The organism is Duganella aceris (assembly GCF_011090165.1).
Taxonomy (GTDB): domain Bacteria; phylum Pseudomonadota; class Gammaproteobacteria; order Burkholderiales; family Burkholderiaceae_D; genus Rugamonas; species Rugamonas aceris.
In genome coordinates this window covers 1-56,350 of the sequence record NZ_JAADJT010000001.1, presented here as the reverse complement: position 1 = coordinate 56,350, position 56,350 = coordinate 1, and the positions used below count along the sequence as shown (strand labels likewise).

At 65.8% G+C, this 56,350-nt stretch carries 53 protein-coding genes (1 of these 53 cut by a window edge); 40 read left to right on the top strand and 13 right to left on the bottom strand.

All coding sequences use genetic code 11. The features are described 5' to 3' along the window. The 11 genes from GW587_RS00265 to GW587_RS00215 all read left to right on the top strand — a co-directional run. Positions 1-1,154, top strand: partial view of a TonB-dependent receptor gene (locus GW587_RS00265; RefSeq protein ID WP_229259232.1) — the end only. The gene continues 1,609 nt to the left of window position 1, outside the view; 1,154 of the gene's 2,763 nt are visible here — the last part of the coding sequence; its start codon lies beyond the left edge, outside the window; it ends in the stop codon at positions 1,152-1,154. A 131-nt stretch (positions 1,155-1,285) separates the two neighbouring features. Beyond that, on the top strand, positions 1,286-2,575 hold the full coding sequence (locus GW587_RS00260) for a cyanophycinase (RefSeq protein ID WP_229259231.1): 1,290 nt from the start codon (positions 1,286-1,288) through the stop codon (positions 2,573-2,575). 8 nt (positions 2,576-2,583) lie between these two features. Beyond that, positions 2,584-3,810 carry a cyanophycinase gene (locus tag GW587_RS00255; protein ID WP_229259230.1) on the top strand — a complete coding sequence of 409 codons (1,227 nt, stop codon included), beginning with the start codon at positions 2,584-2,586 and terminating at the stop codon, positions 3,808-3,810. A gap of 95 nt (positions 3,811-3,905) precedes the next feature. Continuing rightward, positions 3,906-4,346, top strand: coding sequence for a DoxX family protein (locus GW587_RS00250; RefSeq protein ID WP_229259229.1), 441 nt, complete (start codon positions 3,906-3,908; stop codon positions 4,344-4,346). 64 nt (positions 4,347-4,410) lie between these two features. Continuing rightward, positions 4,411-4,695, top strand: a complete 285-nt coding sequence (locus tag GW587_RS00245; protein WP_166097309.1) for a BufA1 family periplasmic bufferin-type metallophore — start codon at positions 4,411-4,413, stop codon at positions 4,693-4,695. Further along, the gene (locus tag GW587_RS00240) at positions 4,692-5,537 is read left to right on the top strand and encodes an alpha/beta fold hydrolase (RefSeq protein WP_166097307.1); all 846 of its coding nucleotides are present in this window, start codon (positions 4,692-4,694) and stop codon (positions 5,535-5,537) included. The genes GW587_RS00245 and GW587_RS00240 overlap by 4 nt, the downstream gene beginning before the upstream one ends. A 25-nt stretch (positions 5,538-5,562) precedes the next feature. Beyond that, positions 5,563-5,850: a BufA2 family periplasmic bufferin-type metallophore gene (gene bufA2 / locus GW587_RS00235; RefSeq protein WP_166097306.1), complete on the top strand. Its 288-nt coding sequence runs from the start codon at positions 5,563-5,565 to the stop codon at positions 5,848-5,850. Between the two features lie 12 nt (positions 5,851-5,862). Beyond that, on the top strand, positions 5,863-6,714 hold the full coding sequence (gene bufB, locus GW587_RS00230; protein WP_166097304.1) for an MNIO family bufferin maturase: 852 nt from the start codon (positions 5,863-5,865) through the stop codon (positions 6,712-6,714). Next, on the top strand, positions 6,714-7,463 hold the full coding sequence (locus GW587_RS00225; RefSeq protein WP_207393294.1) for an HvfC/BufC N-terminal domain-containing protein: 750 nt from the start codon (positions 6,714-6,716) through the stop codon (positions 7,461-7,463). The genes bufB and GW587_RS00225 overlap by 1 nt, the downstream gene beginning before the upstream one ends. A gap of 28 nt (positions 7,464-7,491) precedes the next feature. Beyond that, the gene (locus GW587_RS00220; protein ID WP_166097301.1) at positions 7,492-8,553 is read left to right on the top strand and encodes an alpha/beta fold hydrolase; all 1,062 of its coding nucleotides are present in this window, start codon (positions 7,492-7,494) and stop codon (positions 8,551-8,553) included. Positions 8,554-8,607: 54 nt separating this feature from the next. Then, a complete protein-coding gene (locus GW587_RS00215; RefSeq protein WP_229259228.1) occupies positions 8,608-10,017 on the top strand; it encodes an IgA Peptidase M64 in 1,410 nt (469 codons plus the stop codon). On the opposite strand, the gene GW587_RS00210 is transcribed toward GW587_RS00215, so the two are convergent. Further along, entirely contained in the window at positions 10,018-10,704 is a 687-nt protein-coding gene (locus tag GW587_RS00210) for a hypothetical protein (RefSeq protein WP_166097299.1), read from the bottom strand. Positions 10,705-10,979: 275 nt separating this feature from the next. On the opposite strand from GW587_RS00210, the gene GW587_RS00205 reads away from it, so the two are divergent. Beyond that, positions 10,980-11,447 (top strand): hypothetical protein, encoded by a 468-nt coding sequence (locus GW587_RS00205; protein ID WP_166097298.1) that lies wholly within the window; start codon positions 10,980-10,982, stop codon positions 11,445-11,447. A gap of 84 nt (positions 11,448-11,531) precedes the next feature. Here GW587_RS00205 and parC read toward each other — a convergent pair whose 3' ends face one another. Both parC and GW587_RS00195 read right to left on the bottom strand, forming a co-directional pair. Further along, positions 11,532-14,075, bottom strand: a complete 2,544-nt coding sequence (gene parC, locus GW587_RS00200; RefSeq protein ID WP_229259227.1) for a DNA topoisomerase IV subunit A — start codon at positions 14,073-14,075, stop codon at positions 11,532-11,534. Between the two features lie 13 nt (positions 14,076-14,088). Next, positions 14,089-16,086, bottom strand: a complete 1,998-nt coding sequence (locus tag GW587_RS00195; protein ID WP_166097297.1) for a DNA topoisomerase IV subunit B — start codon at positions 16,084-16,086, stop codon at positions 14,089-14,091. Positions 16,087-16,300: 214 nt separating this feature from the next. On the opposite strand from GW587_RS00195, the gene GW587_RS00190 reads away from it, so the two are divergent. The 3 genes from GW587_RS00190 to GW587_RS00180 are packed head-to-tail and all read left to right on the top strand — an operon-like array spanning position 16,301 to position 18,001. Then, the gene (locus tag GW587_RS00190; RefSeq protein WP_166097295.1) at positions 16,301-16,633 is read left to right on the top strand and encodes a hypothetical protein; all 333 of its coding nucleotides are present in this window, start codon (positions 16,301-16,303) and stop codon (positions 16,631-16,633) included. Then, positions 16,630-17,223: an AAA family ATPase gene (locus tag GW587_RS00185; protein WP_166097294.1), complete on the top strand. Its 594-nt coding sequence runs from the start codon at positions 16,630-16,632 to the stop codon at positions 17,221-17,223. The genes GW587_RS00190 and GW587_RS00185 overlap by 4 nt, the downstream gene beginning before the upstream one ends. Before the next feature lie 16 nt (positions 17,224-17,239). Further along, a complete protein-coding gene (locus tag GW587_RS00180; RefSeq protein ID WP_166097292.1) occupies positions 17,240-18,001 on the top strand; it encodes a TorF family putative porin in 762 nt (253 codons plus the stop codon). Positions 18,002-18,083: 82 nt separating this feature from the next. Here the strand turns inward: GW587_RS00180 and GW587_RS00175 are convergent, their stop codons facing one another. Further along, positions 18,084-18,638, bottom strand: a complete 555-nt coding sequence (locus GW587_RS00175; protein ID WP_166097290.1) for a hypothetical protein — start codon at positions 18,636-18,638, stop codon at positions 18,084-18,086. After that, the gene (gene dapA, locus GW587_RS00170) at positions 18,635-19,510 is read right to left on the bottom strand and encodes a 4-hydroxy-tetrahydrodipicolinate synthase (protein WP_166097289.1); all 876 of its coding nucleotides are present in this window, start codon (positions 19,508-19,510) and stop codon (positions 18,635-18,637) included. The genes GW587_RS00175 and dapA overlap by 4 nt, the downstream gene beginning before the upstream one ends. A gap of 292 nt (positions 19,511-19,802) precedes the next feature. On the opposite strand from dapA, the gene GW587_RS00165 reads away from it, so the two are divergent. From GW587_RS00165 to GW587_RS00125, 9 genes are all read left to right on the top strand, one after another. After that, positions 19,803-19,892, top strand: coding sequence for a potassium-transporting ATPase subunit F (locus GW587_RS00165; protein ID WP_166097288.1), 90 nt, complete (start codon positions 19,803-19,805; stop codon positions 19,890-19,892). Then, positions 19,892-21,709, top strand: a complete 1,818-nt coding sequence (gene kdpA / locus GW587_RS00160; RefSeq protein WP_166097286.1) for a potassium-transporting ATPase subunit KdpA — start codon at positions 19,892-19,894, stop codon at positions 21,707-21,709. The genes GW587_RS00165 and kdpA overlap by 1 nt, the downstream gene beginning before the upstream one ends. 33 nt (positions 21,710-21,742) lie before the next feature. Next, positions 21,743-23,827 carry a potassium-transporting ATPase subunit KdpB gene (gene kdpB / locus GW587_RS00155; RefSeq protein ID WP_166098993.1) on the top strand — a complete coding sequence of 695 codons (2,085 nt, stop codon included), beginning with the start codon at positions 21,743-21,745 and terminating at the stop codon, positions 23,825-23,827. A gap of 7 nt (positions 23,828-23,834) precedes the next feature. After that, on the top strand, positions 23,835-24,443 hold the full coding sequence (gene kdpC, locus GW587_RS00150) for a potassium-transporting ATPase subunit KdpC (protein WP_166098990.1): 609 nt from the start codon (positions 23,835-23,837) through the stop codon (positions 24,441-24,443). 15 nt (positions 24,444-24,458) lie between these two features. Next, positions 24,459-27,389, top strand: a complete 2,931-nt coding sequence (locus GW587_RS00145; RefSeq protein WP_166097285.1) for a DUF4118 domain-containing protein — start codon at positions 24,459-24,461, stop codon at positions 27,387-27,389. After that, positions 27,382-28,077: a two-component system response regulator KdpE gene (gene kdpE, locus GW587_RS00140; protein ID WP_166097284.1), complete on the top strand. Its 696-nt coding sequence runs from the start codon at positions 27,382-27,384 to the stop codon at positions 28,075-28,077. The genes GW587_RS00145 and kdpE overlap by 8 nt, the downstream gene beginning before the upstream one ends. Positions 28,078-28,224: 147 nt before the next feature. Then, a complete protein-coding gene (locus GW587_RS00135; protein WP_166097283.1) occupies positions 28,225-29,139 on the top strand; it encodes an alpha/beta hydrolase in 915 nt (304 codons plus the stop codon). Further along, positions 29,136-29,477, top strand: coding sequence for an antibiotic biosynthesis monooxygenase family protein (locus GW587_RS00130; RefSeq protein WP_166097281.1), 342 nt, complete (start codon positions 29,136-29,138; stop codon positions 29,475-29,477). Before GW587_RS00135 ends, GW587_RS00130 begins: the two co-directional genes overlap by 4 nt. A 46-nt stretch (positions 29,478-29,523) precedes the next feature. Continuing rightward, positions 29,524-30,168 (top strand): DJ-1/PfpI family protein, encoded by a 645-nt coding sequence (locus GW587_RS00125; RefSeq protein ID WP_166097280.1) that lies wholly within the window; start codon positions 29,524-29,526, stop codon positions 30,166-30,168. An 87-nt stretch (positions 30,169-30,255) separates the two neighbouring features. On the opposite strand, the gene GW587_RS00120 is transcribed toward GW587_RS00125, so the two are convergent. Genes GW587_RS00120 through GW587_RS00110 form a run of 3 tightly spaced genes read right to left on the bottom strand, consistent with a single transcriptional unit; the run spans position 30,256 to position 32,874 of the window. After that, entirely contained in the window at positions 30,256-31,425 is a 1,170-nt protein-coding gene (locus tag GW587_RS00120) for a vWA domain-containing protein (RefSeq protein ID WP_166097279.1), read from the bottom strand. Position 31,426: 1 nt separating this feature from the next. Then, positions 31,427-32,020 (bottom strand): GNAT family N-acetyltransferase, encoded by a 594-nt coding sequence (locus GW587_RS00115; protein ID WP_166097277.1) that lies wholly within the window; start codon positions 32,018-32,020, stop codon positions 31,427-31,429. Continuing rightward, a complete protein-coding gene (locus tag GW587_RS00110) occupies positions 32,020-32,874 on the bottom strand; it encodes an AAA family ATPase (protein ID WP_166097276.1) in 855 nt (284 codons plus the stop codon). Before GW587_RS00110 ends, GW587_RS00115 begins: the two co-directional genes overlap by 1 nt. Before the next feature lie 208 nt (positions 32,875-33,082). Between GW587_RS00110 and GW587_RS00105 the strand changes: the two genes are divergently transcribed. Then, on the top strand, positions 33,083-33,421 hold the full coding sequence (locus GW587_RS00105) for a c-type cytochrome (RefSeq protein ID WP_166097274.1): 339 nt from the start codon (positions 33,083-33,085) through the stop codon (positions 33,419-33,421). Between the two features lie 11 nt (positions 33,422-33,432). Continuing rightward, the gene (locus GW587_RS00100; protein WP_166097272.1) at positions 33,433-33,774 is read left to right on the top strand and encodes a c-type cytochrome; all 342 of its coding nucleotides are present in this window, start codon (positions 33,433-33,435) and stop codon (positions 33,772-33,774) included. Between the two features lie 100 nt (positions 33,775-33,874). On the opposite strand, the gene GW587_RS00095 is transcribed toward GW587_RS00100, so the two are convergent. Beyond that, on the bottom strand, positions 33,875-34,303 hold the full coding sequence (locus GW587_RS00095; protein ID WP_166097271.1) for a DUF1841 family protein: 429 nt from the start codon (positions 34,301-34,303) through the stop codon (positions 33,875-33,877). Positions 34,304-34,366: 63 nt separating this feature from the next. Next, the gene (locus tag GW587_RS00090) at positions 34,367-34,972 is read right to left on the bottom strand and encodes an RNA pyrophosphohydrolase (RefSeq protein WP_166097270.1); all 606 of its coding nucleotides are present in this window, start codon (positions 34,970-34,972) and stop codon (positions 34,367-34,369) included. A 202-nt stretch (positions 34,973-35,174) separates the two neighbouring features. Between GW587_RS00090 and GW587_RS00085 the strand changes: the two genes are divergently transcribed. Continuing rightward, complete coding sequence (locus GW587_RS00085; RefSeq protein WP_166097268.1) at positions 35,175-36,911, top strand: proline--tRNA ligase; 1,737 nt, start codon at positions 35,175-35,177, stop codon at positions 36,909-36,911. Positions 36,912-36,916: 5 nt separating this feature from the next. Then, entirely contained in the window at positions 36,917-37,507 is a 591-nt protein-coding gene (locus GW587_RS00080; protein ID WP_166098987.1) for a lytic transglycosylase domain-containing protein, read from the top strand. A 62-nt stretch (positions 37,508-37,569) separates the two neighbouring features. On the opposite strand, the gene GW587_RS00075 is transcribed toward GW587_RS00080, so the two are convergent. Continuing rightward, positions 37,570-37,962, bottom strand: coding sequence for an SWIB/MDM2 domain-containing protein (locus GW587_RS00075; RefSeq protein ID WP_166097266.1), 393 nt, complete (start codon positions 37,960-37,962; stop codon positions 37,570-37,572). Positions 37,963-38,141: 179 nt separating this feature from the next. Next, positions 38,142-39,509 (bottom strand): signal recognition particle protein, encoded by a 1,368-nt coding sequence (gene ffh / locus GW587_RS00070; RefSeq protein ID WP_166097265.1) that lies wholly within the window; start codon positions 39,507-39,509, stop codon positions 38,142-38,144. 190 nt (positions 39,510-39,699) lie between these two features. Between ffh and GW587_RS00065 the strand changes: the two genes are divergently transcribed. Continuing rightward, complete coding sequence (locus tag GW587_RS00065; protein WP_166097263.1) at positions 39,700-40,746, top strand: YjgN family protein; 1,047 nt, start codon at positions 39,700-39,702, stop codon at positions 40,744-40,746. Then, on the top strand, positions 40,746-41,753 hold the full coding sequence (locus GW587_RS00060; protein ID WP_166097261.1) for a M48 family metallopeptidase: 1,008 nt from the start codon (positions 40,746-40,748) through the stop codon (positions 41,751-41,753). The genes GW587_RS00065 and GW587_RS00060 overlap by 1 nt, the downstream gene beginning before the upstream one ends. Before the next feature lie 24 nt (positions 41,754-41,777). Here the strand turns inward: GW587_RS00060 and GW587_RS00055 are convergent, their stop codons facing one another. Then, positions 41,778-44,006 carry an NHL repeat-containing protein gene (locus tag GW587_RS00055; RefSeq protein WP_166097259.1) on the bottom strand — a complete coding sequence of 743 codons (2,229 nt, stop codon included), beginning with the start codon at positions 44,004-44,006 and terminating at the stop codon, positions 41,778-41,780. A 176-nt stretch (positions 44,007-44,182) separates the two neighbouring features. Here GW587_RS00055 and GW587_RS00050 point away from each other — a divergent pair, with 176 nt between their 5' ends. The 10 genes from GW587_RS00050 to GW587_RS00005 all read left to right on the top strand — a co-directional run bounded on the left by GW587_RS00050 (position 44,183) and on the right by GW587_RS00005 (position 56,160). Further along, a complete protein-coding gene (locus GW587_RS00050) occupies positions 44,183-45,157 on the top strand; it encodes an ABC transporter substrate-binding protein (protein ID WP_166097258.1) in 975 nt (324 codons plus the stop codon). Continuing rightward, complete coding sequence (locus tag GW587_RS00045; RefSeq protein ID WP_166097257.1) at positions 45,157-45,981, top strand: ABC transporter permease; 825 nt, start codon at positions 45,157-45,159, stop codon at positions 45,979-45,981. The genes GW587_RS00050 and GW587_RS00045 overlap by 1 nt, the downstream gene beginning before the upstream one ends. Positions 45,982-45,985: 4 nt before the next feature. Continuing rightward, positions 45,986-46,783, top strand: a complete 798-nt coding sequence (locus GW587_RS00040) for an ABC transporter ATP-binding protein (protein WP_166097256.1) — start codon at positions 45,986-45,988, stop codon at positions 46,781-46,783. 21 nt (positions 46,784-46,804) lie between these two features. After that, entirely contained in the window at positions 46,805-47,608 is an 804-nt protein-coding gene (locus GW587_RS00035; RefSeq protein WP_166097254.1) for a cytochrome C assembly family protein, read from the top strand. Beyond that, entirely contained in the window at positions 47,605-47,922 is a 318-nt protein-coding gene (locus tag GW587_RS00030; protein ID WP_166097251.1) for a PP0621 family protein, read from the top strand. Before GW587_RS00035 ends, GW587_RS00030 begins: the two co-directional genes overlap by 4 nt. Before the next feature lie 11 nt (positions 47,923-47,933). Then, the gene (locus tag GW587_RS00025; protein WP_166097250.1) at positions 47,934-49,631 is read left to right on the top strand and encodes a sensor histidine kinase; all 1,698 of its coding nucleotides are present in this window, start codon (positions 47,934-47,936) and stop codon (positions 49,629-49,631) included. After that, complete coding sequence (locus GW587_RS00020; RefSeq protein ID WP_166097248.1) at positions 49,631-51,115, top strand: sigma-54-dependent transcriptional regulator; 1,485 nt, start codon at positions 49,631-49,633, stop codon at positions 51,113-51,115. Before GW587_RS00025 ends, GW587_RS00020 begins: the two co-directional genes overlap by 1 nt. Continuing rightward, the gene (gene ampD, locus GW587_RS00015) at positions 51,112-51,804 is read left to right on the top strand and encodes a 1,6-anhydro-N-acetylmuramyl-L-alanine amidase AmpD (RefSeq protein WP_166097247.1); all 693 of its coding nucleotides are present in this window, start codon (positions 51,112-51,114) and stop codon (positions 51,802-51,804) included. Before GW587_RS00020 ends, ampD begins: the two co-directional genes overlap by 4 nt. A 212-nt stretch (positions 51,805-52,016) precedes the next feature. Then, a complete protein-coding gene (locus GW587_RS00010) occupies positions 52,017-54,971 on the top strand; it encodes a ribonucleoside-diphosphate reductase subunit alpha (RefSeq protein ID WP_166097245.1) in 2,955 nt (984 codons plus the stop codon). Positions 54,972-55,047: 76 nt separating this feature from the next. Continuing rightward, a complete protein-coding gene (locus GW587_RS00005; RefSeq protein WP_166097244.1) occupies positions 55,048-56,160 on the top strand; it encodes a ribonucleotide-diphosphate reductase subunit beta in 1,113 nt (370 codons plus the stop codon). Positions 56,161-56,350: the final 190 nt, after the last annotated feature.

Sequence of the window (56,350 nt, the reverse complement as noted above, 5' to 3'; positions counted from 1 at the left end):
CCGAGTTCAATCCGTCGGCGCTGCTGATGAGCGATAACATCAACAACGACGGCGCCCCGGCCGGCGGCCAGGCCACCAGCTACGCGCGCAACATCAACGCGGTGTACGGCGAGCTGCTGCTGCCGTTCACCAAGCAGCTGGAGGCGCAGCTCTCGGCGCGCTACGACCACTATCAGGTGGTCGGCGGCGCGGCCAGCCCGAAAGTGGGCCTGAGCTACACCCCGACCAAGACCATGCTGTTCCGCGCCTCGGCCGGCCGCGGCTTCCGCGCGCCGTCGATGACGGAGCTGTACCGCCCGACCCAGATCGGCAGCACCGCCACGCTGCCCGATCCGGTCTACTGCGCCACGGTTGACAACAACTACGCCGACTGCGCCAACGCCTGGGAGGCGCACCGCTATGCGAATCCGAACCTGAAGCCGGAGCGCAGCCGCCAGTTCTCGGCCGGCCTGGTGCTGCAGCCGAGCAAACTGGTGATGCTGACGCTGGACTACTGGAACATCAAGCGCACCGACCTGATCGCGGAAATCGGCGACGACATCATCCTGGCCAATCCGACCAAGTACGCCAGCCTGATCCAGCGCGACGAGGACGGCTACATCGACCACATCGACATGTACAAGGAAAACCGCGGCGCGCAAAAGGCCGCCGGGTTGGACCTGACCATCGACTACAAGGGCGTGCAGACCTGGGCCGGCCGCTTCGGCGGACGCCTGTCGGGCACCTATGTGACCGATTCCAAGATCCAGAACGAGAAGGGCGAGGCCTACGTCAGCAACCTGGGTCGCTTCGTCACCGACGGCGTGGTGCAGCGCTGGCGCCATACCATCACGCTGGACTGGGACAGCGGTCCGCTGGCGGCCAGCCTGTCGAACACCTTCTCCAGCCATTACGAAGACCAGAACTCGGCGATCAACACCGACGACGGCAGCGTGGTGGCGCCGAACCGGGTCACGTCGTACTCGCTGTGGGACCTGACCGGGGCCTGGCAGGTCAGCAAGGAGTTCAAGCTGCGCGCCGGCATCCAGAACCTGTTCGACCGCGCGCCGCCGTATTCGAACCAGGCCTACCACTTCATCTCCGGCTACGATCCGACCTACACCGACGTGCGCGGCCGGCGTTTCTACGCCAGCGCCAACTACGCGTTCAAATGAAATGTAATCCCTTCTTAAGGAATTGATTGGTATCATCTGCATTATCAACGGCGCCCGGCGAGAGCCCTGGCGCCGGTTTTCATCGGAAGGGCAACATGAAATTAACAGGTTTTACGCTCCGGCGCCTCTGCATGGCGGGGCTGCTGGTGGCCGCCGTGGTCGGGCTGCACGCCGGCGCGCGGGCGGCGGTGACGACGCCGGTGGCGAAGACGCCGCAGGTGTCGGTCAAGGCCAGCAAGCCGGCCAAGGCGGTGCCGCCGCCCAAGCCGGTGCTGGCGCCGCCGGCGGGCAACCTGGTCATCATCGGCGGCGGCCTGCGCGCCGAGAACGCGGAAGTGTGGCAGCGCATCGTGCAGCTGGCCGGCGGCAAGGGCGCGCGCATCGGCGTGTTCGGCTCGGCCTCGATCAATCCCGAGAACTCGGCCCAGAACACCATCAACAAGCTGAATCAGTACGGCGCCCAGGCCTTCTTCATCCCGCTCGGGGTGACGCTGCCCAATAGCGACTACCGCAAGGCGGCCGAGGATCCGGAGGTGGTGGCGCTGATCCATTCGGCCACCGGCATCTATTTCACCGGCGGCGACCAGGCGCGCATCACCAAGGCGCTGGTGCGGCCGGACGGCAGGCACACCGCCGCGCTGGACGCGGTGTGGGACGTGTACCGCGACGGCGGCGTGGTGGCCGGCTCCAGCGCCGGCGCGGCGATCATGAGCACCACCATGTTCTACGACGCGCGCGCGACGCTGGACATGCTGAAGAACGGCGTCAACGACGGCCATGAGATCGCCTCCGGCCTGGGCTTCATCGGCGACGACGTGTTCGTCGACCAGCACCTGCTGGTGCGCGGCCGCTTCGCGCGCATGATTCCGGTGATGCTGAAGAAGGGTTACCAGATCGGCCTCGGCATCGACGAGAACAGCGCGATGGTGGTCAACGCCCGGCGCGACGTCGAGATCATCGGCTACAGCGGCGCGCTGCTGCTGGACCTGTCGGCGGCGATCACCGACCGCGGCATCAAGGGCTTCAACATCAGCAACGCCACCATCAGCTACCTGGATCGCGGCGACAAGTTCAACCTGGTGACGCGCGAGTTCACGCCGTCGCCGGACAAGGCCGACAACAAGCTCGATCCGAACCAGCCCGACACCCGCGAGCCGGTGTACACCAACGACATCCTCGGCAACAACGCGGTGCTGGACCTGATGATCAACCTGATCGACAACGCGCAGCAGGAAGCCATCGGCATCGCCTTCGGCAACCCGCGCGACGGCAATCCGGACAGCGGCTACGAATTCCGCTTCAGTAAAACCATCAACAGCGTCGGCTACAGCTCGACCGAGGTCGAGGCGTACTCGGTGCTCAAGCTGCGGCTGGACATCCGTCCCATCGTGCTGCAGCAGCCGCTGTACCGTTACCGCTAGGAGCCGCGATGCGGATGCCGTTCACCTTCTTCACCACGCTGATGCTGGCGATTCCACTGGCCTCGGCCGCGCCGGCGCCGGCCGTGGCGGCGCCGCCCAAGGGCAACCTGGTCATCATCGGCGGCGCGCTGCGTCCCGACAACGCCGACGTCTGGCAGCGCATCGTGCAGCTGGCCGGTGGGCCGGGCGCGCGCATCGCGGTGTTCGCGTCGGCGGCGGCCGATCCCAACATGGTCGGCGGCGCCATCGTCGGTTCGCTGCAGCGCTACGGCGCCGAGGCCTTCCTGGTGCCGCTGGCGGTGAACCTGGCCGGCAGCGATTTCCGCCAGGCGGCCGAGGATGCGAAGATCGTGGCCGATGTGCGCGGCGCCGGCGGGGTGTATTTCTCCGGCGGCGACCAGGCCCGCATCACCGAGGCGCTGGTGCGGCCGGACGGCAGCCGCAGCGCGGTGCTGGAGGCGGTGTGGGAGCTGTATCGCCGGGGCGGCGTGGTGGCCGGCACCAGCGCCGGCGCGGCGGTCATGAGCCGCACCATGTTCTATGATCCGCCGCCGACCGTGTTCGCGACACTGCGCGGCGGCGTCACCGAGGGGCGCGAGGTGGCGCCGGGCCTGGGCTTCATCGGCGACGACGTGTTCGTCGACCAGCATTTCCTGGTGCGCGGCCGCTTCGCGCGCATGATCCCGGCGATGCTGAAGACCGGCTTCAAGGTGGGCCTGGGCATCGACGAGAACACCGCGATGGTGGTCGACAACCGGCGCCGGGTCGAGATCGTCGGCCACAAGGGGGCCTTGCTGGTCGACCTGTCGCGCGCCACCACCGATGCGACGCGGCCCGGCTTCAACGTGGCCAACGCGGTGATCAGCTATCTGGACCGGGGCGACCGCTACGATCTGGTGACGCATGTGGTGACGCCGTCCGAGGCCAAGGCCGGCGGCCGCCTGACGGTGCCGCAGGCGACCCTGCCGCAGCCGGTGTTCTCGGCCGATATCCTCGGCCGCAACGCGGTGGTGGAGTTGATGGAGCAGTTGATCCGCAACCGCCGCTCCGAGGCGATCGGCATCGCCACCAGCGGTCAACAGGGCGGCTTGCCGGAGTTGGGCTTCCAGTTCACCTTCAGCAAGACCCGCGACAGCGTCGGCTACGCGGCGGGCACGCCGCCCGCCTATTCGGTGTTCAACCTGCGGCTCGACGTCCGGCCGCTCGACATCGGGCGTTCGCTGGAAGCCAAGTAGGCCAATTATCACGAAAATGTTAAGACCGTAGGCCGGTCATCGCTGATATTATCTATCTCATCCGATTTAAACGGATCCGATAAATAACGGGAGTGATGATGAATCAAGCAAACGCGCCCACGGGCGCCCCTCAAGCGCTGGCGCGGCGCCTGCTGCCGCCGGCCTTGCAGCTGCTGCTGGCGCGGGTCGGCATCGGCGCCGTGTTCTTCCTGTCCGGCCGCACCAAGGTACAGGGCTGGCTGTCCATCAAGCCGTTCACCTATGAGCTGTTCCGCAGCGAGTACAAGCTGCCGCTGATCTCCGCCGAGCTGGCGGCGCCGCTGGCCACCTATGCCGAGCATCTGCTGCCGCTGCTGCTGGTGCTTGGCCTGTTCACCCGTCACGCCGCGCTGGCGCTGCTGGGGATGACGGCGGTGATCGAGATCTTCGTATATCCCAACGCCTGGCCTACCCACCTGCTGTGGACCGCCGTGCTGCTGCCGTTGATCGCCCAGGGCGGGGGGCGGTGGTCGCTCGACCGCGTTTTTTTAAAATAGATAAGTCGCACCCGCTGTTATCGGATGCGGTTCATGTAGTACCCACCCACTGAAAGGATTCACCATGACGATCTCCCGTTCCGCATTGGCCGCTTCGCTGGCCTTTTCGCTGGCCGCGCTGACCGGCGCCGCCCACGCCGCCGACGCGCCGAAACCGACCGAGAAATGCTTCGGCGTCTCGCTGGCCGGCCAGAACGACTGCGCCGCCGGCGCCGGCACCAGCTGCGCCGGCACGTCGGTCACCGACTACCAGGGCGACGCCTGGACCCTGGTCGACAAGGGGACCTGCACCAGGATCAAGACGCCGAAGGGCTACGGTTCGCTGACCGCGAAGGCGGCCGGCAAATGAGGGCCATGAACAAGCTGGCGTTGACGGCGGCGCTGGCCGGCGCGTTGCTGGCGGCGACCGCAGGCGCGTCGGCGGCGTCGGCCGGCACGGCGATATCCGCCGCCTCGGCCGCCTTGGCCGCTTCGGTCGCGGCGGCCGACATGGCGCAGGCGGCGCAGCCGGCCGGCGCGAAGAACATCGTGCTGGTGCCGGGCTCCTTCGTCGACGGTTCCGGCTGGCGGGTGGTGTTCGACATCCTGTACCACGCCGGCTACCACGTCAGCATCGCGGCCCAGCCGCACACTAGTTTCGACGACGACGTCGCCGCCGCCCGCGAGATCCTCGACCAGCAGGTCGGTCCGGTGGTGCTGGTCGGCCACAGCTCCGGCGGCGCGATCATCTCGGCGGCCGGGGCGCGCGACAAGGTCAAGGCGCTGGTCTACGTGGCGGCGCTGTTGCCCGACGTCGGCGAGAGCCTGGCGCAGGTGCTCGGCTCGATGCCGTCGCCGAGCGACGCGGTGGTGGCGACCCAGGACGGCCATCTGTTCTTCGACCGCGCCAAATTCCACGACGACTTCGCGGCGGACCTGGCCGAGAACCGCACCAACTTCATGGCGGCGGCGCAGGTGCCGGCCACCAGCGCCGCCTTCCATACGCAGATCTGGTCGGCCGCATGGCGCAGCAAGCCGAGTTACGCCATCGTGTCCACCCAGGACCGCGCGCTGAACCCGGAGCTGCAACGCTGGATGTATCAGCGCGCCAAGGCCAAGGTCACCGAGATCAAGGCCAGCCATCTGGTCTACATCTCGCAGCCGGAGCAGGTTGCCAAAGTCATCATCGAAGCCGCGCAAAACGCGCACTAACTTTTACTTGTTTTAGGAGCCACACATGAAACCATCCGTCACCACCCGCGTCGGTCTCGCCGCCGCTTCCGCCTTGATGGCGCTGGCCTCGCTGGCCGCCGGCGCCCAGGCCAACGCCGCCGAGCCGGGCGCCGCCGCAGTCAAGGAACCGCTGGGCCGCTGCTACGGCATCAACACCTGCAAGGGCACCAGCCTGTGCGCCACCGCCAAGAACGATTGCAAGGGCCTCAACGCCTGCAAGGGCGAGGGCGTGCTGGTGCGCACCAAGACCGCCTGCCTGGCAGAAGGCGGCACGCTGACCGAACCCAAATAAGCGGTCGACACGATGAGCACGAACTGTCCTCATTTTTCCGGCTACGGCCTGGGCCTGCGCAAGGAGCACTACCGCGATTTCCTGGAAACGCAGGTGGCGGTGGACTTCGTTGAAGTCATCTCGGAGAACTTCATGATCGCCGGCGGCCAGCCGCGCCATATCCTGCGGCAGATCCGCGAACGGCATCCGGTGGCGCTGCACGGCGTGTCGATGTCGATCGGCTCCGCCGACGGCTTGCGCGCCGATTACCTGCAACGCCTGAAGGCGCTGGCCGACGAAATCGAGCCGCTGTTCGTCTCGGACCATTTGAGCTGGTCGCGCTACGCGGCGTTCAACTCGCACGACCTGCTGCCGGTGCCGTACACGGCGGAGGCGCTGGACATCGTCTGCGCCAACGTCGACCAGGCGCAGCAGGTCTTGGGCCGCGCCATGCTGTTCGAGAATCCATCGAGCTATCTGGCCTTCGACGGCGCAGAGATGAGCGAGTGGGAATTCCTGGCGGCGATGGCGGCGCGCACCGGGTGCGGCCTGCTGCTGGACGTGAATAATATTTACGTCAGCGCCAGCAACCACGGCTTCGATCCGCAGGCCTTCATCGCCGGCATCCCGTTCCAGCATGTGCGGCAGATCCATCTTGCCGGCCATAGCCAGGGCGCCGAGCTGCTGATCGACACGCACGATACGCCGGTCGGCGAGGCGGTGTGGAAGCTGTATTCGCAGGTGATGGGGCTGGCCGGTCCGGTGGCGACCATGATCGAGCGCGATGACGACATCCCGCCGCTGGCGGACCTGATGCTGGAGCTGGCGACGGCGCGTTCGCTCGGCGCGCTGCGCGCCCGTCACCGCGAGCTGGAGGAGGCGTGATGCTGGCCGACCTGCAACGCGACTTCCAGCGCTGGCTGGTGGCGGCCACGCCGGCCGCCTCGCTCGGTGACGGCGCGCGCGCCATGGCCGGGCTGGCGGTGTATCAGAACAATTATCGCGCGCAGCTGGTGGGCTGCCTGGAACAGAGCTATCCGCAGCTGCGCGCGTGGATCGGCGACGAGGCGTTCCGCACCGCCGCCATCACCCATATCGACCGCCATCCGCCGCATGCGTGGACGCTGGACGCCTATGCCGATGGTTTCGACCGCACGCTGGTCGAGCTGTTTCCGCACAACCCGGACGTGCATGAACTGGCGTGGGTAGAGCATGCGCTGGCGGCGGCCTTCATCGCGGCGGACGCGCGTTGTGTGCCGCTGGATGCGCTGGCGGGTATCGATTGGGATACGGCGCTGTTGAGCATCACGCCGTCGTTCCGCAGCATCGCGGTCGGCACCAATGTCGAGCAGATCTGGTCGGCGTTGTGGCAGGGCCAGGCGCCGCCGGATGGCGCCATGCTGGAGCGGCCGGCCGGCTTGCTGGTCTGGCGGCGCGGCTATGTCTCCTGCCTGAAGCAGGTCGACGCCATCGAGCGCGAGGCCTTGCTGCGCCTGCACGACAGCGGCAGTTTCGCCGGCTTGTGCGATTGGCTGGTCGAGCGGCTCGGCGAGTACGACGGCGTGGCCAGGGCGGGCGAACTGCTGGCGGGATGGCTGGCCAGCGAACTGATTGTCGGTATCGACGCGGTCTGACCGCATCACTTTTTTGAGGAGCTTCATCATGACTGATTCCATTCTGAACCGCCGTGGCTTCCTGATGTCGGCGGCCGCCGGCGCCGCCGGCTTGTCGTTCGGCGGCCTCGCCAACGCGGCCGCCGCGCCGCCGCGCAAGGATCCGGCGCCGCCGGTCAAGCCGGATCGCGGGCCGCTGCCGGTGATGGCGGTGCGCCAGGTGCAAACCGATACGCTCGACATCGGCTACCACGAGACCGGGCCGGCCGACGGCCATCCGGTCATCCTGCTGCACGGCTTCCCCTACGATATCCACAGCTACGTGGAGGTGGCGCCGCTGCTGGCGGCGCAGGGCTATCGCGTGATCGTGCCGCACTTGCGCGGCCACGGCAGCACGCGCTTCCTTGACGCGGCCACGCCGCGCTCGGGGCAGCAGGCGGCCATCGGGCAGGATCTGCTGGACCTGATGGACGCGTTGCACATTCCGGAGGCGGTGTTGGCCGGCTACGACTGGGGCGGCCGCGCGGCATGCGTGGTGGCGGCGCTGCGGCCGTCGCGGGTGGTGGGGCTGGTGTCGGTCAACAGCTATCTGATCCAGGACATCGCCAAGGCGGCAAATCCGGCGCCGGCCAAGGTGGAGGCGGGCTTCTGGTATCAGTTCTACTTCCTCACCGAGCGTGGCCGCGCCGGCCTGACCGCCAACCGCGACGACATCGCGCGCATCATGTGGGAGGGGAATTCGCCGACCTGGCGCTTCGATGGTCCGACCTTCAGCCGCGCCGCCAAGGCTTTCGACAATCCGGATTATGTCGAGGTGGTGCTGCATTCCTACCGCCATCGGCTGGGCCATGCGCCGGGCTTCGCGGAATACGGGAAGCAGGAGGCGATCCTTGCCACCGGCCCGGTGATCAAGGTGCCGGCGATCACGCTGGACGGCATCGACGACGGCGTGATCCGCGCCACCGACGGCAGCGCGTCGGCGGCCAGGTTCGGCGGGCCGCGCGTGCATCGGCAGATTCCCGGCGTGGGCCACAACCTGCCGCAGGAGGCGCCGCAAGCCTTCGCCGACGCGGTGGCGGAGCTGGCGCGCAACGGAAAATGGCGCACCTGACGCTGGGGCGGGATTACAATGGCGGTCACGTTTTCAATGACCGCCGGGATATCCATGAACCGCTTTTTCTCCTTTGTGCTGGCGCTGGCAGTGACCGCGCCGGCGCTGGCCGCGCAGCCGGCCACCGTCCGCGTCGACTATCTGCACAGCGGTAACGCGCTCGATGAACACTATGCGATGGAGCGCGTGGTGATCGAGCCGCTGCCGTGGCCGGGCGATCTGCGCGCCACCATCGACAATACCAATCGCGGCAACAATCTGGTGGAGGTGGTGGACGCCAAGTCCGGGGCGCTGCTGTATTCACGCGGTTTCTCGACCGTGTTCGCGGAGTGGCGCAGCACCGAGGAGGCGGGCAAGATCAATCGCGGCTTCCAGGAGTCGGTGCGTTTCCCCAAACCGGACAAGCCGGTGCGGGTGCGCATCCTCAAGCGCGATGAGCGCGGGGCGTTCTCGGTGGTGTGGACGGCGGATGTCGATACCGATGCGATGGATGTGGTGCGCAAGCAGCCGCCGGCGCCGGTCAAGCCGCTGCCGATCCGCGTCAATGGTCCGTCGCCGGACAAGGTCGATCTGCTGATCGTCGGCGATGGCTACACCAAGGGCGAGATGAAGAAGTTCGAGGCCGCCGCGCGGCGCTTGGCGGATCATTTGTTCGCGGTGTCGCCGTTCAAGGAGCGGGCCAAGGATTTCAACGTCTGGGCGTTGGCTTTGCCGACCGAGGAGTCGGGCGTGTCGCGGCCGTCGACCGGGGTGCATCATGCGTCGCCGTTGGGCACGCGGTATGACATCTTCGGCAGCGAGCGTTATGTGCTGACCACCGATAACCGCGCCTTGCGCGAGCTGGCGCAGTTCGCGCCGTATGAGTTCATCGAGATCCTGGTCAATAACGAGACTTATGGCGGCGGCGGGATCTTCGGGCAGTTCAGCACTGCGGCGGCGGACAACGATTGGGCCAATTATTTGTTCGTGCACGAATTTGGTCATCACTTCGCTGGACTGGCCGACGAGTACTACACTTCGCCGGTGGCGTATGCGACCGGCGGGGCGCGGCAGGAGCCGTGGGAGCCGAATGCGACGGCGCTGCGCGATCCGGCCAACGTCAAGTGGAAGAAGTTCGTCAAGGAGGGCACGCCGCTGCCGACGCCTTGGCCCAAGGATGCTTACGAGTCCGCGTCGCGCGCTTATCAGAAGGAGCGGGCGGCGCTGCGCGCCGCCAACCGGCCGGAGTCGGAGATGAGCGCTTTGTTCCGCAAGGATTTGCAGCATACCGATGAACTGTTCTCGCGCGATCCGCATCGCCATACCGTTGGTGCGTTCGAGGGGGCGAACTATGAGGCGACAGGTTATTATCGCCCCGAGATGCAGTGCATCATGTTCGATCGCAGCGAGACGTTTTGCTCCGTCTGCGCCGATGCCATCGGCACCATCATCGATCTGTATTCGCGTCCGCCCGTAAAGCGTTAGTCAGTAGGCGATGTCCTCGGCGCGGTAGCGGAACTTGCGCCGCTCGGGCAGGTCCCAGCCGGGGTCGAAGTCTTGCTTGTGCCTGCGCGGCTCCGGCGGCTCGGGCCTCGGTTGCGGCGCGGTGCTCACCGGCGCGCGCTCGGCCGGCACGGCCAGCGACGTCGTCGATGTTGCCGCCGCCGCCTCCGCGGAAGGTGGCGTCGCGGTCGCTGGCGGCGGACCCGGCTCCGCGCCGGCGAGTCGCGATCGCCTGTGCGCGAGTTCCTCTTGCGCCAGTTCTTGCCGCAGCCTGCAGGCGATCTTGAAGTGCTTGTCGCCCGGCCTGCGCACCGATAAATCGAACCAGGCGTTGCGCGCCGTTCTGGCGAACGATCGTGCGAACTGATTCGGAGAGACCGATCTGCCTTCGTGCATGATCTGGTCGCCTTCGACGCACGCGTAGTTGTGCTCGCCGTAGCTCCATGAGCGCAACACCGTGCCTTCAGGCAGGAACAGCGTCTTCCATTGGTAGCCGCGCACGCCGGCCGGATCGGCGGCGGGCGGGGCCTCGCTTTCCGCAGCGAGCCAGCTTTCCACCGCTGCGGTGATCGATTCCGAGATATCTTGCGTGCCGCCGCGCCGGGCGAGGTGTTGCACCAGCCGGAGCATGGTATCGGTAGGTAGCTGGCAGCTCACTGTGGTAAACATTCTCTTTCCGCCTCTCTTTTCTTCGCTTTTCTATTCTTTAGATCGCAAATCTCGCAAGAAGTTCAGAAGAGAGGAAAAGTGAAGAAAAGTGAGAAAAAGCGAGGGGAAATGCGACCGAAAAGAGAAGGTTTACCACAGGGGCTGGAAAACGCGTCCCCCTACAGGTATCCTCGGATTTATCTTTCATCGTGTTAAGTACGGTACCGTACAGAGTGCGGCGGGCATCGGGACTATTCTGTATCCCATGCACTCCAACAACACCGAAAGGAAATAACATGAATAAGATTATTGCTACCCTGATCGCCGGTCTGTTCGCCACCGCAGCCTTTGCCCAAACTCCAGCAGTGGACAAAGCGCAAGTTGAAGCCAACAAGGATGTCGCTAAAGCTCAACAAAAAGAAATGAAAGTCGACGCCAAGGCCGACAAGAAAGCCAACAAAGCGATCTCGAAAGCCGACAAGGCCCACGACGAAGCCAATGCCAAAGTCGCTGTAGAACAAGCCAAAGCCAACGAAAAAGTCGCCAAGGCCGATCCAGAAGACAAAGCCAAAGCAGCCGCCAAAGGCGACAAGAACGTAGCTAAAGCCGAAGAAAAAGCGGAAAAGAAAACCGTGAAAGCCGACGCCAAAGCCATCAAGGAAACCGTTGACGCCACCGCCGACAAAGCGCTGGCCGCCAACAAGACCGACGCAGTGAAAGCCAAATCGGCTGCCGACGTTAAAGAAGCCGCCGCCAAGCACTAAGCTGGCAGCAGCATAAAAAAAGCCCGCTGGCCTGAAGCCAGCGGGCTTTTTCACGTCGTCAGCGCAGCATCGCCGCGCCGGGGATCAGACGATAGGCGTCAACGCATCCGGCTTGATCCTGGTCGCCAAAGCCTTGCCCTTGCGGGCGCGCTTGCCGAAGTGGACCGCCAGCGCCGATGCCGACAGACGCTCTTCCTGCGCCTTGCCGCCACGGCCGATGCCGGAAACGATCACGCCCTTCTGGCTGATCGGCTTGGCCGCGATCAGCGTTTCCTTCGGATCGAGCTCCATCAGGATCACGCCGCGCCCGCCGTTGGTCAACACCTTCATCTCGTCCATGCCGAACACCAGCACCCGCGCATTGGCGGACAACACCGCCACCGCGCTGGCGCCGTCGCCGATCACCGCCGGCGGCAGCGGCACATCGCCGTCCTCCAGCGTGATGAACGCCTTGCCACCCTTGATGCGGCTGACCATGTCGCCGGCCTTGGCGATGAAGCCGAAGCCCGCGCTGGTGGACAGCATCAATTGCGTCGCGCCGCTGCCGGCGAAGTAATGCTGGATGCGCGCGCCCGACGCCAGATCGATCAGCGTGGTGATCGGCACGCCGTCGCCGCGCGCGTTCGGCAGTGCCGCCACCGGCACCGAATACACCTTGCCGTTGCTGCCGAAGGCCAGCAGATTGTCGACCGTGCGGCACTCGAAGGCGCCGTAGATCGCGTCGCCGGCCTTGAAGGTGAACTGCGCGGCGTCGTGGCCGATGCCGGTGCGGGCGCGGATCCAGCCTTTTTCCGAGATGATCACGGTGACCGGTTCGTCCACCACTTTCTGTTCGACCACCGCCTTCTGCGCTTCCTCGATCAGGGTGCGGCGCGCGTCGCCGTAGGTCTTGGCGTCGCCGTCGATTTCCTTGATGATGGCGCGCTTCATCGACGATGGATTGTCGAGCAGGTCCTGCAGCGCGGCTTTTTCCTTGCGCAGTTCGGCCAGCTCCTGCTGGATCTTGATCGCTTCCAGCCGCGCCAGTTGGCGCAGACGGATTTCCAGGATGTCCTCGGCCTGGATGTCGGACAAACGGAAGCGTTCCATCAGCGCCGCCTTCGGTTCGTCCGAATTGCGGATGATGGCGATCACTTCATCGATGTTGAGCAGGATGGTCTCGCGGCCCTCCAGAATGTGGATGCGCGCGTCGACCTTGCGCAGCTTGAACTGGGTGCGGCGGGTGACGGTGATGAAGCGGAATTCGATCCATTCCTGCAGGATCTCGGTCAGGCCCTTCTGGCGCGGGCGGCCATCGCCGCCGATCATCACCAGATTGATCGAGGCCGACGATTCGAGCGAGGTATGCGCCAGCAGCAGCAGCATGAATTCGGTCTGGTCCTGGTTCTTCGATTTCGGCTCGAACACCAGGCGCACCGGCGCGGCGCGGCCGGATTCGTCGCGGATGGTGTCCAGCGAATTGAGGATCAGCGATTTCAGCGCCAGCTGTTCCGGCGACAGCGCCTTCTTGCCCATCTTGATCTTGGGGTTGGTCAGCTCCTCGATCTCTTCCAGCACCTTCTGCGAGGAGGTGCCCGGCGGCAGTTCGGTGACCACCGCCTGCCACTGGCCGCGCGCAAGCTCTTCGATCTTCCAGCGCGCGCGCACTTTCATGCTGCCGCGCCCGGAGGCGTACATGTCGCTGATCTGCGAGGCAGGCGTGATGATCTGGCCGCCGCCCGGGAAGTCCGGGCCCGGCACCATCGCCATCAATTCGGCGTGCGAGATCTTCGGATTGCGGATCATGGCGACGGCGGCGCCGGCCACCTCGCCCAGGTTGTGCGACGGGATTTCCGTCGCCAGACCGACCGCGATGCCGGAGGCGCCGTTCAGCAGCACCATCGGCAGGCGCGCCGGCAGCAGGCATGGTTCCTCGGTCGAGCCGTCGTAGTTGGCCTGGAATTCGACGGTGCCGAGGTTGATCTCGTCCATCAGCACCTTGGCGATCGGCGTCAAGCGCGCTTCGGTGTAGCGCATCGCCGCCGCGCCGTCGCCGTCGCGCGAGCCGAAGTTGCCCTGGCCGTCGACCAGCGGATAGCGCAGCGAGAAGTCCTGCGCCATGCGCACCATGGCGTCGTACACCGACTGGTCGCCGTGCGGGTGCAGTTTACCCAGCACGTCGCCGACCACGGTGGCCGACTTGCGCGGCTTGGCGGTGCTGTTCAGGCCCATTTCGTTCATCGCGTACAGGATGCGGCGCTGCACCGGCTTCTGACCGTCGCACACGTCCGGCAGCGCGCGGCCCTTGACCACCGAGATGGCGTAGTCGAGGTAGGCGCGTTCGGCGAAGGTGGACAGGGTCAGCGTGTCGCCGCCGTCGCCGTCGCCATCGCCGCCGTCGCCGATCGGACCGCCGGGAACGTCGCCGTCACCGCCGCCGCCGTTGCCGTCCATGCCGCCGCCGGCGCCGACGTCGGCCGCTTCGGCAGGGGTGGCCGGGGCGGCCGCGCTACCCGCGTCGCCCGCGTCGACCAGCGCGCGGCCGGTGTCCGCGCCTTGCGGCGCAGCGGCGCTCGTGGCGGCGGGCGCCTGCTTGCCCGGCGCCTGTTCCGGCGCCGGTTCGTCAAAGAGATTTGCTTGTTGAGTCATAGTCGTTCAAATATTAGATGTCTGCTTCGGCTTCGTTGCCGTGTTCTTCGATCCAGGCGCGGCGGGCGGCGGCTTCGCCTTTACCCATCAGCATGTTGAAGCGCGCGGCCGATTCGCCGTGGCCGTAGCCGCCCAGCGACACCGGCAGCAAACGGCGCGTATCCGGGTTCATCGTGGTTTCCCACAGCTGTTCCGCGTTCATCTCGCCCAAGCCTTTGAAGCGCGAGATCGACCAGGCGCCTTCCTTCAGGCCGTCCTTGCGCAGCTTGTCCTCGATCGCCACCAGTTCGCCGGCGTCGAGCGCGTACAGCTTCTGGATCGGCTTCTTGCCGCGCGCCGGCGCGTCGACGCGGTACAGCGGCGGCCGGGCGATGCAGATATTGCCGTTGGCGATCAGGCCGGGGAAGTGCTTGAAGAACAGCGTCAGCAACAGCACCTGGATGTGCGAGCCGTCGACGTCCGCATCGGAGAGGATGCAGATTTTCCCGTAGCGCAGGCCGGACAGGTCGGGCATGGTGTCGACCGAATGCGGGTCGACGCCGATGGCGACCGAGATGTCGTGGATCTCGTTGTTGGCGAACAGCCGGTCCTTGTCGGTCTCCCACGAATTGAGCACCTTGCCGCGCAGCGGCAGGATGGCCTGGAATTCCTTGTCGCGGCCCATCTTGGCCGAACCGCCCGCCGAGTCGCCCTCGACCAGGAACAATTCGGTGCGGGCGACATCGCTCGATTCGCAGTCGGTCAGCTTGCCCGGCAGGACCGCCACGCCGGACGATTTCTTCTTCTCGACCTTTTGCAACGAGCGCAGACGCGATTGCGCCTGCTTGATGACCAGCTCCGCCAGCTTCTTGCCGTAGTCGACGTGATGGTTCAGCCACAGCTCCAGCGCCGGCTTGGAATAGGTCGACACCAGCCGTACCGCGTCGCGCGAATTCAGGCGCTCCTTGATCTGGCCCTGGAACTGCGGGTCGAGCACTTTTGCGGATAACACAAACGAAACGCGCGCGAACACGTCCTCCGGCAGCAGCTTGACGCCCTTCGGCAGCAGCGAGTGCATCTCGACGAAGCTCTTCACCGCGCCGTACAAGCCGTCGCGCAGGCCGGATTCGTGGGTGCCGCCGTTCGGCGTCGGAATCAGGTTGACGTAGGATTCGCGCACCACCGCGCCGGTCTCGGTCCACGCCACCACCCAGGCCGCGCCTTCGCCCTCGGCGAAGCCTTCGGCGTCCGGGCCGGCGAACTGCGCGCCCTCGAACAGCGGGATCAGCGTCTCGCCGTCGGTGGCCTGGGCCAGCGCCTCGGTCAGATAGCCGCGCAGGCCGTCGTTGTACTGCCAGGTCTGTGACTCGCCGGTCTTGGCGTTGGCCAGCGTGACGGTCACGCCGGGCAGCAGCACCGCCTTGGAGCGCAGCAGGCGTTGCAGCTCGGTCTGCGAGATCGCGGCCGAGTCGAAGTATTTGGCGTCCGGCCAGGCGGTGACGCGGGTGCCGGACTTCTTGCCGTCGCGCGGCGCCACCACCGAGGACAGCGGCTCGACCACGTCGCCGTGCTCGAACGCCAGCTTGTGCAGGCCGGTGCCGTCGGGCTCCTTGCGCCACACGGTGATCTCCAGCCGCTTCGACAGCGCGTTGGTGACCGAGACGCCGACGCCGTGCAGGCCGCCGGAGAAGGCATAGGCGCCGCCCGAGCCCTTGTCGAATTTACCGCCGGCGTGCAGCCGGGTGAAGACGATTTCCACCGTCGGCACGCCTTCCTCCGGGTGCAGGCCGACCGGGATGCCGCGGCCGTCGTCCTCCACGGTGATGCTGCCGTCGGCGTTCTGGGTGACGACGATGTTCTTGCAATGGCCGCCCAGCGCCTCATCGGAGGCGTTGTCGATCACCTCCTGGATGATGTGCAGCGGATTCTCGGTGCGGGTGTACATGCCCGGGCGTTGCTTGACGGGTTCGAGTCCTTTGAGGACGCGGATGGAGGCTTCGCTGTAGTCGGAAACGGGTTTTTTAGTGGCCATACGTGATCAAGCTTGTCATTTCGATACTGGGTTTATGTACAGTTTTATGCGGACGTTTGCGTATTCTATCCTCAACCGGCCGGAATCGCGGCAAAAAAACGGCGCGGCCCAATTTATACACGATGTTTACGGGGGCCGGCCGCCTTTTTAGACCGTTTTTACGCGCGCCTCGATAAGCTGTTCGATATCGCAACGCTGAAGACGGAGGTCCAGAATGCACGCATTTTTCCACACCAAGTCCGCGCAACGCCGCTCATTGTGGGCCGCCGAGGCCCGCGCGCGGGCGCCGCGTCCGTGCCTGATGCAGCTGACCGTGGACAGCGGATCGGTCACCGCGCTGCGCGCCCTGGTGATGCGCACCTGCGGCGACGCCATGGATTTCATGCGCATCGAGGCCTGCGACCACGGCGCCCGCGTCAAGGTCTGGCTGTGCCTTTCGCGCGCCATGGCCGGGCAGGTGATGGTGGCCGTGATGCGCGCCTTGCCGGGCGCGGAGTTCGGCCGCATGACGGGGCTGGAGTCGCCAGTCGCGCAGGGGGCGGCATGATCGTCGCCATCGCCAACCAGAACGGCGGCGCCGGCAAGACCATCATCGCCAACAACCTGGCGCTGCTGCGCACCCGCAGCGGACGCAGGGTGATGCTGGTCGACACCGACCCGCGCGGCGCCTCGTGCGCCTGGTGCGGCGAGTTGGCCGCCGCCGGCGTGCAGCCGCGCGTCGCCGCGCGCGCCATCACCGGCCGCACGCTGGAGCACGACCTGGAGCTGCTGCGCACCCGCTACAACGACATCGTCATCGACACCGAGGGCCGCGACACGGTCGAAAGCCGCGCCGCGCTGATCGCCGCGCGGCTGGCGGTGGTGCCGGTGACGCCGGATCAGGCCGACCTGTCGAGCCAATACAAACTGATCGCCCGCCTCAATTGCGCGCGCATGTTCAACCCCGGCCTGCGGGTGCTGTTCGTGCTGGTCGCCGACCACGGCGGCGAGCCCGACGAAGCGCAGCGCGCCGCCGTGCGCGCCTACGCGGCGCGGGTGATGTCGGCCACGCTGGCCGGCACCATCCTGCACGCGCAGGGCCAGGCGCCGGCCGACATGGACGCGCTGTACCGCGAAGTATTTTTCACCCACCACTAAGTAGAAAGACCGCACCATGAACAAGATGATTCTCGCCGCAGCCCTTATCGCTGCTTTCACCGGCAGCCTCGCCTACGCCGAGGATGCCGCGCCGGCCGCCAAGCCGGACAACGAAACCAGCTTCAACGCCGCCGTGGTCAGCGACTACCGCTATCGCGGCATCTCGCAGACCCGCCTGAAACCCGCGCTGCAGGGCGGCTTCGACTACGTCAACAACCCGAGCGGCCTGTATGCGGGCGCCTGGCTGTCGAGCATCAAGTGGACCAAGGACGCCGGCGGCGACGGCCACGTCGAAGTGGACCTCTACGCCGGCAAGCGCGGCCAGCTGACCGACGCGGTGGCCTACGATGTCGGCGTGCTGACCTATGTGTACCCGTCCAACGACCTGAAACACGTCAGCGGCTTCGTCAACGCCGACACCACCGAGATCTACGGCCAGTTGGCCTACGGCCCGGCGTATATCAAGTACTCGCACGCGGTGACCAATCTGTTCGCCTTCGTCGACAGCAAGAACAGCGGCTACGTCGACCTCGGCGCCAACCTCGACGCCGGCGACGGCTACACCATCAACCTGCACGCCGGCCACCAGGAAGTGAAGCACAACGACGCCGCCAGCTATACCGACTGGAAGCTTGGCGTCACGCGCGACTTCGGCGTGGTCAGCGGCGCGCTGGCCGTGATCGGCACCAACGCCGGCAAGACCGCCTACGCCTCGCCGGCCAACGGCAAATTCCTCGGCAAGACCGCCTTGCAGCTGACCGTCAGCAAAGTGTTCTGATCCCCGCCGCCGCCCGCGCCCGTGCCGGCGCTACGGCGGCGGCTTTGCCCAGCGTGGCCCGCCCTTGTCCGGCGGGCCTTTTTTATAGCGTCGCCACGTGGTTGCGGAAGATCTCGCGATAGAGATGGCGCACTTCGGGCGCGCACAGTTTGCGGTCCGCTTTGTAGACGTCCAGTTCCAGCTCGCTGTGATGGGAGTGATACGAATCGCCGCCGTCGTCGAGCACCAGCGTGTCGGCCAGGCGGGCGTGGCGCAACTGGGCCACGAACACCAGCACGCATCCGGTCTGGTGCGCCGACAGCGGGCGGCGGCCGTGCGCCACCGTCACCAGCACCCGCGCGCCGGGATTGGCCTGCTGCGCGGCCCGCAGCCGATCCAGCAGCAGCCGCTGGCCGCCGTGCTCCAGCGCCTCCGGCCGCAACAGCACCACGATCACCGCCGCCCGCGCCAGCGCGCGGTCCTCGCCGCGCCGCGACACGTCGATCAGCAGATCGTCGAACAACTGCGGATCGTAAGGACCGGGATTGGGCGACACCAGCAGCACCCGCTTGCCGGCGGCCACCCGCAGCATCGCCAGATCCTCGGCCAGATCGGAGACGGCGCCATCGCCTTCGCTGCCGGTCAATGCGACGATCATACGGCCTCCAGGGCATCCAGCGCCGCCGCCAGCCGCGACCCGCATCCGGCGCTGGCGGGCGTCATCGGCAGGCGCAGTTCGTCGCGCATCAGGCCCTGCATGGCCAGCGCCGCCTTCAACGGCGCCGGATTCGGCTCCGAGAACAGCAGTTGTATCATCGGCAGCAGCAACGCGAACAAGGCGCGCGCCTCGTCCAGCCGCTGCGCCCGCACCAGCTCATACAGCCGCACATACAAGTCCGGCCTGATATGCGCCGATGCCGAAATCGCCCCATGCCCGCCATGGCACAACGCGGAGAACAGCAACGCATCGTCGCCGCACAACACCGCCAACGGCGTGTGCTCGACCAGCTCCGCCATCCGCCGCACACTGCCACCGGCCTCCTTGATGGCGGCGAATTGCGGCCGCTCCGCCAACCTGCGCGCGCTCCCCAGCTCCAGATCGACGCCGGTGCGCGCCGGCACGTTGTACAGCACGATCGGCCGCTCGGTTGATTCGGCGATGGTCTCGAAATGCCGCACCAGCCCCTCCTGCGACGGCCGCACATAAGCCGGCGTGGAGACCAGATACCCCGCCAGCTCCATGTCGTCGAACTGCAGCACGCGGCTGGCGGCGGCGAAGGTGTCGCTGCCGCCTATGCCCATCAGCACCGGACAGCGCTTGTGCGCCGTCTCCAGCACCGCCGCCAGCGCCGCGCTTTGCTCGGCCAGGTCGAGCTGCGGCGCCTCGCCGGTGGTGCCGCACACCACCAGCCCGTGCACGCCGCGCGCGATCAGGCCGTCGGCCAGCGCCTGCAAACGTGATAAATCGATTTCGCCATGATGCATCGGCGTGACCAGCGGCACCCAGATGCCGTGTAAAGAAGTAAACATGATTTCCATAGGGAGTGACGATGGAAAAATCGTATTCCCCGGCGCGTAAAAATGTTCTAAAGAGTCGCGCCCGCCCCGTAAACAAAGCGTAAATGCCGGCCATTTTTACGCTTTGTTTACACCCCGTCCGCAAGTCTTTACAAAATCTTTAGACCCTTGCCGCTAACCTTCACGCTATCAAAACAAGACCTGTGAGGGATGTAATGGACATCGTATTTATTGGGGTAATGCTGGCTTTCCTTGCCGTGACCGTGGCGTTCGCCGTCGGCTGCGACAAGCTGGGAGGCCAGCCATGAACATCTTCTACCTGATCGGCGCCATCGCCGCCGGCGGCCTGCTGGTGTACCTGATCGTCGCCCTGTTGAAAGCGGAGGAACTGTAATGACCGCACAATCTATCATCATGCTGGTGATGTTTCTGGTCGTGCTGCTGGCGCTGGCCTGGCCGCTCGGCATCCTGCTGACCCGCATCGGCGACGGCGGCGCCATTCCAGGCATGGGCTGGATGGCCCGCATCGAACAGCTGCTGTACCGCGCCGCCGGCGTCGCCGGAAAAGATGGCGCGCCCGAAGGCCAGGCCTGGAAAGCCTACGCCATCGCGCTGCTGCTGTTCAACGGCATCGGCGCGCTGGCCGTCTACGCGCTGCAACGAGTGCAGGCCTTCCTGCCGTTGAACCCGCAGGGCCTGGCCAACGTCAGCCCCGACTCCTCGTTCAACACCGCTGTCAGCTTCGTCGCCAACACCAACTGGCAGGGCTACAGCGGCGAGCAGACCATGAGTTACCTGACCCAGATGCTGGTGCTGACGGGGCAGAACTTCTTCTCGGCCGCCACCGGCATCGCCGTCGCCTTTGCGCTGATCCGCGGCTTCTCGTCGCGCTCCGCCAAATCGATCGGCAACTTCTGGGCCGACGTCACCCGCTCCACGCTGTACCTGCTGCTGCCGCTGTCGCTGCTGTTCGCGGTGTTCCTGATGGGGCAGGGCGTTATCCAGAACTTCTCGGCCTACAAGGAAGTGCAGCTGCTGGACACGGTCAGCTACAGCGTGCCGAAAACGGGCGCCGACGGCCAGCCGCTGCTGGACGCCAAGGGCGCGCCGGTCACCGAAGCGCTGACCGCCACCACGCAGACCATCGCCATGGGCCCGGTCGCGTCGCAGGAAGCGATCAAGATGCTGGGCACCAACGGCGGTGGCTTCTTCAACGCCAACTCGGCCCACCCTTACGAGAACCCGACCGCGCTGGCCAATTTCATGCAGATGCTGGCGATCTTCATCATCCCGGCCGGCCTGTGCTTCGCCTTCGGCCGCATGGTCGGCGACCGGCGCCAGGGCTGGGCGGTGCTGGGCGCGATGACGCTGCTGTTCGTCGCCTGCACGGTGTTCGTGCTGGGCGCCGAGCAGGCCGCGCATCCCGCGCTGCAAGCCTTGAACGTCGACCAGACCATGAGCGCGCTGCAATCGGGCGGCAATATGGAAGGCAAGGAGACCCGCTTCGGCATCAGCGCCTCGGCCTTGTTCGCCGCCGTCACCACCGCCGCCTCGTGCGGCGCCGTCAACGCCATGCACGATTCCTTCATGCCGATCGGCGGCATGATCCCCATGCTGCTGATCCAGTTCGGCGAAGTGATCTTCGGCGGCGTCGGCTCCGGCCTGTACGGCATGCTGGTGTTCGCCATCATGGCGGTGTTCATCGCCGGCCTGATGATCGGCCGCACGCCGGAATACCTGGGCAAGAAGATCCAGGCCTATGAAATGAAAATGACCTCGATCGCCATCCTGGTCACGCCGACGCTGGTGCTGGCCGGCACCGCCATCGCCGTCATGTGCGACGCCGGCAAGGCCGGCATCGCCAACCCCGGCGCGCATGGCTTCTCGGAAATCCTGTACGCCTTCAGCTCGGCCGCCAACAACAACGGCAGCGCCTTCGCCGGCCTGTCCGCCAACACGCCGTTCTACAACACGATGCTGGCGATCGCCATGTGGTTCGGCCGCTTCGCGATGATCGTGCCGATTCTCGCCATCGCCGGTTCGCTGGCCGGCAAGAAGCGGCTGGAGGCCAACGCCGGCACCATGCCGACCCACGGCCCGATGTTCATCGGCCTGCTATGCGGCGTGGTCGCCCTGGTCGGCGTGTTGAATTACGTTCCGGCGCTGGCGCTCGGCCCTGTGGTCGAACACCTGCAGCTGTTTGCAAAATAAGGAGTCACCATGTCGCAATCCGTTCAAAAAGAGATGACGATCTTCACCAACCCGCCCGCCAAGAAGCTCAGGATGTTTGATTCCGAGCTGCTGGCGCCGGCGATCGCCGACTCGTTCCGCAAGCTTGGCCCGCGCACCCAGTTGCGCAGCCCCGTGATGTTCGTGGTCTACATCGGCAGCATCATCACCACGCTGCTGTACCTGCAATCGCTGGGCGGCAAGGGCGAGGCCAGTTCCGGCTTCATCCTCGCCACCACCGTGTGGCTGTGGTTCACGGTGCTGTTCGCGAACTTCGCCGAAGCGATGGCCGAAGGCCGCAGCAAGGCGCAGGCGGCATCGCTGCGCAGCCTGAAACAGACCGTGGTGGCCAAGAAGCTGGCCACGCCGAAGCACGGCACCACCTGGCTGCCGCAGCCGGCGCTGGACCTGCGCAAGGGCCACTACATCCTGGTCGAAGCGGGCGACGTGATCCCGATCGACGGCGAAGTGATCGAAGGCGTGGCCTCGGTCGACGAAAGCGCCATCACCGGCGAATCGGCGCCGGTGATCCGCGAGTCCGGTGGCGACTTCTCGTCGGTCACCGGCGGCACCCGCGTGCTGTCGGACTGGCTGGTGGTCAAGGTCACCGCCAACCCAGGCGAGACCTTCCTCGACCGCATGATCGCGATGGTCGAAGGCGCCAAGCGCCAGAAGACCCCGAACGAAATCGCGCTGACCATCCTGCTGGTGGCGCTGACCATCGTGTTCCTGATCGTCACCGTGACGCTGCTGCCGTTCTCGCTGTTCTCGGTGGCCGCCGCCGGCAGTGGCACGCCGATCACCATCACGGTGCTGATCGCGCTGCTGGTGTGCCTGATCCCGACCACCATCGGCGGCCTGCTGTCGGCCATCGGCGTGGCCGGCATGAGCCGCATGATGCAGGCCAACGTGATCGCCACCTCCGGCCGCGCGGTCGAAGCGGCGGGCGATGTCGACGTGCTGCTGCTGGATAAAACCGGCACCATCACGCTGGGCAACCGCCAGGCCTCGGCCTTCTTCGCCGCGCCGGGCGTCACCGAGCAACAGCTGGCCGACGTGGCGCAACTGGCCTCGCTGGCCGACGAAACGCCGGAAGGCCGCAGCATCGTGGTGCTGGCCAAGCAGAAGTTCAACATCCGCGAACGCGAGATGGCGTCGCTGAACGCCGTGTTCGTGCCGTTCACCGCGCAGACCCGCATGAGCGGGCTGGATATCGGCCAGCGCGCCGTGCGCAAGGGCGCCGCCGACACCGTGCGCCAGTACGTCGAGTCACTGGGCCAGACCTATCCGGCCGAAGTCGCGCGCGCCGTGGACGACGTCTCGCGCCGCGGCAGCACGCCGCTGGTGGTGGTCGACGCCGGCCGCGTCATGGGCGTGGTCGAGCTGAAGGACATCGTCAAGGGCGGCATCAAGGAACGCTTCGCCGAACTGCGGCGCATGGGCATCAAGACCGTGATGATCACCGGCGACAACAAGCTGACCGCCGCCGCCATCGCCGCCGAAGCGGGCGTCGACGACTTCCTGGCCGAAGCCACGCCGGAGGACAAGCTGAAACTGATCCGCAGCTACCAGTCCGAAGGCCGGCTGGTCGCGATGACCGGCGACGGCACCAACGACGCGCCGGCGCTGGCCCAGGCCGACGTCGCGGTGGCGATGAACTCCGGCACGCAGGCCGCCAAGGAGGCCGGCAACATGGTCGATCTGGATTCGAATCCGACCAAGCTGCTGGAGATCGTCGAAATCGGCAAGCAGATGCTGATGACGCGCGGCTCGCTGACCACGTTCTCGATCTCGAACGACATCGCCAAATACTTCGCCATCATCCCGGCCGCCTTCGTCGGCACCTATCCGCAGCTGAAGGCGCTCGACATCATGCATCTGGCCAGCCCGTCGTCGGCCATCATGTCGGCGGTGATCTTCAACGCGCTGATCATCGTCGCGCTGATCCCGCTGGCGCTCAAGGGCGTGCAGTACCGCGCCATCGGCGCCGTCGCGCTGTTGCGCCGCAACCTGCTGCTGTACGGCGTGGGCGGCATCGTGCTGCCGTTCATCGGCATCAAGGCGATCGACATGCTGCTGTCGGCGTTCAACCTGGTTTAAGGAGTCCATCATGTCCCCTATTCGTCCCGCCCTCGTCGTCTTCAGCGCACTGACGCTGATCTGCGGCGTGATCTACCCGCTGGCCGTCACCGGCATCGGCGCCGCCGCGTTCCCGGCGCAGGCCGGCGGCAGCATCGTCGAAGTCAACGGCAAAGCGGTCGGCTCGACGCTGATCGGCCAGTCGTTCACGTCGCCGCATTACTTCTGGGGCCGTCCGTCGGCCACCGCGCCGATGGCCAACAACGCCGCCGGCTCCAGCGGCGCCAATCAAGGCCCGCTCAACCCGGCGCTGCTCGACGCCGTCAAAGGCCGCATCGACGCGCTCAAGGCGGCCGACCCGGCCAACACGCAGGCGATCCCGGTCGACCTGGTGACGGCGTCGGCCAGCGGCCTCGATCCGGAGATCAGCCTGGCGGCGGCGCGCTATCAAGCGAACCGCGTCGCCGCCGCGCGCAAGATGCCGGCCGAGCAGGTGCTGGCGCTGATCGACACCCATCAGCGGAAGCAGTACCTGGGCTTCTTCGGCGAACCGCGCGTCAACGTGCTGGCGCTGAACCTGGCGCTGGACCAGGCGAAGCCGATGCGATTGGCGGCGGCGCCGGCCGATCCGCAGTAAAATCGCCGGATGTCCATGTTCCCCAACGATAGCGTCCGGCCCGACCCCGACGCGCTGCTGGCGCAAGTCCAGGCGCAGGAGCGCAAGGCCGCGCGCGGCAAGCTGCGCATCTACTTCGGCGCCTCGGCCGGCGTCGGCAAGACCTACGCCATGCTGGCCGCCGCGCGCAAGCTGCAGGCCGGCGGGCAGACGGTGCTGGTCGGCGTGGTCGAAACGCACGGCCGCAGCGAGACGGCGGCCATGCTGGAGGGACTGGACGTGCTGCCGCCGAAGGCGGTCGAGCATCGCGGCAGGCGCATCGCCGAATTCGATCTCGACGGCGCGCTGGCGCGCCAGCCGCCGCTGATCCTGATGGACGAGCTGGCGCACTCCAACGCGCCCGGATCGCGCCATCCGAAGCGCTGGCAGGACGTCGAAGAGCTGCTCGACGCCGGCATCGACGTGCTCACCACCGTCAATGTGCAGCACCTGGAAAGCCTGAACGACGTGGTCGGCGGCATCACCGGCATCCGCGTCGGCGAGACCGTGCCGGACACGGTGTTCGACCAGGCCGACGAAGTGGTGCTGGTCGACATCCCGGCCGACGAGCTGCTGGCGCGGCTGAAGAGCGGCAAGGTGTACCAGGAACAGCAGGCCGAGCGCGCGTCGAAGAACTTCTTCCGCAAGGGGAACCTGATCGCGCTGCGCGAACTGGCGCTGCGCCGCACCGCCGACCGCATCGAGGACGACGTGCGCGCCTACCGCGTCGAGCAATCGATCGGCGACATCTGGAAGACCGGCGCCGCGCTGCTGGCCTGCGTCGGCCCGCGTCCCGGCGGCGAGCACACGGTGCGCAGCACGGCGCGGCTGGCCGGCCAGCTGGGCACCGGCTGGCACGCGATCTACATCGAAACCCCCGCGCTGCAACGGCTGCCGGCCGCGCAGCGCGAACAGATCCTCAAGACGCTGAAGCTGGCCGAGGAGCTGGGCGCCACCACCGCCGTCATCTCCGGCCACGACATCGCGCTGGCCGCGGTGGATTACGCGCGTGAGCACAACCTGTCCAAGATCGTCATGGGGCGCGGCCACCCGACGTGGCCATGGCGCCGGCCGCACATCAAGCGGCTGGCCGACTACGCGCCCGACATCGACCTGATCGAAATCGGCGAACCGCGCAACGAAGCACCGGCGGCGCAAGCGCGGACCGGCGAAGGTAGCTGGGGCGCGGACCCGGACTACGACCAGAACGGCGCCGACGCGCGCGCCGCTGGTGCTGGTGCCGCTGGCACGGCCGGATGGGCCGGCACGAGCGGATCGGGCGCGCGCGGAACGGGCGAGTCGCGCGGCGCGGGCGGCATCGCGGCCGACGGCTGGCCCGCCGCAGGCCCGCACGCGGCATCGCAGGCCGCCCTGACGCGCCGGCGCGCCACCGGCTACATCGCCGCCGCCGTCGCCAGCCTGGCCACCGCGCTGGCGGCCACGCCGCTGCTGGCCTATCTCGACCTGGCCAACATCGCCATGCTGTTCCTGCTGGTGGTGGTGCTGGTGGGCGTGCGCTTCGGACGCGGACCATCGGTGATGGCCACCTGCGTCAGTGTCGCCTGCTTCGACTTCTTCTTCGTCGCACCGCGCTTCACCTTCGCCGTCACCGACTTCCAATACCTGATCACCTTCGTGGTGATGCTGGCGGTGGGCCTGATCACCGGCCACCTGACGGCCGACCTGCGCTTCCAGGCGCGGGTCGCCTCGCACCGCGAAAAGCGCTCGCGCGCGCTGTACGAATTCGCCCGCGAACTATCCGGCGCACTGCAGACCGAACAGATTTTCGACACCACGCAAAGCTTCATCCAGCGCGCCTTCCGCGCCCGCGCCACATTGCTGGTGCCGGACGACGAAGGCCGCCTGCGGCCGCCACCCCCGGAAGCCGCCGATACCGCCGCGCACGCCGGCACCGTGGCCGGCGCCGGTCCGCGCGCCGCGCCGCTGGACCTCGGCATCGCCCAATGGGCATTCGACCGCGCCGAAAGCGCCGGCCTGGGCACCGGCACGCTGCCGGCCAGCCGCATCTTCTACCTGCCGCTGGTGGCCCCGATGCGCACGCGCGGCGTGCTCGCGATCGAACCCGAGCATCGGCGCTGGATCCTGATCCCCGAACAGCGGCAACAGCTCGACACGTTCGCCGCGCTGGCCGCCATCGCGCTGGAGCGGGTGCACTACATCGAAGTCGCGCAAAACGCCCTGGTCAACATGGAGTCCGAACGGCTGCGCAACTCGCTGCTGGCCGCGCTGTCGCACGACCTGCGCACGCCGCTGACATCGCTGGTCGGCCTATCGGAATCGCTGGCCGGCTCCAAACCCACGCTGGCGCAAGCGCAGCTGGACGTCGCCGCCGCGCTGCACGACGAAGCGCTGCGCATGAGCGCACTGGTGTCGAACCTGCTCGACATGGCGCGCATCCAGAGCGGCGAAGTCAAATTCAACCTGCAATGGCAACCGCTGGAAGAAGTGGTCGGCAGCGCGCTGCGCGCCAGCGGCTCGATGCTGAAGGGGCACAAGGTGCGCACGCAGCTTCCCTACGACCTGCCGCTGCTGCGCTACGACGCGGTGTTGATCGAGCGGGTGCTCAGCAACCTGCTGGAAAACGCCGCCAAATACACGCCGCCCGGCTCGCGCATCGAGATCAGCGCCGCGCTGCACGGGGTCTGGATCAACATCATGGTCTATGATGACGGCCCGGGCCTGCCGCAGGGGCGCGAAGAAGCGATCTTTGAAAAATTCACCCGGGGCGAGCGTGAATCGGCCAAGCCGGGCGTCGGACTGGGGCTGGCGATCTGCCGCGCCATCGTCGAAGCGCACGGCGGCCGCATTGCGGCGGCGCCGTCGCCGCTGGGCGGAGCCGCCTTCGTCATCACGCTGCCGCTGGGCACACCGCCGGCCATGCCAGAGGAAGAAGCACATCATGAATGACACCGCACCGACCGCCTTGCTGGTCGAAGACGAACCGCAGATCCGCCGCTTCGTGCGCGCCGCGCTGGAGGAGGAGGGCTGGCAGGTGCACGAAGCCGCGACGCTGCAACGGGGCCTGATCGACGCCGGCACGCGCAAGCCGGACCTGATCGTGCTGGACCTCGGGCTGCCGGACGGCGACGGCATCGACTTCGTCACCGACGTGCGCAAATGGTCGACGGTGCCGGTGATCGTGCTGTCGGCGCGGGTCAACGAAGCCGACAAGATCCGCGCGCTGGACGCCGGCGCCGACGACTACCTGACCAAACCGTTCGGCGTCGGCGAACTGCTGGCCCGCGTGCGCGCGACCTTGCGCCGCCAACGCCAGCCGGCGGCCGACAATGCCGGCCTGATCCAGTTCGGCGACGTCGCGGTCGACCTGCAGAACCGCCGCGTCACGCGCGGCGGCGAAAACGTACACCTGACGCCGACCGAATACCGGCTGCTGGCGGTCCTGGTCAGCAACGCCGGCCGCGTGATGACCAACCCGCAGCTGCTGCGCGCGGTGTGGGGGCCATCGCAATCGGAGAACGGCCACTACCTGCGGATCTACATGGGCCACCTGCGCCACAAGCTCGAAGCCGACCCCACCCAACCGCGTTACCTGCTGACCGAAACCGCCGTCGGCTACCGGCTCCAGCTGCCCTAAAACTCCGGGGTCAGAGCTAAAAACTGGACACGAGCTCATGTCCAGTTTTTAGCTCTGACCCCGGAGTTTTAGGACATTTCGTTCCGCGCCGAAGCGTTGTGGCGGGGCGATCGCTATAGTCTCTTCATCATCATTGAGGAGATCCGCATGACTATTCATTCCCTGCGCGTGCAGCGGCCTTCCGCCGATTCTCGCGCCGATGTGTTGTATGTCCATGGCTCGACCTTCGGCGCCGGGCTGTCCATCTTTTATCGTCTGGATGGCCGCAGCTGGGCCGATGCGCTCAACGATGCCGGCTTCACCGCCTGGGGTTTCGACTTTGCCGGCTATGGCGATTCGGAGCGCTATCCGCCTGACAGCGACCGCGCGGTGGGGCGGCTGGAGCAGGCCGTGCCGCAATTGCTGTGGGCGATACAGGCGGTGCGCGAGCGGAATGGCGGCCGGCCCATCCACCTGCTCGGCCATTCGTGGGGCGCGACGGTGGCCGCCGCCTGCGCTGCCGCGCATCCGGACGGCATCGCGGCGCTGGTGCTGTTTGCGCCCATCGTCATGCGCGCCGGCCCCACCCGGCCCGCCGGCGCGTATATTCCGGCCGCCGCCGCTGCTGCAACTTCCACGCCATCGCACTATCCGCTGACGCTGTGGGCGCAGTACCGCCGCTTCGTCGAGGATGTGCCGCGCGGGCAGTCGCAGGTGTTCAGCGAGGCGCATTTCCAGGCTTGGGGCGAGGCTTTCCTGGCCACCGATCCGCAGGCGCAATCGCGCACGCCGCCGGCGGTCAGCACGCCGGCAGGGCCGCAGCGCGATGTGCAGGCGCTGTGGTCCGGGCAGTCGCTGTACGATCCGTCCCGCATCGCGGCGCCGACGCTGCTGGTGCGCGGTGAGTGGGATACGGTCTGTGATGCGGACGATGCGGCGTCGCTGCTGGCGGCCGTCAATGCGTCGGCATCGGCTTGCGGCGGTGCGGTCATCGAACGCGCCACGCATCTGATGCATCTGGAGGCCCAGCGCGGGCTGCTGTACGATGCCGTCAACACTTTCCTGCTCAGGAGCGCATCATGATTGCGGTCATATTCGAAGTCCTGCCCAGCGCCGAGGGCAGGACGGCATATCTGGAACACGCGGCCCATCTGAAGCCGATGCTGGAGCGGATGGACGGCTTCATCTCGGTGGAACGCTTCCAGAGCCTGAGCAATCCGGACAAGCTGCTGTCGCTGTCGTTCTGGCGCGACGAGGAGGCGGTGCGCGGCTGGCGCGAGCATGGCGAGCATCGCATCGCGCAGGCGGACGGCCGCGCCGGCGTGTTCGACGATTACCGTCTGCGCGTCGCGGCCGTGGTGCGCGATTACGGCATGTTCGAGCGCGCCGAGACGCCGCCGCGCGGGGATGGCGCTGGTTGACCGACGCTGATAGACTCGTGGCCATGTTCACAAGCTAAGGCCATGGATGAAAAACTGGATCGCCGCATTGCTGCTGGGCGTCGCGCTGACCGCGTCGGCGGAGGACATGAACATGCACATGGGCACAGGCGGCAAGACGCTCAAGGTCGCTGTGGTGCTGTTCGACGGAGTCGAGGAGATCGATTACGCCGGGCCGATCGAAGTCTTCGGCGCCAGCGGGGCGACCATCCTGACGGTGGGCCTGAGCAAGGCGACCGTCACCTCGGTCTATGGCCTGCGCGTCACGCCGGAATACGATACCGCCGATCTGCCCGAGGTCGATGTGCTGCTGGTGCCCGGCGGCGGCATCGTCGAGGCGTGGAAGAATCCGCAGCTGCTGGCATGGATCAAGGAGCGCAGCGCCAAGGTCAAGGTGACGATGTCGGTCTGCTCCGGCGCCTTCATCCTTGGCAAGGCGGGGCTGCTCGACGGCCAGCCCGTCACCACCACCAGCAGCATGCGCGGCGAGCTGGCCAGGCATTTCCCCAAGGCGCAGGTGCAGCAGCGCCGCTTTGTCGACGCGGGGAAACTGATCACCACCGCCGGTCTGTCGGCCGGCATCGACGGTTCGCTGTACCTGGTGCAGCGCGAGCTGGGCGCCGACCGCGCAAAGGCGGCGGCCGGCTATTTGGAATACGACTGGCGGCCGTAACTCCGGGGTCAAGTCTGACATTCGGACACGAGCTCTACCGTAGCGCGCTACGGTAGAGCTCGTGTCCGAATGTCAGACTTGACCCCGTTATTTGCTGAGCGTGCGCATCGCGCGTTCCAGGCCGTCCATCGTCAGCGGGAACATACGGTTGTTCATCAGCTGCTTGATGATGGCGATCGATTGGCGGTACTGCCACACGCCTTCCGGCTCGGGATTGAGCCAGACGAACTTCGGAAACGCGGCCGTGAAGCGCGTCAGCCATTCCGAGCCCGCTTCCTCGTTGTTGTATTCGACCGAGCCGCCCGGCTGCAGCACTTCGTAGGGACTCATGGTGGCGTCGCCGACGAAAATCAGCTTGGTGTCCGGCGGGTATTTGCGCAGGATGTCCCAGGTCGGGAAGCGCTCCGAGTTGCGGCGCCGGTTGTTCTTCCACATGTAGTCGTAGACGCAGTTGTGGAAGTAGAAGAACTCCATGTTCTTGAATTCCGTCTTCGACGCCGAGAACAATTCTTCGGTGCGCTCGATATGGTCGTCCATCGTGCCGCCGACGTCGAACAGCATCAGCACCTTGATGTTGTTCTTGCGCTCGGGCTGCATCTTGATGTCGAGGTAGCCGGCGTTGCTGGCGGTGGCTCGGATGGTGGCGTCCAGCGCCAATTCTTCCTCGGCGCCCTGGCGTGCGAACTTGCGCAGGCGCCGCAGCGCGACCTTGATGTTGCGCGTGCCGATTTCGCGCTCGCCGTCGTAGTCCTTGTAGGCGCGCGCTTCCCACACTTTGACCGCCGTGCGGTTGCCGCCCTTGCCGCCGATGCGGATGCCTTCGGGATTGGTGCCGCCGTTGCCGAACGGGGAGGTGCCGCCGGAGCCTATCCATTTGCTGCCGCCTTCGTGCCGCTCCTTCTGCTCCTTCAGCAGTTCGTTGAGGCGGTCCATCAGCTTGTCGTAGCCGAACTTCTCCAGCGCGGCCAGCTGCTCCGGCGACAGTTCGCGCTTCATGCGCTGCACCAGCCAGTCCAGCGGGATCGCGCTGTTGGTCTCGAACGCGGAGTTGATGCCCTTGAAGTATTGGCCGAAGGCGCGGTCGAACTTGTCGAAGTGCGCTTCGTCCTTCACCAGCGTCAAACGCGCCAGATAATAGAAATCGTCCAGCGATGGTTCGATGACGTTCTTTTGCATCGCCTCCAGCAGCGTCAGGAATTCCTTGATCGTGACCGGTATCTTGGCGTCTTTCAGCGTGAAGAAAAAATCGATCAGCATGTCAGTCGGCCTTATGCTGTTCCAGCTTGTAGCGCAGATGCGCCTTGATCTCCGGCCATTCGCCGGCGGCGATGCTGTACATGACGGTGTCGCGCACCGTGCCGTCGCGCCGCTGCGCGTGGTGGCGCAGCACGCCATCCTTCTTCGCGCCGAGCCGCTCGATCGCCGCCTGCGAGGCGTGGTTGAAATTGTCTGTGCGTAGGCCGACCAGCGCGGCGCCCAGCGTCTCGAAGGCGTGCGTCATCAGCAGCAGCTTGCAGCTGGTGTTGACGTGGCTGCGCTGGCGGCTCTTGGCGTACCAGGTGTAGCCGATCTCCAGCCGGTCGACGGCCGGCACGATGTCGTGGTAGCTGGTGCTGCCGATCACGGCGCCGCTGGCGATGTCGATCACCGCGAACGCCAGCCGGGTGGGACGCATCTCGATCGCCTTGAAGATGTAGCCGTCCACCTCGTCCGGCTCCGGCACCGAGGTGACGCGCAACGTCCACAGTTCGCCGTCGCCGGCGGCGGCGCGCAGGCCTTCGGCGTGGTGCGGCGCCAGCGGCTCCAGGCGCACGCCGTTCAGCTCCAGCGTGATCGGCAAGACGTGGTCCATTACCGGTTCGTCCTCGACATGAACACCAGGCGTTCGAACAAATGAATATCCTGTTCGTTCTTCAGCAGCGCGCCATGCAGCGGCGGCACGATGGCCTTGGCGTCCTTGCTGCGCAGTGCCTCGGGCGGGATGTCTTCCGCCATCAGCAGCTTGAGCCAGTCGAGGAATTCCGACGTCGACGGCTTTTTCTTCAGGCCCGGCACGTCGCGCACCTCGTAGAAGGTTTGCAGCGCCTGCGCCAGCAGTTCCTTCTTCAGGCCGGGGTAGTGCACCGCGACGATCTGCTCCATCGTGTCGCGGTCGGGGAATTTGATGTAGTGGAAGAAGCAGCGGCGCAGGAAGGCGTCCGGCAGTTCCTTCTCGTTGTTGGAGGTGATGATCACCAGCGGCCGGTGCAGCGCCTGCACCATTTCGCGCGTCTCGTAGACGTAGAACTCCATCCGGTCCAGCTCGCGCAGCAGGTCGTTGGGGAATTCGATGTCGGCCTTGTCGATCTCGTCGATCAACAGCACCACCGGCTCCGGCGCGGTGAACGCCTGCCACAGCACGCCCTTGACGATGTAGTTGTGGATGTCGCGCACGCGCTCGTCGCCGAGCTGGGAGTCGCGCAAACGCGACACCGCGTCGTATTCGTACAGCCCCTGTTGCGCCTTGGTGGTCGATTTGATGTGCCACTGCATCAGCGGCATGTCCAGCGCGGCCGCCACTTCCTCGGCCAGCATGGTCTTGCCGGTGCCCGGCTCGCCCTTGATCAGCAGCGGGCGTTGCAGCGTCAAAGCCGCATTCACGGCCAGTTTCAGGTCATCGGTGGCGACATATTGGTCGGAACCGTCAAAGCGTTGCTTGGCTTGCATACGAATGTGTCTCAGTCAGTAAGGGGATAGCGCGAGTATAGGCGAGATCGGTACGGGAGGTGTTCCGGGCGGCTTGTCAACTGTGTGTTGTTGTGGCAATGATTCTGTGTAGCTTAGAAAAAATTCTTGAGTTAGAATCGCAGGTTAATAGTGCAAAAGTCAAGTTTTGCATCCGCGGTAGTATCCGATTACTTACCTTGCAAACACCATGAAAAAAATCACCGCACTCCTCGTGCTCGCAGGCATCGCTCAAATCGCTGTTGCCGCCGACGTTGTGGGCAATGTCCAGAACGCCAAGGCCAAGATTGAAATGTGTATCGGTTGTCATGGGATCCCGGGCTACAAAGCCACCTTCCCCGAAGTGTTTCAAGTGCCGATGATCGGCGGCCAGTCGGCCAAGTATATCGAGAGCGCGCTGCAGGCGTACAAGAAGGGTGATCGCAAGCATCCGTCCATGAGGGGCATCGCCGCCAGTCTGTCGGACCAGGATATCGCCGATGTGGCGGCGTTCTATTCGCAGCAGACCCGTACCGCGGACCCTAAATGAGGACTGTCCAAATGAAAAAACTGATCACCGCGCTGTTCTGCTCCGCCGTTTCCCTGTCCGCCGTCGCCGGCGGCAACGCCACCGCCGGCAAGGCCGTGGCCGACAAATACAGCTGTTTCGCCTGCCACGGCAAGGATTACAACACGCCGATCGACTCGAGCTATCCGAAGCTGGCCGGCCAGCACAAGGATTACCTGGCGCACGCGCTGACCGCCTACAAGCGCGGCGACGGCGCCAACGGCCGCAACAACGCGATCATGACCGGCCAAGTCAAGCCGCTCAGCAACCAGGACATCCAGGATCTGGCGGCCTACTTCCACAGCCTGCCGGGCACGCTGGCGACGCACCGCTGATTGATTGATTCGGTGTCAGTGCCGACATTCGGACACGAGCTCTACCGTAACGTTCCGTTACGGTAGAGCTCGTGTCCGAATGTCGGCACTGACACCGAAGTTATTTCAGGCGGCGCTTGACCGCTTCGATATACGCGTCGCCGTCCGGCGGCGTGCCGTTGCGCTGCGCGTTCCAGATCATCTCGCCCAGGCATTCCATGATTTCATGCTGCGCCGCGTGGGCGTCGTCCAGCTTCAGGGTCAGCGCGGTGGCGGCGTCGCGGATGCCGCGCGGCTGGTCGATCGAGATCTGCTCGTCGATCGACAAGTGCATCGATAAATGCAAAAACGGATTGGCCTGCGCGCCTTCGACCGAGTAGTCGCGGCCCAGCGCGGTCTCGACGTCGCTCAGCACGTCGTGGTGCTCGGGGTGGTGGCGGATCCAGTCGGACGCCATGGTTTCGAGCGGCGTCAGGATTTCGTTGGCCCGCTGCTTGCGGAAGGTCTCGCAAAAGAAACGGCGGACGTCGTCTGAAGAGGGATTGAACATGGCGATATTGTACCCGCTGGCGTCAAAAAAAGCGGGGCAGTCCCTGGACTGTCCCGCTTCGGTTTAGCCGTCGTTCTTGGCCGGGGCCTCGTCCGCCGGACCGCACACAGAGCCCGGCGGTTCCGGATTCGGCCGTGGCGGATGCGGCTGGCGCAGATAGCGCGAACCGTGGTGCCGGCGGTCGTGGCCGTTGGCCGGCCAGGTCAGGAAACGCGACAGCTCCTGCAAGGCCCGCTGATACACATCGCGCTTGAATTCGATCACGACATCCAGCGGCACCCAGTACTCATGCCAGCGCCAGGCGTCGAATTCCGGATGATCGGTCAGGCGCAGGTTGACGTCGTTGTCGCGGGCGCACATGCGCAGCAGGAACCAGATCTGCTTCTGGCCACGGTAATGGCCGCGGATCTCCCGCTTGATGAAGTGATCCGGCACCTCATAGCGCAGCCAGTCGCGCGTGCGGCCGACGATTTTGACGTGCTCGGCCCGCAGACCGATTTCCTCTTCCAGCTCCCGATACATCGCCTGCTCAGGCGTTTCTCCATATTTGATGCCGCCCTGCGGAAACTGCCATGAGTGCTCTCGCACCCGCTTGCCCCACCACACCTCGTTCTGGGCGTTTAGCAGGATGATGCCGACGTTGGGCCGAAACCCTTCACGGTCGAGCATATTGCACCTCAAACTTTCTGCGACCGAGCTCCCTGCTTATATTTTTGCCCACAAAAACGCACTTCGGCTGGGTTTTCGCGGTACGAAAACGGTCGAAGGGCCATCAATTGAACGCATTTGTATAAAGTATGGACGCATCAGCCAGCTAATCCTTTAAAATTAGGTTGATTATAACTCTCTCTTTTTAAAAAGAATTCACCGTATGCGCGCCTCACGATTTTTTATTTCCACGCTTAAAGAAGCGCCTTCCGACGCCGAGATCGTCAGCCATCAATTGATGATGCGCGCCGGCATGATTAAACGCCTCGGCTCGGGTATCTACACCTACATGCCGATGGGCTTGAAAGTCATCCGCAAGGTCGAAGCCATCGTGCGCGAAGAGATGAACGACGCCGCCGCCATTGAGCTGCTGATGCCGCTGGTGCAGCCGGCCGAGCTGTGGCAGGAGACCGGGCGCTGGGACAAGATGGGTCCGGAGTTGCTGCGCATCAAGGATCGCCACGGCCGCGACTACGCCTTCCAGCCGACCGCCGAGGAAGTGATGACCGATGTGGTGCGTTCGGAAATCAAATCGTACCGCCAACTGCCGTTGAATTTTTACCACATCCAGACCAAGTTCCGCGACGAGCGCCGTCCGCGCTTCGGCCTGATGCGCGGCCGCGAGTTCACCATGAAGGACGCCTATTCGTTCGACCGCGACCTGGCCGGCATGCAAGCCTCGTACAAGGTCATGTATGACGCCTACACCCGCATCTTCACCCGCTTCGGCCTGAAGTTCCGCGCCGTGGCGGCCGACAACGGCGCCATCGGCGGCAGCGGTTCGCACGAATTCCACGTCATCGCCAGCACCGGCGAGGACGCGGTGGTGTACTGCCCGACCTCGGATTACGCCGCCAACATGGAGGCCGCCGAGGCGCTGCCGCTGGCCGCCGCGCGTCCGGCGCCGGCGCAGGACCTGGTCAAGACTTCGACCCCGGACGCCACCAAGTGCGAAGCCGTGGCCGAGCTGCTGAAGCTGGACCTGGCGCAAACGGTGAAAACCATCGCGCTGACGGTCGAGACCGAAAAAGACGGGAAATCGACTAAACAGTATTTCATGTTGTTGCTGCGCGGCGACCATGAGCTGAACGAAATCAAGGTCGGCAAGGTCGCCGGTCTGGCCGCGCACCGCTTCTCGACCGAGGCCGAGATCGACGAGGTCTACGGCTGCGTGCCCGGCTACCTGGGCCCGATCGGCACCCTTGGCCCGGTCACCGTGGTGGCCGACCGCACCGTCGCCAACATGGCCGACTTCGTCTGCGGCGCCAACGACGCCGGCTACCACTACACCGGCGCCAACTGGGGCCGCGACGCGGCCGAGCCGGCCATCGTGGCCGACCTGCGCAACGTGGTCGAAGGCGACGCCTCGCCGGACGGCAAGGGCGTGCTGGCGATCGAGCGCGGCATCGAAGTGGGTCACGTGTTCCAGCTGGGCACCGCGTATTCGGAAGCGATGAAGGCCACCTTCCTCGACGAGAACGGCAAGCCGGCGCCGCTGCAGATGGGCTGCTACGGCATCGGCATCACCCGCATCCTGGGCGCCGCGATCGAGCAGAACTTCGACGACAAGGGCATCGTCTGGCCGACCTCGCTGGCGCCGTTCGAGCTGGTGCTGTGCCCGATGGGCATGGACCGCAGCGAAGCGGTCAAGGAAGCGGCCGAGACGCTGTACGCGGAAGCCAAGGCGGCCGGCATCGACGTCATCCTCGACGACCGTGGCCTGCGTCCGGGCGGCATGTTCGCCGACTGGGAACTGATCGGCGTGCCGCACCGCGTGGTGATCGGCGATCGTGGGCTGAAGGAAGGCAACCTGGAATACCAGGGCCGCCGCGACACCGAGGCGACCGCCGTGCCGGTGGCCGACGTGATCGGCTTCATTAAAGGCAAAATGGCGGCGTGAAGGTGATGCGCACGCTGGGCGTGGCGCTGCTGGCGACGACGTTCGCCGCCGGCGCCGTCCACGCCGGCAACCAGAAGGAGGAAGCGCTGGCCGACTCGGTGCGGCTGGCGCTGTCGAACGCCATCAAGGACGCCACCCCGCCGCGTCCCAGCTTCCGTACCGAGGACGAGCGCGTGCGCTACCAAGCCTGGCTGGCGCAGATGTCGTCGCGCCTGCAGCGCAAGCTGCCGGACGAGCAGACCCGCGCCGAATTCCTGTCCACGGTCTGGTACGAGGCGCGCCGCGCCGGGCTCGATCCGGGCATGGTGCTGGGCTTGATCCAGGTGGAGTCGGCGTACCGCAAATACGCGGTGTCGATCGTCGGCGCGCGCGGCTACATGCAGGTGATGCCGTTCTGGACCAACGTCATCGGCGACCGCAACCGGCGCGCGCTGTTCGACATGCAAACCAACCTGCGCTACGGCTGCGCCATCCTGCGCATGTACCTCGACATGGAGGCCGGCAACCTGTACCTGGCGCTGGGCCGCTACAACGGCAGCCGGGGCAAGCCCGACTATCCGAACGCCGTGCTATCGGCCTGGAACAACTGGAAATAAAAAAATGCCGCCGTCGCGTGGGCGAGGGCGGCATCTCCGGCGCGGCTGGTCGGCCGCTGCGCTTATTTCAGGTGGTCGGAAATGAGCTTGGTCATTTCGAACATGGACACTTGGGCTTTGCCGCCGAATACGGCTTTCAGCTTGTCGTCGGCGTTGATCATGCGGCGGTTGGCCGGATCTTGCAGGTCGAGCTTCTTGATGTAATCCCAGACTTTTTTCGTCACTTCGGTGCGTGGCAGCGGAGCGGCGCCGACCACGGCGGCCAGTACGGTCGATGGGGTCATCGCTTTCATGAATGCGGCGTTCGGTTTGCGCGCTGCGGCCGGGGCGGCTGCTTTTTTCACTGCTGCTGGTTTCGCTGCTGCTTTTGCTGGTGCTGCTTTTTTGACGGCTGCAGGTTTCGCTGCCGCTGGCTTCTTAGCGGGTGCTGCTGGGGTTTTTTTGGCTGTTGCCATCTTCGAGCCTCCTTAACGAACACATGGAAAATTGCGCAATTGATCGCACCGGCTAATATTGGTGGTGATTTAAGCCTTATGCAAGTGTTTTTCGCGTTTTTTCCCGGAAACACCACGTAAATGCTGGCTTCCGGGCGCGCACGCACCTTCAAGAGGCGTAAACAACGCTTTTTCGCCGCTTAGCGCATGCCCGGCATCATCCCCTTCATCGAGCGCATCATCTTCATCATGCCGCCGCCCGAGAGCTTTTTCATCATGGTCTGCATCTGCTCGAACTGGGTCAGCATGCGGTTCACTTCCTGCACCTGGACCCCGGCGCCGGCCGCGATGCGGCGTTTGCGGGTGGCTTTGATCAGCTCCGGCTTGGCGCGTTCCTGCGGCGTCATCGAGTCGATGATGCCGACCATGCGCCGCACCTGCTTGTCGGCCTGGTCCATGTTGGCGCCGCCGGCGGCCTGCTGGAACTGCGCCGGCAGCTTGTCGACCAGGCTGGCCATGCCGCCCATTTTCTTCATCTGGCCCAGTTGCGCCTTGAAGTCGTTCATGTCGAACTTGCCGCCCGACTTGACCTTGGCGGCCAGGTCGGCGGCCGCCTTGCTGTCGACCCCTTTGCGCGCCTCTTCCACCAGCGCCATGATGTCGCCCATGCCCAGCACCCGCGACGCCATGCGCGCCGGATCGAACGCTTCCAGCCCGTCCAGCTTTTCCGACACGCCGGCGAACTTGATCGGCTTGCCGGTGATGTGGCGCACCGACAGCGCCGCGCCGCCGCGGGCGTCGCCGTCCAGCTTGGTCAGCACGATGCCGGTCAGCGGCAGCGCGTCGTTGAAGGCCTTGGCGGTGTTGATCGCATCCTGGCCCAGCATGGCGTCGACCACGAACAGGGTTTCGATCGGCTTGACGGCGGCGTGCACGGCGGCGATTTCCGCCATCATCGCCTCGTCGATGCCGAGCCGGCCGGCGGTGTCGATGATCAGCACGTCGTGGTAGTGCTTCTTGGCCCAGTCCAGCGCGGCCAGCGCGATGTCGACCGGCTTGTCCTGCGCGGTGGACGGGAAGAAGTCGGCGCCGACCTGGGCCGTCACCGATTGCAGCTGGGCGATCGCGGCCGGACGGTACACGTCGGCCGAGACGGTCAGCACTTTCTTCTTCTTTTCTTCCTTCAGGTACTTGGCCAGCTTGCCGACGGTGGTGGTTTTACCCACGCCCTGCAGACCGGCCATCAGAATGATCGCCGGCGGCTGCTGCGCAAAGCTCAGCTGCGACGCCTCCGGGCCGAGGTCGGCGCCCATCAGCGCCGCCAGCTCGCGCTGCACCACGCCGACCAGCGCCTGGCCCGGCGTCAGCGAGGAGATCACTTCCTCGCCCAGGGCCTTTTCCTTGACCTTGGCGATGAAGTCGCGCACCGCCGGCAGGGCGACGTCGGCCTCCAGCAGCGCCATGCGCACTTCGCGCAGCATCTCGGCGGTGTTGGCTTCGGTCAGGCGGGCCTCGCCGCGCATGGTTTTAACGACCTTGGCAAGGCGTTGGGTAAGATTATCTAGCATGGTCAACAGTCTGTAGGTGGAGCCGGCGCACGGCCGGACAATGGCCGCCATTTTACCCCATCGCGCCCGCCGGCCAACCATGTGCCGCCGCCGCGCGCGATATTGCCAAAAAAGTACAATTTCTTATTGACAATAATGCAAGGGCAGGGCATCGTCATGGCTTCGCAGGTGACAACCATGGAGAGCATGTATGGAGCAGTTTCTGGAATCCGCGCCGGCCGTCGCCGAGTCCGCGCCGAGCGGCCCGCAGCGGATCAAGTTTCACGCCAGCGGCAGCGAGTATTTCCGCATCTGGATCGTCAACCTGCTGCTGACCATCGCCACGCTGGGGATTTATTCGGCCTGGGCCAAGGTGCGGCGCAACCAATACATGTATTCCTGCACCGAGCTGGCCGGCGCCAGTTTCGAGTACCACGGCAAGCCGATCCCGATCCTGAAGGGGCGCATCATCGCGCTGCTGCTGTTCGGCGGCTACAACCTGGCGTTCCAGTTCTCGCCGCTGGCCGGCGTGATCATGATGCTGCTGATGGCGGCGGTGATGCCGTGGCTGGTCTGGAACAGCCTGAAGTTCCGCCTGTTCTACACCAGCTATCGCGGCATACGCTTCGGCTTCGACGGCACGCTCAAAAGCGCCTACTTCCACTTCCTGCTGCTGCCCATCCTGTACGTGGTGAGCCTGATGCTGGCGCTGCCGTTCGTGCACCAGCGCATCAAGCGCTTCCAGCATACCGAGAGCCGCTACGGCGCCCACCACTTCTCGTTCGACGCCGGCGTCGGCAGCTTCTACAAGCGCTACGCCATCGTGGTCGGCCTGGCCATCGCCGGCGGCGTGCTGTGCGCCTTCCTCGGCGGCGTGCTGACCGCGCTGATCGGCAAATCCGGGGTGCTGGTGGCGATCGGCATCGGCTATGTCGGGCTATTGCTGCTGGTGCCGGTGTTCCTGAACATGATGCAGAACCTGATCTGGAACCACACCGGCCTGGGGCCGCACCGCTTTGCGTCGGAAATGAAATGGACTGCGGTGGCGTGGATTTCGCTGACCAATATCGTCGCCATCGTCTGCACGCTGGGCCTGTTCATGCCGTTCGCCGTGGTGCGCTGGCAGCGTTACCACCTGGAGTCGATCTCGCTGCTGCCCGAAGGCGGCCTGGATGACTTCATGGCCGGCGCCGACGACGGCGTCTCGGCCACCGGCGTCGGCGCGACCGATATGATGGACTTCGACCTGTCGATCTGATGAGCGATATCGTCGACGCCAGTTATTTCGACGGCCGCAGCTCGCGCCTGCACCGGGTGACGCTGCAGGTCAACGACGGCGTGGCGCAGGTGCGCGGCGAGGCCGAGCGCGACAGCCCGCTGGCCGAATTGCGCGTGTCGGAGCGCAGCCGCCATGCCTTGCGCAAGGTGACCTTCGCCGACGGCGCCTATCTGGAAATCCGCGACCTGGCCGGCATCGAGGCGATGCTGCAGCGTACCGGGCACAGCGACGGCTGGGTGGTGCGCATCCAGCAAAGCTGGCGCGGCGCGTTGGCGGCGGCGGCCGGCACCGTCGCGGTGCTGGGCCTGGGCTACGCCTACGTGCTGCCGGCGGCGGCGGACTGGCTGGCGCGCGCCATGCCGCCCAGCATGGAGCGTCAGCTGGGGCAGGGTGTGATGGAGGTGCTGGACCGCCACATGTTCGAGCCGTCGCGTTTTTCCGACCAGCGCATAGCCGAGCTGGAGCAGCGCTTCCGGCTACTGGCGCCGCCGCAGGGCGACGGCCCGCCGTGGCGGCTGCTGTTCCGCAAGAGCCGCTTCGGTCCGAACGCCTTCGCGCTGCCGTCCGGCGACATCGTGCTGACCGATGAAATGGTGCGCCTGCTGAAGGACGACGATGCGGTGATGGGCGTGCTGGCGCACGAGCTGGGCCATGTGCACCAGCACCACATCACGCGCCGCATCATCCAGGGTTCGGTGGTGGCGGGCGGCGCCACCTTGCTATTCGGCGACGTCTCGGCGCTGCTGGCGACCGCGCCGGCCGCCGTGCTGGACATGAAATATTCGCGCGACGCCGAACGTGACGCCGACGATTACGCGATCGCGATGATGCGGCGCAACGGCATTCCGCTGCGCCACCTGATGCTGGCGTTCGAGCGCTTTGAACAGCTGGAGCGCGACCACGGCGGACAAGCGGCCTACCTGTCCACCCACCCGGCCGGCGCCGAGCGCGTCGCCCGCGTGCGCGCCGCCATGGATCAGCCGTAGCGCGGCAACCTTAGTGTCGCAACCTTAGTGCGGCACCACCAGCCGCAGCACGGCCGAGCCGGAAATCACGGCGAAGCTGCCGGGGCCGGTCGGGACCACGCTGTATGGCGTGTCCAGCCCGCCGGGCAGCGCGCCGAGGCGGGTGCCGCGCGCCTTCAGCACGCCGGCGGCGACGGTCTTGCCGCCGTCGCCGCCGATGCGGTACACCACCGAAGCGTCGCGGTCGACCGTGTAGGTATTGCCGTCGGGCGCCTTGTTGAGTCCGGCCGGCAGGGCGGCGATGGTGCTGACCTCGCCTTTGGGCGTGACCTTGCGGTAGCTGATCTGGCTCGGATTGACGTTGGTGTTGGTGTCGGTCACATACAGATTGCCGGCCGCGTCGATGCCGTTCAGCACCGGCCGGGTGCTGAAGGCGGCGGCTGCGCCGGCGCCGTCGAGCGGTCCGGCCGGCGTGCCGGTGGCGGCGCCGCCGGCCAGCGTGGCGACCACGCCCTGCGACGTGACTTTATAGATCAGGCCACCCGGCGCGACGCCGCCCAGCGTGCCCTTCGGCCAGCGCGACGAGATGTAGACATTGCCTTCGCCATCGGCGGCGATGCCGCTGGCCAGCAGCGAGCTGCTGACCGGAATCGTGGTGACCTCGCCGCCGAGGCTGATCTTGCGCAGGTAAATGCCGGCGCTCTCGGTCTGATAGCCGGAGGCGTCGACCGGCGCGCGTTCCAGCACGAACACGTTACCGCTCAGGTCGGCGGCCAGCATGGTCGGGATGTTGAAGCGCGCCGCCGCGCCCTGGCCATCCTTGTCCTTGCCGCTGTCGCCTTCCAGCCCGGCCAGCAGCGTGGCGCCGGTGGCGCTTTGCTGTGTCTGCAACTGGCCTTTGCTGGCCAGCACGATGGCGCCGCCGCTGCCCACGCTGAGCAGGCCGTTGGCGGTCTCGGTGCCGGCCGGCGCCTGCAGGCCGTAGTCGACCGGATCGGCGCCGCGGTACGGCGTGGTGACCACGCCGGCCGGCGTCACCTGGCGCAGCAGATAGCCGCTGCGGCCGGCGGTGCTGTCGCGGTCGAGCACCAGCAGATTGCCGGCCGGGGTGATCGAGAGCGACACCGCGTTGCCGAAGCGGGCCGCGTTGCCGCTGCCGTCGATGGCGTTGTTGGCGCCGTCGGAGGCGGCGACCCCGGCCACGGTGCTGAGCACGCCGGCCGGCGTCAGCTTGCGGATGCTGTGACCGTCGATCAGGTAGAGGTTGCCGGCGCTGTCGGCCAGCGCGTCGTTGATGTAGCTGAAGCGCCCTGCGCCGTCGGCGCCGTCCACGCTGCCGCTGCCGCCTTCCTCGCTGCCGGCCAGGCGCACCAGTGCGCCGTTGTTGACGGTGTAGGCGGTCAGCCAGTTCAGCACGGTGACGCGGCCGCCGCTGTCGACCACCACCCTGGCGTTGGCGCTGAAATTCAGCGCCGGCTTTAGCGGAGCGATGGTGCTCAGCGCGCCGTCGCGGGTCAGGCGGCGCAGATAGCTGCCGCTGCCGTCATTGTCGATCAGATAGATGCTGCGGTCGGGCGCGACCGCCACCGAGGCCACCTTGCCCAGCCTGGCTTGCGCGCCGCTGCCGTCGGCATGGCCGAAGGCCGGGCTGGCCAGTGTGAGCACCACGCCGGCGGCGCTGACCTGGCGGATGGCGGTCGGATATTGCAGCGTGGCGTCGCCGCCGACGTTGTCGCCGAGGTCGGCCACGATGAAGCCGCCGACGCCGTCGGGCGTGATGGCGGCGATCTGGTTGAAGCGGGCGTCGGCGCCGCTGCCGTCGATGATGGCGCGGCCGCCGAGCGAGCCGGCCAGCAGGCTCAGGCCGGGCGCGCCGGGATCGGGATACAGCGCCAGCCGCAGGCTCTGGCTGACGCCTGACGAGGTGGCGGTGATGGTCACCGGCGTGATCGCGCCGACGCGCGCGGCCGGCGGCGTGTAGCTGACGCTGCCGCCGCTGGCGGCCGACAGCGTGCCCGGATTGCCGCTGCCCAGGCTCCAGGCGACGTCGGCGCTCTGGCCCAGCGTGGCGTTCAGCGTCACCGGCGCGGCGGCCAGCATATTGCTGCCCGACAGGCCGAGGCTGACGGTCTGCGCCGCCGGCGGCGTGACCACGGGGGGCGTGACCACCGGCGGCGTGGCGGTGCTGCCGCCGCCACCGCCGCCGCAGGCCGACAACAAGGTGCAGATCAGGGTGGCGCCAACGGCCGGTAACAGGGGAGTTCGGATGCGCATGATGTGCCTTCAGTCTGCCGGATTTTTGATTTCGCAACAAGATACTATGCCGCCGCCGGTATTTGAAGTGCGATGAGCGTCACAACTTACATTTTTTACATTCAGCAAGCAGCGATAGGCAAGCATCGGCGGGCTTGGTATGATCTGCGGACAATATCAACACACAGGAGAGACGGATGAAACTGAAATCGATCTGCACCGCATTGGCACTTGCCTCCATGTTCAGCGCCGCCGGCGCCCAGGCACAGGAAGTGGTACGGCTGGGTAATCTGAAGTTCGCCCACTACGGCGCCGTCTCGTACATCAAGGAAATCGCGCCCAAGTGCGGCATCAAGGTCGACGAGCATGTGTTCCCGAAAGGCCTGGATGTGATGCAGGCGATCATCGCCGGCGAGCTCGACGTCGGCACCACCGCCTCCGAGGCGGCCATCTCCGGCCGCGCCGGCGGGGCGCCGATCTTCGTCGTGGCCGGCTTCGCCAAGGGCGGCGCGCAGCTGGTCAGCCGCAGCGACCTGAAACTGAAAGCGGTCAAGGACCTCAAGGGCAAGAAGGTCGGCGTCACGCGCGGCGGCATCCAGGAGGTGCTGCTGCTGGCCGAGCTGCAACAGGCCGGCCTGACCGTCTCCGACCAGCCCGGCAAGGACGTGCAGCTGGTGTTCCTGGCCTACGCCGACCTGAACCAGGCGCTGCTGGGCAAGCAGATCGACGCCATGATGCAGTCCGAGCCGCAGTCGTCGCAGGCGATCAACAAGGGCTTCGGCAGCGAGATGATCAAGCCCTACGACACCCCGATCGGCGAGCCGATCCGCACCATGGTGATGACCGAGAAGTTCTATAAAGAGAAGCGGCCGCTGGCCGAGAAGTTCATGAACTGCTTCGTCCAGGCGACCAAGCTGTTCATCGAGAACAAGTCGGTGGCCGAGAAATACGTGCGCGAAGTGGTGTTCAAGGGCCAGATCAGCAAGGACGACTTCGACGACGCGATCGGCAATTCGCCGTACAGCTACGACATCACGTCGGAACATATCCAGATCACCACCGACGTCATGGTCAAGACCGGCGTCGGCAAGATGAGCAAGCCGCCGGTGGCCAAGGACTGGGTCAAGACCGACCTGCTGGACGCGGCCAAGAAATCGCTGGGCGTTAAATAATGGCCGGCGCCTCGTCGTGGCGCCAGGCCGGGGTCGGCCTGATCGTCCCGGCCGTGATCATCGCGCTGTGGCAGGCGTCGGCGATGCTGGGCTGGGTCAATCCGCAGGTGCTGCCGTCGCCGCTGGCGGTGGTGGAAAAGTGGATCGCCTACCTGCTGCCGTTGCAGCCCTACGATCCGGCCGCCGGCGGCTGGCTGGCCTGGGCCTTCTCCGGCGAGCTGATCACCGACTCGATCGGCAGCCTGTACCGCGTGGTGGTGGGCTTCCTGATCGGCGCCGGCCTGGCCTTGCCGCTAGGCCTGGCGATGGGCGCCAGCCAGCGCGTCTACGACTGGTTCAACGTGCTGATCCAGATGGTGCGGCCGATCCCGCCGATCGCCTACATCCCGCTGTCGATGCTGTGGTTCGGGCTGGGCAATCCGCCGGCCATCTTCCTGATCGTGCTGGGCGCCTTCTTCCCGGTGCTGATGAACACCATCGCCGGCGTGCGCCAGGTCGACGGCATCTACCTGCGCGCGGCGCGCAACCTGGGCGCCAGCGGCAGCACCATGTTCCTGCGCGTGATCCTGCCGGCCGCCGTGCCTTATATTTTGTCGGGCGTGCGGATCGGCATCGGCACCGCATTCATCGTGGTGATCGTGGCCGAGATGGTCGCCGTCAACAACGGCCTGGGCTTCCGCATCCTGGAGGCGCGCGAGTACTTCTGGTCGGACAAGATCATCGCCGGCATGATCAGCATCGGCCTGATCGGGCTGGCGATCGACGTCGGCATGAACAAACTCAACAACCACTTGCTGCGCTGGCACCGCGGCCTGGAGAACTGATGCCATGAGCGCCGCACATATCATAGTGTCCCACGTCGGCAAGGTGTTCAAGACCGCCGAACGCGACGTCGTCGCGCTGCAGGACATCAACCTGGAGATCCCGCAGGGGCAGTTCGTCTGCCTGCTGGGGCCGTCGGGCTGCGGCAAGTCGACCTTGCTGAACGCGGTGGCCGGCTTCGCGCCGCCGACCTCGGGCAGCATCACCGCCGACGGCCAACTGGTCACGGCGCCGGGGCCGGAGCGCGGCATGGTGTTCCAGGAATACGCGCTGTTCCCGTGGATGACGGTGGCCGACAACATCGCCTTCGGGCTGGAGATCAAGGGCATGGCCAAGGCCGAAATCGCCGTCATTGTCGACCAGTTGCTGAAGATGCTGTCGCTGCAGGACTTCCGCAACCGCTACCCGAAGGACCTGTCGGGCGGCATGCGGCAGCGGGTCGCCATCGCGCGCGTGCTGGCGCTCGATTCGCCGATCATGCTGATGGACGAACCGTTCGGCGCGCTCGACGCGCTGACCCGGCGCAACCTGCAGGACGAGCTGCTGCGCCTCTGGGCCGAGCTGAAGAAGACCATCATCTTCGTCACCCACAGCATCGAGGAAGCGATCTACCTGGCCGACCGCATCGTGGTGATGACCTATCGCCCCGGCACGGTCAAGCGCGACATCCTGGTCGAGCTGCCGCGCCTGCGCGATCCGGCCTCGGCCGAGTTCAACGCGCTCAAGCGCGAACTGGGCCAGCTGGTGATGGAGGAACAGCAGCGCCACCACCACGACGAACTGCGCATGGCAGCCGTGGATTGAGCGATAGTGTAAACTGAAGGAATGCAAATCTATTTATTCATCGCAGCCATCGCGCTGTATGTCTTGTGCGCGGCGCTGCCGGCGCGGCGCGGCGGGCTGATTTCCGTCGTGACGCTGGCCGCCTGGCTGCTGCACGGCGCCGGCTTGTGGTCGGAGGTGGCGGCGGCCGGCTCGCTGCGGCTCGGTTTCGCGTCGATGCTGTCGTCGGCGCTGTGGGTGTCGGTGGCGGCTTATTGGGTCGAGAACCAGAATTTCAGCCTGGACGGCCTGCGCCGCCTGGTCATGCCGAGCGCCGCCGTCGCCACCGCGCTGCAGGCCATCTTCCCCGGCAACCTGGTGGCGATGGGCGACAAGTCGCCGTTGTTCGGCTGGCACATCGCGATCGCCACCATGGCGTACAGCACGCTGACCATCGCCGCCTTCCACGCGGTGCTGATGGCCTTGCAGGAGTCGCGGCTGCATTCGGGCACCGACCGCAAGACCTTCCTGTCCGGCGCGCTGGACCAGCTGCCGGCGCTGTTGACGATGGAGAAGCTGTTGTTCCGCATGATAGGCTTCGGCTTCGCGCTGCTGACCTTGACCGTGTTGTCGGGCATCGTGTTTTCGGAGGCGCTGTTCGGTCAGGCGCTGAAGTGGGACCATAAATCGGTCTTCACCTTGCTGTCGTGGGTATTGTTCGCGTCGCTGCTGGCCGGCCGCCGCTTCCGTGGCTGGCGCGGCAAGACCGCGCTGAGCTTCACGCTGGCCGGTTTCGCGACCTTGTTGCTGGCCTATGTCGGCAGCCGTTTTGTGTTTGAGGTGGTTTTGCATAAGGGTTGGGCATGAGCCGTATTATCTTTTGGCTGGCGTTGATTTTCCTGGTGATCTTCGCGATCCGCACCAAGATCCGCAACGCGCAGAAGCGTCACCAGCAGCAGTTCCGGCAACCGCCACCACCGCAGCAGACGGGGGCGCAACCGGGGCCGCAGGCCGGCACGCCCTTTTCCTACAAGGCGCGGGTGGCCGAAAAGGCCGCCAACGACGCTGAAGTCATGCTGCAATGCGCGCATTGCGGCGTCTATTATCCCGCCTCGGAAACGGTGCAGGCCAACGGCCGCGACTTCTGCAGCGCGGCCCACGCCGCGCTGCCGGCCGCCTGAGGCCGTCGCCGGTGCGGACGCGCCTGCAAGCGCTGTCGGATGAATCGCGCGCCACCTTCTGGCGCTCGCTGCAAACGCTCAACGCCACCCGGGTCGTCATCGCGCTGGTGCTGCTGGTCTACCTGAGCTTCGACAGCCGCGGCCTGCGCGCCTCCGGCGAATATCTTTACCTGCAAATCTGCCTGGTCTACCTCGGGCTGTCGATCGCCTTCGCGCTGTCGGCGGCCTGGCTGCAGCGCCGCTTCCTGCTGCAACTGCTGTCGCAGATCGCCTGCGACCTGGCCATCATCTCGCTGCTGTACCTGGCCGGCGGCGGCGTGCGCAGCGGCCTGGCGATCCTGTACCTGTTCCCGCTGGCCGGGCTGGCGATCCTGGCGCCGTTGTTGCTGGCGCTGTTCTGCACCTCGGTGGTGGCGCTCTTCATGCTGGGTGAAAGCACCTGGAAAGTGTTCATGATGGACGGCGAGCGCGAGCTGCTGCAGGCCGGCCTGTACGGCGCCGCCTTCTTCGCCGCCGTACTGGTGGTCAACCGCATGGCCGCGCGCCTGATCGGCCAGGAGGACCTGGCCAACCGGCGCGGCGTCGAGATCACGGTGCAGCAGGCGGTCAACAAGCTGGTGATGGCGAATATCGGCGACGGCATCCTGGTGGTCGATCCGGACGGCCAGGTCTTCGCCGGCAATCCGGCGGCGCAGCAGATGCTCGGGCTGGTGGGGCCGGAGCTGAAGTTCAAATTATCGGCCGCCGCCGCGCTGGCGCCGCTGGCGCAGGCGTATCAGGAATGGCGCGCCGATGCCGCGCGCAGCACCGCCTTCGTCACCATCAAGCCGTTCACCGACGCCGCGCTGGAAGGCGTGACCGCCGCCTGGAGCGCGCGCCGCGACCTGGCCGCGCACCTGAAGGTGCGCTTCGCGGCGGTCGATACCACCGGGCCGGGCGCCGAGCGCAGCGTGATTTTCCTGCAGGACGTGACCGGCATCGAGAACCAGGCGCAGCAACTAAAGCTGGCGTCGATGGGGCGGCTGACCGCCAGCATCGCGCACGAGGTGCGCAATCCGCTGTCGGCCATCGGTCACGCCACCGCGCTGCTGGGCGAGGATCTGGATAGCACCGTCCATCTGCGGCTGCTGAAGATCGTCGGCGACAACGTGGCGCGGGTCAACCGCATGGTGGAGGACATCCTGCAGCTGTCGCGCAAGGTGCAGCCGCACAGCGAGCCGCTGGCGCTGGATGTCTTCCTGGCCGAATTGAAGACCGAGTTCGTCGACACCCACGGCCTGCCGCCGGACCTCGCCGCCGTCAACGTGGCGGCCGGCACGCGGGTGCGCTTCGATGCGCTGCATCTGCGCGAAGTGGTGCTCAACCTGCTCAATAACGCAGTGCGCTACGCCAGCGGCGGCCCGGCGTCGATCCGCCTCGACCTGGTGCGCGACAAGGCGCAGCGGCTGGAGCTGCACGTGCAGGACGATGGTCCCGGCATCTCGCCGGAGGTGCGGGCGCATTTGTTCGAGCCGTTCTACACCACCTCCAGCAAGGGCACGGGGCTGGGCTTGTACCTGGCGCGCGAATTGTGTTTGAATAACGAGGCGCGGCTGGACTATGAATACCGTTTCGACCAGCGCGACAGCGCCGACGGCCAACCGGTGTCGAGCGGGCGCTTTGTGATTACCTTCGCCTATCCGGCGCAACAGCAAGGAAAGGCCGTTTGATGAGTGCAAAAGGTTCCCAGCGCGCCCCGCGCGTGCTGGTGGTCGACGATGAAGCCGACCTGCGCGAGCTGCTGGAACTGACCCTGTTGAAAATGGGGCTGGACGTCGACAGCGCGGAGTCGCTGGGCGAGGCGCGCGGCCTGCTGGCCGGCGGCGCCGAGTACCAGCTGGTGCTGACCGACATGCGCCTGCCCGACGGCCTGGGGCTGGAACTGGTGCGCGAAGTCGGCGCCACATATAAGAACACGCCGATCGCGGTGGTGACTGCCTTCGGCAGCGCCGACAACGCGGTGGTCGCGCTCAAGGCCGGGGCCTTCGACTACATCTCCAAGCCGGTGGCGCTCGACCAGTTGCGGCTGATGGTGCGCTCGGCGCTGCGCTTGAACGAGGAGCCGGCGTCCGGTCAGGCGCCGAGCGCCGAACCGGTGGTCAGCCGCTTGAAGGGCGACTCCGCCGTGATCCAGGCGCTGCGCGCGCAGATCGCGCGGCTGGCGCGCTCGATGGCGCCGATCGCCATCAACGGCGAATCGGGCAGCGGCAAGGAGCTGGCGGCGCGCGAGATCCACGCGCAAAGCTCGCGCGCCGGCAAGCCGTTCATCGCGGTCAACTGCGGCGCGATTCCGGAGGCGCTGATGGAGGCCGAGTTCTTCGGCTATCGCAAGGGCGCGTTCACCGGCGCGGCCGACGAGCGCGATGGCTTCTTCCAGGCGGCCAACGGCGGGACTTTGATGCTCGACGAGGTGGCCGACCTGCCGCTGGCGATGCAGGTCAAGCTGCTGCGCGCGATCCAGGAGCGGCGCGTGCGCAAGATAGGCGCCACCGCCGAGGAGCCGGTCGATGTGCGTATTATTAGTGCGACCCACAAAAACCTGGAGCAATGCGTGGAGCAGGGCAGCTTCCGCCAGGATTTGTTCTACCGCTTGAACGTGATCGAACTGAGTCTGCCGCCGTTGCGCGAGCGGCTCGACGACCTGGCCACGCTGACCGGCGCGATCCTGGAGCGGCTCGGCACCTTCGAGCACAAGGTGCGCCTGGGCGAGGGGGTGCTGGAGACCTTGCGCGGCTATTCCTTCCCCGGCAATGTGCGCGAGCTGGAAAACATCCTGGAGCGGGCGCTGGCCTTCGCCGACGACGGCGTGATCGAGGTCGGCGATCTGGCGCTCAAGGGCGCGCGCGTGGCGGAGGCGACGCAGCCGACGCCGGCCATGCCGCAGCTGGCCGCGACCGAGGCCGAGCCGCCGCCTGCATCGCCTGCGTCGGTGGCCGCCGCGTCGCCCGCCGCCGGCCTGCCGCCGCTGCCGCAGCTGGACGCGCTGCCGAGCAGCCTGCCCGAGTATCTGAACCAGATCGAGCGCGACATCATCCTGCGCGCGCTGGCGCAGACGCAGTTCAACCGCACCCAGGCCGCGCAACTGCTGGGCATCAGCTTCCGCCAATTGCGCTACCAGATGCAGAAGCTGAACATCCAGGAGCCGGAGACATGAGCGCGCCGCCAGCGCCGCCGCCCGCCCAGCCCGCGCCCGCCGCCGCCACTCCGCCCGCCGCGCCGGCGGCGCCGCCAGCGCCCGCGCCGCCCGGCCTGACCGCTGCTGGCTGGTGGCCGGCCGCGCAGCGCTGGGACAGCCCGCACTTCGACGCCCGCCCGTCCCCGGTGCCCGACGACATCACGCTGCTGGTGATCCACAACATCTCGCTGCCGGCCGGCCGTTTCGGCGGTCCGCACGTGTCGGACCTGTTCACCGGCCGGGTAGACTATAATACTGACCCCTCGTTCGCCGACCTGCGCGGGCTGAAGGTGTCGAGCCACTTTTTTGTCCGCCGCGACGGCCGCGTGATGCAGTATGTTTCCGCCAACGATCGCGCCTGGCACGCCGGCACCTCCAGCTTCCGCGGACGAGAGAAATGCAACGACTACTCGATCGGCGTCGAACTGGAAGGCACGGACCATCAACCGTTCGAACCGGCCCAGTACGCGGCGCTGGCGGCGCTGACGCTGGCGCTGCAGGGGCGCTATCCGCTGACCGATGTGCAGGGCCATGAGCACATCGCCCCGGGCCGAAAAACCGACCCGGGACCGTTGTTCGATTGGGAATATTATCAAAAACTGCTTAGGAAACAGGCAATGTTAGTAGCCGCTAGCGCTGAACTTGGCTTCCCTATTGGGCTTCCTTAATGTCAAGAGCAAAATTGCTGGAAGCATCAAAATTTCCTACTTGCCCTGCTACCGTGCGACCACTACAATCAGTGGATAGGGTCTGGCCAAGTACTATATCTAGTGGTTCTCAAGACATTCAATCTTGATCGAGTTACATACCCTTTTTGGCATTTTATTTACACAACACACGTCGCGCAGCCATGACTGCACGCTGTTATCGGGGAGCTTAAATGCAATCTACTCAAGACATGACCATCAATCCAGCGCTGGTACCACTGGCCGCTGCGAGCACCGCCAGCAGCCCGGTCACGGCCGCCAGCGACCTCGGTGACTACCGCATCATCCGCCGTAACGGCGCGGTCGTCGCGTTTGAACCGTCGAAAATCGCGATCGCCGTCACCAAGGCCTTCCTGGCCGTGAACGGCGGACAGGGCGCCGGCTCGGCCCGCGTACGCGAACTGGTAGAGCAGCTGACCGCCAACGTGGTCGCGGCGTTGGTGCGCCGCCAGCCATCGGGCGGCACCTTCCACATCGAAGACGTGCAGGACCAGGTTGAACTGGCGCTGATGCGCTCCGGCGAACACGACGTCGCCCGCGCCTACGTGCTGTATCGCGCCAAGCACATGGAAAAACGCCTCGCCGCCAAGGAAGCGCAAGGCGCCTCCGCCGCGATCGCCGCGCCGCAGATCCACGTGCTGGACAACGGCGAGCGCAAGCTGCTGGACATGAACCAGGTCACGGGCCTGATCAACGCCGCCTGCATCGGCCTGGAAAAGCACGTCGACGCCGACGCCATCCTGGCTGAAACGCTGAAAAACCTGTACGACGGCGTACCGGTCGAAGAACTGCACAAATCCGCCATCCTGGCCGCCCGCGCGCTGATGGAAAAAGATCCGGCCTACTCGCAAGTGACGGCCCGCATCCTGCTGCACACGATCCGCAAGGAAGTCTTCGGCAAGGAAGTCGCGCAAGGCGCCGCCGCCGCCGAATACGTCACCTACTTCCCGCAATACATCGCCAAGGGTATCGAAGCCGAGCTGCTGGACGTCAAGCTGGCCGAGTTCGACCTGGCCCGCCTGTCGAAAGCGCTGGTGGCCGACCGTGACCTGCAGTTCGGCTACATCGGCCTGCAAACCCTGTACGACCGCTACTTCCTGCACATCCGCGACACCCGCATCGAAATGCCGCAGGCGTTCTACATGCGCGTCGCCATGGGCCTGGCGCTGAACGAAAGCGACCGCGAAGCGCGCGCCATCGAGTTCTACAACCTGCTGTCGTCGTTCGACTTCATGTCGTCGACCCCGACCCTGTTCAACTCCGGCACTCTGCGTTCGCAGCTGTCGTCGTGCTACCTGACCACCGTCTCGGACGACCTGGAAGGCATCTACGACGCCATCAAGGAAAACGCATTGCTGGCGAAATTCGCTGGCGGCCTGGGCAACGACTGGACCCCGGTGCGCGCACTGGGCGCCCACATCAAGGGCACCAACGGCAAATCGCAAGGCGTGGTGCCGTTCCTGAAAGTGGTCAACGACACCGCCGTCGCGGTCAACCAGGGCGGCAAGCGCAAGGGCGCGGTCTGCGCCTACCTGGAAACCTGGCACATGGACATCGAAGAGTTCCTGGACCTGCGCAAGAACACCGGCGACGACCGCCGCCGCACCCACGACATGAACACCGCCAACTGGATTCCGGACATGTTCATGAAGCGCGTGATGGAAAAAGGCGACTGGACCCTGTTCTCGCCGTCCGACACCCCTGACCTGCACGACCTGGTCGGCAAGGCCTTCGAAAAAGCCTACCTGGGCTACGAAGCCAAGGCCGCCGCCGGCGAAATCCGCGTGTTCAAGAAGATCGCGGCGCTGGACCTGTGGCGCAAGATGCTGTCGATGCTGTTCGAAACCGGCCACCCATGGATCACGTTCAAAGACCCATGCAACATCCGTTCGCCGCAGTCGCACGTCGGCATGGTCCACAGCTCCAACCTGTGCACCGAGATCACGCTGAACACCGGCCCGGACGAAATCGCCGTCTGCAACCTGGGTTCGGTCAACATGCCTGCCCACATGAAAGAGGGCAAGCTGGATCACGTCAAGCTGCAGAAGACCATCCGCACCGCGATGCGCATGCTCGACAACGTCATCGATATCAACTACTACGCCGTCGATAAGGCACGCAACGCCAATATGCGCCACCGTCCGGTCGGCCTGGGCGTGATGGGCTTCCAGGACTGCCTGCACATGATGCGCATCCCGTTCTCGTCGAACGCCGCCGTGGCCTTCGCCGACACGTCGATGGAAGCGGTGTGCTACTACGCCTACCTGTCGTCGACCGAGCTGGCCGAGGAACGTGGCCACTACGCTTCGTACAAAGGTTCGCTGTGGGATCGCGGCATCCTGCCGCAGGACTCGATCAAGCTGCTGGCCGACGAACGCGGCGGCTATCTGGAGCAGGACACCTCGGCCGCGATGGACTGGACCCCGGTGCGCAACCGCATCAAGCAGTTCGGCATGCGCAACTCGAACTGCGTGGCGATCGCTCCGACCGCGACCATTTCAAACATCATCGGCGTGTCGGCCTGCATCGAACCGACCTTCCAGAACCTGTACGTGAAGTCCAACCTGTCGGGCGAGTTCACCGAGATCAACGCCTACCTGGTGCGTGACCTGAAGGCGCGCGACCTGTGGGATGAGGTCATGATCGCCGACCTGAAATACTTCGACGGCTCGCTGGCCAAGATCGACCGCATCCCGCAAGACCTGCGCGACATCTACGCCACCGCGTTCGAAGTCTCGCCGACCTGGCTGGTGGAAGCGGCCTCGCGCCGCCAGAAGTGGATCGACCAGGCGCAGTCGCTGAACATCTACATGGCCGGCGCATCGGGCAAGAAACTGGACGAGACCTACAAGCTGGCATGGCTGCGTGGCCTGAAAACCACCTACTACCTGCGCACCATCGCCGCGACGCACATGGAGAAATCGACCTCCAAGACCGGCGCGCTGAACGCGGTGTCGGTGGACGGCGGCATGTCGGCCAGCGCCAAGGCGGCAGCCGCACCGGCTCCGGTGGCGATGGCCGGTTCGGCCGCGGCGGCCAGCTCGGTGGCGCAAGCCGAAGCCGATGGCGAGGCCTGCTACCTGCGTCCGGGCGACGACGGTTTCGAGGAATGCGAGGCTTGTCAATAAGCTGCCAGTAAGTTAAGACGCGCCGTCTCCCACGCGGGGACGGCGCAACACACATATATATAAGAGGAATTCAATCATGTCGCTGTCCTGGGACGAAGAGGCCGTATCGGCCGCACCACAAGCTAACCAAGCCGCGCTGGCCACCGGCGAAGCCAACGCCGAGCAAGTCGCGCTGCGCGTCAACGCCGACGACAAACGCATCATCAACGGCAAGACCGACGTCAATCAGCTGGTGCCGTTCAAGTACAAGTGGGCATGGGACAAATACCTGGCCGGCTGCGCCAACCACTGGATGCCGCAGGAAGTGAACATGCAGCGCGACATCGAGCTGTGGAAGAACCCGAACGGCCTGACCGAGGACGAGCGCCGCCTGGTCAAGCGCAACCTGGGCTTCTTCGTCACCGCCGACTCGCTGGCCGCCAACAACATCGTGCTGGGCACCTACCGCCACATCACCGCTCCGGAGTGCCGCCAGTACCTGCTGCGCCAGGCGTTCGAAGAGGCGATCCACACCCACGCCTACCAGTACATCGTCGAGTCGCTGGGCCTGGACGAGGCGGAGATCTTCAACGCCTACAACGAAGTCAAATCGATCCGCGACAAGGACGAGTTCCTGATCCCGTTCATCAACACGCTGACCGACCCGGCCTTCACCACCGGCACCGTGCACAACGACCAGCAGCTGCTGAAGTCGCTGATCGTGTTCGCCTGCCTGATGGAAGGGCTGTTCTTCTACGTCGGCTTCACCCAGATCCTGGCGCTGGGCCGCCAGAACAAGATGATGGGCGCGGCCGAGCAGTATCAGTACATCCTGCGCGATGAATCGATGCATTGCAACTTCGGCATCGACTTGATCAACACCATCAAGATGGAAAATCCGCTGCTGTGGACGCCGGCTTTCCGCGAAGAGATCAAGCAGCTGTTCCTGCAGGCGGTGGATTTGGAGTACGCGTATGCCGAAGACACCATGCCGCGCGGCGTGCTGGGCCTGAACGCCACCATGTTCAAGGGTTACCTGCGCTTCATCGCCAACCGCCGCGCCACGCAGATCGGCCTGGAGACGTTGTTCGACCAGGAAGAGAACCCGTTCCCATGGATGAGCGAGATGATCGACTTGAAAAAGGAACGCAACTTCTTCGAGACCCGCGTCACCGAATACCAGACCGGCGGCGCGCTGAACTGGGACTAATCCTCCCCGGCCCCACCCGAAAGCCCCGCATCGCGGTAATGCCGTTCAGTTAAGGAGATTTTTTTAGTACGCGAACGTCATATTTTCTAGGTCTGCCCTTGACGGCCCGGTCGAAGCTTCGACCGGGCCGTTCTTCATTCAGAAGGCTAACCAACCTTTCGCGCAAATGAACCATCGATGCCGGTAGCTT

Excerpts from the sequence above, each read along its gene's own strand:
- GW587_RS00260 (WP_229259231.1), top strand. The coding sequence starts at position 1,286 with ATGGCGGGGCTGCTGGTGGCCGCCGTGGTCGGGCTGCACGCCGGCGCG.
- GW587_RS00255 (WP_229259230.1), top strand. The coding sequence starts at position 2,584 with ATGCGGATGCCGTTCACCTTCTTCACCACGCTGATGCTGGCGATTCCA.
- GW587_RS00250 (WP_229259229.1), top strand. The coding sequence starts at position 3,906 with ATGATGAATCAAGCAAACGCGCCCACGGGCGCCCCTCAAGCGCTGGCG.
- GW587_RS00245 (WP_166097309.1), top strand. The coding sequence starts at position 4,411 with ATGACGATCTCCCGTTCCGCATTGGCCGCTTCGCTGGCCTTTTCGCTG.
- GW587_RS00240 (WP_166097307.1), top strand. The coding sequence starts at position 4,692 with ATGAGGGCCATGAACAAGCTGGCGTTGACGGCGGCGCTGGCCGGCGCG.
- bufA2 (WP_166097306.1), top strand. The coding sequence starts at position 5,563 with ATGAAACCATCCGTCACCACCCGCGTCGGTCTCGCCGCCGCTTCCGCC.
- bufB (WP_166097304.1), top strand. The coding sequence starts at position 5,863 with ATGAGCACGAACTGTCCTCATTTTTCCGGCTACGGCCTGGGCCTGCGC.
- GW587_RS00225 (WP_207393294.1), top strand. The coding sequence starts at position 6,714 with ATGCTGGCCGACCTGCAACGCGACTTCCAGCGCTGGCTGGTGGCGGCC.
- GW587_RS00220 (WP_166097301.1), top strand. The coding sequence starts at position 7,492 with ATGACTGATTCCATTCTGAACCGCCGTGGCTTCCTGATGTCGGCGGCC.
- GW587_RS00215 (WP_229259228.1), top strand. The coding sequence starts at position 8,608 with ATGAACCGCTTTTTCTCCTTTGTGCTGGCGCTGGCAGTGACCGCGCCG.
- GW587_RS00210 (WP_166097299.1), bottom strand. The coding sequence starts at position 10,704 with ATGTTTACCACAGTGAGCTGCCAGCTACCTACCGATACCATGCTCCGG.
- GW587_RS00205 (WP_166097298.1), top strand. The coding sequence starts at position 10,980 with ATGAATAAGATTATTGCTACCCTGATCGCCGGTCTGTTCGCCACCGCA.
- parC (WP_229259227.1), bottom strand. The coding sequence starts at position 14,075 with ATGACTCAACAAGCAAATCTCTTTGACGAACCGGCGCCGGAACAGGCG.
- GW587_RS00195 (WP_166097297.1), bottom strand. The coding sequence starts at position 16,086 with ATGGCCACTAAAAAACCCGTTTCCGACTACAGCGAAGCCTCCATCCGC.
- GW587_RS00190 (WP_166097295.1), top strand. The coding sequence starts at position 16,301 with ATGCACGCATTTTTCCACACCAAGTCCGCGCAACGCCGCTCATTGTGG.
- GW587_RS00185 (WP_166097294.1), top strand. The coding sequence starts at position 16,630 with ATGATCGTCGCCATCGCCAACCAGAACGGCGGCGCCGGCAAGACCATC.
- GW587_RS00180 (WP_166097292.1), top strand. The coding sequence starts at position 17,240 with ATGAACAAGATGATTCTCGCCGCAGCCCTTATCGCTGCTTTCACCGGC.
- GW587_RS00175 (WP_166097290.1), bottom strand. The coding sequence starts at position 18,638 with ATGATCGTCGCATTGACCGGCAGCGAAGGCGATGGCGCCGTCTCCGAT.
- dapA (WP_166097289.1), bottom strand. The coding sequence starts at position 19,510 with ATGTTTACTTCTTTACACGGCATCTGGGTGCCGCTGGTCACGCCGATG.
- GW587_RS00165 (WP_166097288.1), top strand. The coding sequence starts at position 19,803 with ATGAACATCTTCTACCTGATCGGCGCCATCGCCGCCGGCGGCCTGCTG.
- kdpA (WP_166097286.1), top strand. The coding sequence starts at position 19,892 with ATGACCGCACAATCTATCATCATGCTGGTGATGTTTCTGGTCGTGCTG.
- kdpB (WP_166098993.1), top strand. The coding sequence starts at position 21,743 with ATGACGATCTTCACCAACCCGCCCGCCAAGAAGCTCAGGATGTTTGAT.
- GW587_RS00145 (WP_166097285.1), top strand. The coding sequence starts at position 24,459 with ATGTTCCCCAACGATAGCGTCCGGCCCGACCCCGACGCGCTGCTGGCG.
- kdpE (WP_166097284.1), top strand. The coding sequence starts at position 27,382 with ATGAATGACACCGCACCGACCGCCTTGCTGGTCGAAGACGAACCGCAG.
- GW587_RS00135 (WP_166097283.1), top strand. The coding sequence starts at position 28,225 with ATGACTATTCATTCCCTGCGCGTGCAGCGGCCTTCCGCCGATTCTCGC.
- GW587_RS00130 (WP_166097281.1), top strand. The coding sequence starts at position 29,136 with ATGATTGCGGTCATATTCGAAGTCCTGCCCAGCGCCGAGGGCAGGACG.
- GW587_RS00125 (WP_166097280.1), top strand. The coding sequence starts at position 29,524 with ATGAAAAACTGGATCGCCGCATTGCTGCTGGGCGTCGCGCTGACCGCG.
- GW587_RS00120 (WP_166097279.1), bottom strand. The coding sequence starts at position 31,425 with ATGCTGATCGATTTTTTCTTCACGCTGAAAGACGCCAAGATACCGGTC.
- GW587_RS00115 (WP_166097277.1), bottom strand. The coding sequence starts at position 32,020 with ATGGACCACGTCTTGCCGATCACGCTGGAGCTGAACGGCGTGCGCCTG.
- GW587_RS00110 (WP_166097276.1), bottom strand. The coding sequence starts at position 32,874 with ATGCAAGCCAAGCAACGCTTTGACGGTTCCGACCAATATGTCGCCACC.
- GW587_RS00105 (WP_166097274.1), top strand. The coding sequence starts at position 33,083 with ATGAAAAAAATCACCGCACTCCTCGTGCTCGCAGGCATCGCTCAAATC.
- GW587_RS00100 (WP_166097272.1), top strand. The coding sequence starts at position 33,433 with ATGAAAAAACTGATCACCGCGCTGTTCTGCTCCGCCGTTTCCCTGTCC.
- GW587_RS00095 (WP_166097271.1), bottom strand. The coding sequence starts at position 34,303 with ATGTTCAATCCCTCTTCAGACGACGTCCGCCGTTTCTTTTGCGAGACC.
- GW587_RS00090 (WP_166097270.1), bottom strand. The coding sequence starts at position 34,972 with ATGCTCGACCGTGAAGGGTTTCGGCCCAACGTCGGCATCATCCTGCTA.
- GW587_RS00085 (WP_166097268.1), top strand. The coding sequence starts at position 35,175 with ATGCGCGCCTCACGATTTTTTATTTCCACGCTTAAAGAAGCGCCTTCC.
- GW587_RS00080 (WP_166098987.1), top strand. The coding sequence starts at position 36,917 with ATGCGCACGCTGGGCGTGGCGCTGCTGGCGACGACGTTCGCCGCCGGC.
- GW587_RS00075 (WP_166097266.1), bottom strand. The coding sequence starts at position 37,962 with ATGGCAACAGCCAAAAAAACCCCAGCAGCACCCGCTAAGAAGCCAGCG.
- ffh (WP_166097265.1), bottom strand. The coding sequence starts at position 39,509 with ATGCTAGATAATCTTACCCAACGCCTTGCCAAGGTCGTTAAAACCATG.
- GW587_RS00065 (WP_166097263.1), top strand. The coding sequence starts at position 39,700 with ATGGAGCAGTTTCTGGAATCCGCGCCGGCCGTCGCCGAGTCCGCGCCG.
- GW587_RS00060 (WP_166097261.1), top strand. The coding sequence starts at position 40,746 with ATGAGCGATATCGTCGACGCCAGTTATTTCGACGGCCGCAGCTCGCGC.
- GW587_RS00055 (WP_166097259.1), bottom strand. The coding sequence starts at position 44,006 with ATGCGCATCCGAACTCCCCTGTTACCGGCCGTTGGCGCCACCCTGATC.
- GW587_RS00050 (WP_166097258.1), top strand. The coding sequence starts at position 44,183 with ATGAAACTGAAATCGATCTGCACCGCATTGGCACTTGCCTCCATGTTC.
- GW587_RS00045 (WP_166097257.1), top strand. The coding sequence starts at position 45,157 with ATGGCCGGCGCCTCGTCGTGGCGCCAGGCCGGGGTCGGCCTGATCGTC.
- GW587_RS00040 (WP_166097256.1), top strand. The coding sequence starts at position 45,986 with ATGAGCGCCGCACATATCATAGTGTCCCACGTCGGCAAGGTGTTCAAG.
- GW587_RS00035 (WP_166097254.1), top strand. The coding sequence starts at position 46,805 with ATGCAAATCTATTTATTCATCGCAGCCATCGCGCTGTATGTCTTGTGC.
- GW587_RS00030 (WP_166097251.1), top strand. The coding sequence starts at position 47,605 with ATGAGCCGTATTATCTTTTGGCTGGCGTTGATTTTCCTGGTGATCTTC.
- GW587_RS00020 (WP_166097248.1), top strand. The coding sequence starts at position 49,631 with ATGAGTGCAAAAGGTTCCCAGCGCGCCCCGCGCGTGCTGGTGGTCGAC.
- ampD (WP_166097247.1), top strand. The coding sequence starts at position 51,112 with ATGAGCGCGCCGCCAGCGCCGCCGCCCGCCCAGCCCGCGCCCGCCGCC.
- GW587_RS00010 (WP_166097245.1), top strand. The coding sequence starts at position 52,017 with ATGCAATCTACTCAAGACATGACCATCAATCCAGCGCTGGTACCACTG.
- GW587_RS00005 (WP_166097244.1), top strand. The coding sequence starts at position 55,048 with ATGTCGCTGTCCTGGGACGAAGAGGCCGTATCGGCCGCACCACAAGCT.